This is a genomic window from Cellulosimicrobium funkei, from assembly GCF_900155925.1.
Taxonomy (GTDB): Bacteria; Actinomycetota; Actinomycetes; order Actinomycetales; family Cellulomonadaceae; genus Cellulosimicrobium; species Cellulosimicrobium funkei.
Window position 1 is genome coordinate 629,116 of sequence record NZ_FTMI01000002.1, and the last position, 57,413, is coordinate 686,528.

Sequence of the window (57,413 nt, forward strand, 5' to 3'; positions counted from 1 at the left end):
TCACCGGGCCGCCCGGCGCGTGCCGCCGGGCGTTCGTCAGCCCTTCCTGCGCGACGCGGAAGGCCGCGACCGCGACCGTCGGCGGGACGTCGGCGGACCCCGTCCGCTCGTAGGTCACGTCGCCGCCGGCGTCGCGCGCCTCCACGACGAGCCGCTCGACGTCGTCGAGCGTCGGCTGCGGCGACAGCGCGTCGGCCCCGCCGGGCCCGGGCTCGGCGCGCAGCACCCGTACGACGTCGCGCAGGTCGTCGAGCGCCGAGCTCACCCCGGCGCGCACCAGTCCCGCGGCGCGGGCGAGCCGCTCCGGGTCGGCGTCCGGCCGGTACTCGAGCGCGCCCGCCGTGGCGGCGAGGAGCGAGAGCCGGTGCGCGAGCGTGTCGTGCATCTCGCGCGCGATCCGGGTGCGCTCCGCGACGCGCGCCTCGGCCACACGGCGCTCCTGCTCGCGCTCTGCGCGGCGCGCGCGGTCCCGCAGCGACCACAGCAGCTGGTCGCGCGCCCGCGCGTACTGGCCCCAGCCGAGCAGGGCGGCGTGCACGGCGAGGTCGCACAGGAGCCACCAGCCGAGCGGCAGCGCCTGCGGCCGCCACAGCGCCTGCACGGCGTGACCGACGAACCCGGCGACCGCGACCGGGAGCGCGGTGCGCAGCGGGTACCAGCGCGCGACCTGCAGGGTCGCGACGGTCGAGGCCGGGGTCGCGGCACCCGAGTACGCCGCGAGCGAGGCGAGGATCAGCGCGCCGACCACCGGGGCGTCGCGCGGGGCCCGCGACCACAGCAGGGGCAGCGCCGCGAGGGCGAGGACCGCGACGGCGACGTCGAGCCACGGGGCCGCGCCGGCGTCGTCCTGGGCGACGACCCCGGCGGTCGCGAGCGCCGTGAGCGCCGCGACGGCGAGCCAGGCGAGCGCGACCACCCACCCGGGGACGAGGACGTGCGTGCCGTCGCGGCGCGCGGCGGCCGTCGCGAGGACGGGGCGCCCGGCGAGGGGCGGGCAGTCGGTGGTGGTCATGCTCCGGACGCTAGGCGGCCGGTGCGCGGCCGACCACCGACCAAGGTCGGGGGTCGCCGTCCGGCAGGAGGGTCGAGGCCCGACCCCGGTCGGCCCGGCCGCCGCCCTCCGGCCGACGCGAGGCGGGCGCTCGGGCCGCGAGCGTGGCGACGTCGGCACCCGCCGACCGCGGCCCCGGCCGCACGAGACGCGGCCCCGCCGCGCGACGAAGGAGGAACGTCATGTCCACGACGCGGAGCACCCCGAGCAGCACCTCGCACGGCGCCGCGCACGTCCCGGGCCACCCCCGCGCGTCCGTTCCGGACGGGCGGACGGCACGGCGCGCGCCGCGCTGGGTGGTCCCGCCCGTCGCGGCGGTGGTCGCCGCCGTCGTGCTGCTCGTCGGGACGGCGCTCGGCGTCGACCCCGCGGTGCGCACCGCGACCGGGACGCAGACGGTCGGCGTCGTGGCGGCGGTCGTCGTGACGCTCGTCGTCGGCTACCTCGGGTGGGGCGTGCGCGCGCTGCTCGGCCGCCTGCGTTCCGGCGGCCGGCGTGCCTGGCTCGTGACGTGCGGCGTCATCCTGCTCGTCTCCCTGCTCGGCCCGCTCGGAGCGGTGACGCCCGGCGCGGTCGCCCTGCTCGTCGTCGAGCACCTGACGGTCGGCGCGACCCTGACCCTGGGCCTTCGCCGCTGACCCCCGCCCCCGCCCCCACCGCCCCGCCCCGCCCCACCCCCACCCCGTCGAACACGGGGTCGGCGACTGTTGTCCGCCGGATCCGGTCGCTGACCCCGTGCTGGGCGGTCGCTGGGGGCGTGTTCGGCGCGCGACGATGAGTTCGTTCGACCATGACGGTCTGTCCCCTCGTCCATCTGCCCGACCGGAAGGCCCACCATGACCGCGACGCTCGTGTCCACCCTGTTCCTCTCGCTCGACGGCGTCGCCGAGATCGACCCGGCGTGGCACTTCCCCTACTTCGACGACCACATGGCCGCGGCGGTGGACGAGGACTACCGGGACGTCGACGCGCTCCTCCTCGGGCGCGTCACGTACGACAGCTTCGCCGGCGCGTGGCCCGAGCGGGAGACCGCCGGGGAGGAGGACGCGGAGTTCGCCGCGCGGCTCGGGAACCTGCGCAAGATCGTCGCGACGCGCGGCGACCAGGACCTCGGGTGGCGGCACGTCGAGCGGGTGGACGGCGACCTCGTCGACGCGGTCCGCGCCCTCAAGGAGGAGCCGGGACTCGGCAAGGTGCTCGTCGCCGGGTCGATCTCGGTGGTGCGCCAGCTCCTCGGGGCGGGGCTGCTCGACGAGCTGCGCCTGCTCGTCCACCCCGTCGCGGCGCGCACGGGCGAGCGCCTGTTCGACGAGGGCGAGCCCGTCTACCCGCTGACGCTCCTGCGCTCGGAGACGTTCCCCACGGGCGTCGTGCGGCTCGTCTACGCCCCGGGCGAGATCCCCGGGGACGTCGGCTACGACGACGTCAAGGACAAGGTGCCGTCCGGCGACGCGTGACGCGTGACGGCGACCACCGCGACGTCGTCCTCGCGGCCCGGGTCGTCGAACGCGGCGACGACGCGCTCGCACAGGAGCGCCGGGCTCGCGCCGGCGCTCCGCCCGGCGACCTCGGCCAGCCGGTCCAGCGCGTCCACGAGGGACGCCCCGCGGCGCTCGACGAGACCGTCGGTCACGAGCACGAGGAGGTCGCCGGGGGCGAGCACGTCGTGGTGCGCGGGGCGGGACCGCGGGCTGGGTACGCCCAGCAGGCGCGAGCCCGCCTTGGCCCGGTCGACCGTGCCGTCGGCGCGCACGAGGAGCGCGGGCAGGTGGCCGGCGTCCGTCAGCTCGAGGGCACCGGTCCGGGGGTCGAGCACGCACACGCACACGGTCGCGAACTCGGGGTGGTCCTCGCGCAGCGCCGCGTTGAGCAGGTCCAGGGCGGAGGCCGCGTCGTGGCCCTCGCGCAGGTAGGCGCGCAGCGTGACCCGCACCTCCGCCATCACGGTCGCCGCGCGCAGCGAGTGCCCCTGGACGTCGCCGATGACGACGGCCACGCGCCCGTCCGGGAGGTCGAACGCGTCGTAGAAGTCGCCGCCGACGTCCAGCCGGGCGTCCGACGCGTCGTAGCGCGCCACGACCTCGACGCCGCCGCTCACCTGCAGCCCCGACGGCAGGAGAGCGCGCTGGAGCGCGAGGGCGATCCGGTGCTCCTCGGTGAACGTGCGCAGGTTCGACAGCGCGACCGTCGCGGCCTCCGTGAAGCGCGCGGCGGCCTCCTGCTCCTCGTCGGACAGCGGCTCGTCGCCGACCTCGATGCCCAGGCCGCCGACGAGCGCCCCCGACGCGTCGACGAGCCAGTGCGTGAACCACGCCGACGGCCCGACGCCCGCCTCGTCGAAGAGCGGCTGCCAGGGGAGAGGGACCTCGTCGGGGCCGAACACGGCGGTCGACGCCCCCATCGGCGGGAGGACCGCCGTGGGACCCCGCCCGCGGACGAGCGCGGCACCCTCCGCGGCGCAGACCGAGCGCAGCACGACCCCGGCGTCCGCGACGACCATCGAGATCACGGCGCGACCGAGGACGGCGCACGCGCCCCGGGCGGCATGGTCGGCGACGGCCTCGGGCGAGCGCGCCTCGTGCAGGGGGACGAGCGCGCCGGTGAGCGCCTCCAGGCGGCGGGCGGTGCGCCCGGCGCCACGCTGGGCGTCGACGCGCCGGCACAGCGCGCTGATCGTCGCGAGGAACTCGTCGCGGTCGAGCGGCTCGGGCAGGTACGCGTCCGCGCCGCCCTCCAGCCCGGCGGTGCGCGCGGCGGCGTCGACGTCGGTCGCGGAGACGTGCAGCACCGGCAGGTGCGCGGTCGCGGGGTCGCTCTTGAGGATCCGGCACACCTCGCGGCCCGAGAGGTCCGGCAGGTTCACGTCGAGCACGACGGCGTCGACCGGGTTCGTGGCGTGCGCGAGCGCGTCGCGGCCGGTCCCGGCCTCGACGACGCCGAACCCGGCCCGCCGCAGCCAGCTCGCCATGACGTACCGGTGCGCGGGCGTGTCGTCGACGACGAGCACGGTGCGGTCGGCGTTCATCAGCTGCGCACCTCGCGTCCCAGGGCCGCCACGAGGCGGTCGCGGTCGATCTCCGACTTCGCGAGGAACGGCACGTCGCCGATGCCGGACGGCGGCGGTGCGCTCGACATGAGCACGGCCGCCGTGCCCGGGTGCACGTCGCGGATCCGCGACCGCAGCGCGAGGCCGTCCGTGCCGGGCAGGCACACGTCGAGGAGCGCGACGTCGGCCGGGCCGTCGTGCAGGAGGGCGAGCGCGTGCGTGGCGTCGTGCGCGACGCTGACGCGCGACGCGGCGTCGCGGAGCATCGAGGCGACGACCGACGCGTAGGACCGGTCGTCGTCGACGACGAGCACGTGTCCGAGCGGGGTGTCGCGGACGGGAGCCTCCTCGGGCTCCGGGCGTGCGGCGGGGGCGTCCTCGGGCGCCGCCGTGAGCGACGGCAGGCGCAGCGTGAACACGCTCCCGGCGCCTGGGCGCGACGTCGCGACGAGCGCGCCGCCCAGCGCCTCCGACGTGCGGCGCGCGTACGGCAGGCCGAGGCCCGTGCCGCGGACGGTCGGCTGGAGGCGGTTGGGCACCTGGACGAACTCCTCGAACACGGCCTCCAGCTGGTCGGCCGGGATCCCGAGACCCGTGTCGCGCACGTCGAACCGCACGGCGTCGCCGTCGGCCGCGGCCCGCAGCACGACCTCGCCCTCGTCCGTGAACTTCACCGCGTTCGTCAGCAGGTTGCGCAGCACGCGGGACAGCAGCCGGCGGTCGGTGACGAGCGTGAGGCCCGGCTCGGCCGCGACCCGCAGGGAGACGCCGGACCGCACGAGCGGCAGGGTCGTGCCGCGCAGCTCGTCGAGCAGCGCCCCGAGGTCGACGGGCGTGGGCTCGACGTCGTCGTGGCCCGCCTCGGCGCGCGCGAGGTCGAGCAGCTCGTCGACGAGCGTGAGCAGCGTCGTCGCGCTCTCGCGCAGGAACCCGACCTGCTGCGTCTGGTCGGCGTCGAGGTGGGAGTCCGACAGGAGCGAGGTGAGGCCGATGATCGAGTTCACGGGCGAGCGCAGCTCGTGGCTGACGTTCCGCAGGAAGCGGGTCTTCGCCTCGTTCGCGGCGGCGAGCTCGCGGCCGCGCTCGTCGAGCTCGGCGTACAGCGCGACGACGCCGGTGTTGGTCTCCTCGAGCTCCGCCGACAGCTGGTCGTACATGGCGAGGACGCCGCGGTTCGTCTCCTCCAGCTCCTCGTTGAAGCGCCGGAGCTCGTCCTGCTGGCGCGTCAGCTCGTCGAGCGTGCGCACGAGCTCGGCGTTCTGCACCCGCACCTCGTCGCTCGCGTCGGCGACGTGCGCTGCGGCGGTGGACCGGCGCACGCCCGCGAGCGTCGCCTCGTCCGTGCGCGCGGTCGCCGGCAGGGCCTTGGTGAGCAGCACGCGCGTACCGGTCGGGTCGACCTGCAGGCCGGGGACGAGCCGCCGGGCGGCGGGGACGCCGCCGTCGCTCGAGTCGCCCTCGACGAGGAACGGCGTCCCCGCCACGATCTCGGCGCGCAGCGTGGCCTGCGGCAGCCCGGGCAGGACGCCCACGACGACGTCGGCCGTGCCGGAACCGACCGCGGACCGCCCGATCCCGGACAGCGCCGTCGCGACGCGCACCTGGTCCTGCGTGTCGAGGCCGAGCAGGCGGCAGATCTCCCGTCCCGCCCGGCGCAGCGCGAGCACGTCGGAGTCCGAGCGCAGCTGGGTGATGAGGAGGGTGGTGCTCACGCGGCCTCCCGGGGGATCGGCAGCACCGCCACGCACGAGTCGTCGCGGCGCACGGCGTGGTCACGGAGCAGGACGCCCGCGACGACGAGGGGGGAGCGGACGGCGAGGCCCGGATAGTCGGCGAGCGACCACCGGGCCGTCAGCCCGTCGCTGTGCAGCACGACGACGTCGCCCGGCTCGACGGGGTACGTCGTCTCGCGCAGCGGCCGGCCGCGCGTCCCGGCGATGCCGGGGTGGCTCACGAGCCCCCGCGAGCGCGCCCCGTGGACGGTCCCGGCGATGTTGCCGAGGCCTGCGTGCCGCAGCACGCCGCCCGACGCCTGGACCACCGAGACGGCTGCGCCGCGCGTGCCGCCGAGGGCGCCGTGCACACGCTCGAGGAGCGCGACCGCGCTCCCGGGCGGCGCGTCGAGGAAGGCCCGCACGGCAGCGCCGGAGGCCACCGCGGCGAGCGGGCCGTGGCCGAGCCCGTCGGCGACGAGGAGGCTGGGCGCGCCGTCGTCGTGGCGCACCGCGAGGGCGTCGCCGCACACGTCCTGCCCGGTCATGGGGCGGGTCACGCCCGTGGGCGCCGCGAGGTCGGTGGTCGCGCCGTGCGCGACGAACGTCGCCGCGATGACCGTCCCTTGGCCGGGCGACGTCCACGCGTCCCACGCCGACGCGAGGCGGGGGAGGGTGCCGAGGCCGATGCCGAGCGTGCCGCGGCTCGAGACGCCGTCGCGCATCGCCGCGGTGATGTCCCGCATACCGGGCCCGGCGTCGACGGCGAGCACGTCGAGCGCGGCCTCGGCGCCGGTGCGCCGCACGCGGACGAGCACCGCGCCGCCCCCGGCGTGGCGGCACTGGTTGGTCGCGAGCTCGGAGACGACGAGGCCGACCTCCGCCGCGCGCTCGTCGTCGAGGCCGAGGTTCCGCGCGGCGGTGCTCGCGCCGCGACGCACGCTGCCGACCGCGGACGGGTGGTCCACGGTGTACCAGGTCCCGTCCTCGACGAGCGTGCGGCGGTCGTCCGGGCGATCCGGCTCCGCCGAGGTCATCGGGACCAGGTCGCGATCTCGACGCGCGTGCCCGCTCCCGGCGCGGTGTCGATCGCGAAGTGCTGGACGAGGCGTCGCGACCCCGAGAGCCCGAGCCCGAGCCCGCCGCCGCTGGTCCAGCCGTCGGTGAGCGCGAGGTCGAGGTCGGGGATGCCCGGCCCCTCGTCCGAGAAGACGGCGCGGACGCCCGTCCGCGCCCCCTCCGTGACGAGCTGCACCTCGGCCTCGCCACCGCCCCCGTACACGAGGGTGTTGCGCGCGAGCTCGCTCGCCGCCGTCACGAGCTTCGTCTGGTCGACGAGCGAGAGGCGTGCCTGCTGCGCGAGCGACCGCACGAGCTGGCGCACCTTGACGACGTCGGAGTCCGTGCGGACCGGCACGCGCTCCGCGGTCGTCGGCGGCGGGGTGGTCGTGGTCACCTCTCCTCGCGCTCGGCGGCGGCGAGGAGCACGTCCTCGACGGACCGCTCCTCGGGGGCGAGGAGCGCGAGGCCGCGCTCGACGTCCAGCGCGGTGCGGACGTCGCCGAGCGACAGGCCGAGCTCGACCATGGTGATGGCGACGGCCGGGCGCATGCCCACGACCACCGTCGTCGCGTCGAGCACGTGCGAGATCCCGGCGACCGACGCGAGCATGCGGCCGATGAACGAGTCGACGATCTCCAGCCCGGAGATGTCGATGATCACGCCGCGCGCACCGGTGTCGGTGATCCGCTGGGCGAGGTCCTCCTGGAGCTGCAGCGCCGTGTCGTCCTGGAGGTCGATCTGGATCGAGACGAGGAGCGTCGAGCCGATCTTGAGGATGGGGACGCCGTCGGTCATGCGGGGAGCCCGGCCTGCCGGGTGTCGCGGCTCGCGCGCAGCGCGTCGACGAGGGCGTCGGCGAGGGTCGCGCGCGTGCGGATGTCGCCGAACTCGATGCCGAGCGCGACGATCGTCTGCGCGATCTGCGGGCGGATGCCGCTGATCGTGCACTCGGCGCCCATGAGGCGCGCCGCGACGACCGTCTTGAGCAGGTGCTGCGCGACCTGGGTGTCCACCGCGGGCACGCCCGTGATGTCGATGATCGCGTGCTCGCTGCCCGTGTCGACGAGCGTGTTGAGCAGCTTCTCCATGACGACCTGGGTGCGCGCGGAGTCGAGCGTCCCCACGAGCGGCACCGCGACGATGCCCTCCCAGAGCTTGACCACGGGCGTGGAGAGCTCGAGCAGCTGCTCGGCCTGCTCGGCGATGATCGCCTCGCGCGCGGCAGCGAACGTCTCGAACGTGAAGAGCCCGAGCTGGTCGACGAGGCGCAGCAGCGGGGTGACGTCCGTGTCGGCACCGGTCGCGGAGTCGAGCCGGTACAGGCCCTCCTTGAGGGCGAAGACGCCGATCGCGGTCTCGCGCGGCGTGAAGCCGAGGCGCGCGCGTGCGGACGACACGTCCGCGAGGATGCCCCGGAGCTGGTCGAACGCCGGCTCGGCGAGCGACACGCCGCCGGCGCGCAGGCCCTCGAGGAGCGCGTCGAGGATCTCGCCCTGCTCGCGCTCGAGCTCGCCCCGCGAGGTGCGGCCGTGGAGCTCGTTCGCTGCAGCCTCCAGCCACGCGCTGCGCACGGCGTCCGCGTGCTCGATCAGGGTCCGAGCGAGAGTCTCGGGGGTGGCGGCGTCGGCCATCGGGGTTCCTTCCACGGTGAGAGCGACGCCGAACGGGCTCGCGGCGGTCGCGCGCCCGCCAGTGTACGCAGGGCGCGGGCGCTCGCAGCGCGGCTGTGGACGCGCGGTCGCGCGCACAGCGCCGCGACCTCGCGACACGTCCCCGCCGTGAGGCGGAGGACACACCGCGGGTCGCGGTCCGCGGAGGCGCTCGGCCCGTCCCCGTGCGCACGACCTCCCCCCGCGAGCCGCCCGAGCACGGTCGTCCCCGTGCCCGGGCGGGGCGCGGGCTAGCTGCGCAGGTCGAGGTAACGGTCGATGAGGGCCGCGGTGCTCGGGTCCTGCGCCGCGAGGGCGTCCTCGTCGCCCGCGACGGCCGGCGCGATCTCGAGCGCGAGCTTCTTGCCGAGCTCGACGCCCCACTGGTCGAAGCTGTCGATGCCCCACACGACGCCCTGCACGAACGTGATGTGCTCGTAGAGCGCGATGAGCTGGCCCAGGACCGACGGCGTGAGCGCGGGAGCGAGGATCGACGTCGTCGGGCGGTTGCCCGGGAACGTGCGGGCGCTCACGAGGTGCTCCGCGGTGCCCTCGGCCCGGACCTCGTCCGCCGTCTTGCCGAACGCGAGCGCCTTGGTCTGGGCGAAGAAGTTCGCGAGGAACAGGCCGTGCACGTCGGCGCCCGGCTGGACCGCGCCGCCGTCGCCCACCGCGTCGACGAGCGGGTGCGCGGGGTTCGCGACCGCGATGAAGTCGGCCGGGATGAGGCGGGTGCCCTGGTGGATGAGCTGGTAGAACGCGTGCTGGCCGTTCGTGCCCGGCTCGCCCCAGAAGATCTCGCCGGTCTCCGTCGTCACGGGGGAGCCGTCCCAGCGCACGCGCTTGCCGTTGGACTCCATGGTGAGCTGCTGGAGGTAGGCCGGGAAGCGGTGCAGGTACTGCGCGTACGGGAGCACGGCGTGCGTGTGCGCGTCGAGGAAGTTCACGTACCAGACGTTGAGCAGCCCCATGAGGACCGGGACGTTGCGCTCGAACGGCGTGCGGCGCACGTGCTCGTCGATCGCGTGGAAGCCCGCGAGCAGCTCGGCGAACCGGTCAGGGCCGATCGCGATCGCGAGCGAGGTGCCGATCGCGGAGTCGACCGAGTAGCGCCCGCCGACCCAGTCCCAGAACCCGAACGCGTTCGCCGGGTCGATCCCGAACGCCGCGACCTTGTCGAGCGCGGTCGAGACCGCGACGAAGTGCTGCGCGACGGCGGCCTGCCGGGACTCGTCCGTGTCCTCTATCGCGCCGACCGCCGCGAGCTCCGTCCACAGCCAGTCGCGCGCGAGGCGCGCGTTGGTCAGCGTCTCGAGCGTGCCGAACGTCTTCGACGCGACGATGAACAGCGTGGTGCGCGGGTCGAGGCCCGCCGTCTTCTCCGCGACGTCCGTCGGGTCGATGTTCGAGACGAACCGGACCTCGATGTCCTGGTGCTTGTACGGCAGCAGCGCCTCGTACGCCATGACCGGTCCGAGGTCGGAGCCGCCGATGCCGATGTTCACGACCGTGCGGACGCGCTCGCCCGTGACGCCCGTCCACTCGCCCGAGCGGACCTTGTCCGCGAACGCGTAGACCTTCGCGAGCTCGGCGTGCACGTCCGCGTCGACGTCCTGCCCGTCGACGACGAGGTGCTCGTCGTCGCCCAGCGGGGTCGGCCGGCGCAGGGCGGTGTGCAGGACGGCGCGGTCCTCCGTGACGTTGATGTGCTCGCCCGTGAACATCGCCTCGAGGCGGTCGTCGAGGTGGACCTCCTCGGCGAGGCGCACGAGCAGCTCCAGCGTCTCGTCGGTGACGAGGTTCTTCGACAGGTCGACCGTGAGGTCGGCCGCCTGGTGCGTGAGGCGGCGCGCGCGGTCCGGGTCGGCCGCGAACCAGGTGCGCAGGTCCGGCTCCACGGTGTCGCGGTGCACGGTCAGCGCGGTCCAGGACGGCGTGGAGGTGGGGTCGATCGGGGGCGGCACGGGCTGCGAGGTCATGACCACCAAACTACTGACCGACGTCGGCCCTCGCCCACCCCGACCGTCCCGCGGTCCATGGTCCGGTGGCCTGACGAACGGCCGTCGCAGGTCCCTGGACCCCGGGCGTGCGTGGGCGGGTCGCGCGACGATGGGGGGCGTGCGCCGTCGGGCGCGCACCGGGCGGCGACGCCGTCGCACGGCCCACGAGCGACGATCGGAGGAGGGACCATGGCGGAGGTCGTGCTGTTCCACCACGTGCAGGGACTGACCGAGGGCGTGCGGACGCTCGCGGAGACGCTGCGCGGCGCGGGGAACGTGGTGCACACGCCGGACCTCTTCGAGGGGCGCACGTTCGCGACCCTCGACGAGGGCATGGCCCACGTGCAGGAGCTCGGTTTCGGGACCGTGCTGGAGCGCGCCCGGGGGGCCGTGGACGGCTACGACCTCGGCGTCGTGTACGCCGGGGTCTCCCTCGGCGTCCTCCCGGCCCAGATGCTCGCCCAGACGCAGCCGGGCGCCAAGGGCGCGGTGCTCCTCGAGGCGTGCGTGCCCGTCTCCGAGTTCGGCGACGCCTGGCCCGACGCCGTGCCCGTCCAGGTGCACGGCATGGACGCGGACCCGTCGTTCGCGGGCGAGGGCGACCTCGACGCGGCGCGCGAGCTCGTGGAGTCCACGCCCGACGCGGAGCTGTTCGTCTACCCCGGCGACCGCCACCTCTTCACGGACCCGAGCCTGCCGTCGTACGAGCCGGAGGCCGCCGCGCTCGTCACCGAGCGGGTGATCCGCTTCCTCGACGGCATCCGCTGAGCGGTCGGGCCGCGGCGGCCCCCGGGGTCAGGGCGCGCTGCCGGGGTCCGGTGCGTCGAGGACGAGCTGCCACTCCGCCTCGACGCCCGTGGGCGCGAAGCCCAGCGCGACGTTGATCGCGAGCATGTGCCGGTTCTCCTCGGCGTTCCACGTGTGCACACGGCGCGACGACGGCCGGGCGCGCGCCAGCTCGTCGAGCACGGCGACCTTGACGAGCAGGCCCAGGCTGCGCCCGCGGTGCTCGCGCAGCACGAGCGTGTCCTCCTGGAACACGACCTCGGGCCGGTCGCGGGGGTACGCGACCATCGAGAACGCGGCGAGCGTGCCCGTCGCCGTGTCCTCCGCCGCGGCGACGACGTAGCCGCGGCCTCGGTCGTGGATCTCCCGGGAGAAGGTCCGGACGCGCTCCGCGTCCCACGGGTCCTCCGCGAGGTCGAGTCCCCCGCTCGGGGCGTCGGTGCTCATGCGCGTCTCGAGCACCGCGAGCTGCGCGAGCCACTCCTCGGGGACCTCGTCCGTCCACACGTGCACGCGGTACCCGGCCGCCCGCGCCGTGGCCGCTTCTCGCAGCGGGTCGAGCACGGCGGGCGGCACCGGGAGCGCGAGCACGGAGTGCCGCATCACCTGCTCGAGCGTGAAGCCGCGGTGCAGCGCGAAGGTCGTGGCGTCGTCGTGCGCCGGGACGCGTCCGCTGCCCGTGGGCGCCTCGATCGCACCCGGGCCGGGCGGCGGCTCCGGCGCGAAGGACGAGTCGGACTGGACCACGCGCCGCCCCTCCGCGCGCACGACGTCGAGCGCCGCCTCCCACAGCGCCGTGCCGACGCCGCGGCGCCGGCGCGCCGGGTCCACGCCGACGTAGACGAGCGCCGTGTGCGTGTTGCCCTGCTGCGGGAGCGCCACCATCGACCGGCCGACGACGTCCTCGGGCCGGGGCGTCGTGCCCCGCGGGGCGTCGTCGAGCACCGCGACCCACCGCAGCACGCGGCGGTAGCCGGCGCTGGCGACGGTGGACGCGACCGTGGCGGCGTCGAGCGCGAGGTCGGTGTGGCCGTGGATCGCGCGGTCGATCGCGTCGCCCACCCGGACCGTGCCGTGGACGGCCCACGCGTCGGGCGCGTCGAGGCGGCCGGGGACGGGCTCGATGCGCACGCGCCCGTCGCGGGTCGTGGGGGTGGTCGGTCGTGCGCTCACTCGGCGTCCTCCGGGGTCGTCCGGCGCTGCCACGCGGCCCACACGCCCGCGGGGCGGAAGCCGAGGGCGACGTTGATCGCGAGCATGTGGTCGTTCTCCTGCGCGTTCCACGTGTGGACGCGCCGGGCGCCGGGGCGCTGCGCCGCGAGCGCGTCGAGGTTGGCGACCTTGACGAGCATCCCGAGGCGGCGCCCGCGGTGCTCGCGCAGCACGAGCGTGTCCTCCTGGATCGCGAAGTCCTCGCGGCCGCGCGGGTGGACGAGCACGGTGAACGCCGCGAGCGTGCCCGACGGCACGTGCTCCGCGGCGCACACGAGGAACGCGTCGTCGTTCTCCGCCTGCTGCTGCACCCACGTCCGCACGCGCCGCGCGTCCCACGGGTCCTCGCCGTAGTCGACGCCGCCCGTCGGCGCGTCGGTGCTCATGCGCGTGAAGAGGACCGCCACCTGGTCGGCCCAGGCCTCCGGGACCTCGTCGGTCCAGGAGTGCAGGCGGTAGTCGCCGCCCGCGGCGGCCCGGGCGTCCTCGCGGTGCGCGTCGAGGACCGCGGGCGCGACCGGGAGGTCGAGCACCGAGTGCCGCTCGACCTGCTCGAGCACGTACCCGTGGGCACGCAGGAAGCGCGGTCCGGGCGCGTCCGCGGGAACCCGGCCGGCGCCCGTCGTGGCCTCGAGCGCGCCGGGACCGGGCGGCGGCTCCTCGCCGTGGTTCGTGTCCGAGAAGAGCACGGTGCGCCCCGCGTCCAGGTTCAGGCGCTCGCCGAGCGCGAGCAGCGCGCCCCCGATGCCGCGGCCGCGCTCGGCGGGACGCACGACGGCGTAGGACTCGCCCAGGTGCTCGTTGCTCGTGACGGGGCGGGTCACGAAGAGGTGCGCGACGACGTCCCCCACCGCGGGCGGGACGCCCTGCTCGTGCCACGAGGCCGCCGCGGCGGAGCGCACGACGACGAACCGGCGCTTCGTGGAGTACTCCTGGTGGGCCATGCCCGTGAGGATCTCGCGGGGCGGCAGCGCGAGGTCGTCGTAGCCGTGCACCTCGAGCTCGTGCTCGCGGCCGACGTCCGCGACGGCGAGGTAGGCCCACGCCTCGGGCGCGTCGAGCGACGCGGGGTGCGGGGCCTCGACGAGCGCGTACCCTCGCGGGAGGGAGACGTCCGGGGCGGGAGGGGCGACGGCGCTCATGGGTCCAGCGTGTCCGGCGCACGGGCGGCGCGTCCACGGCAATACGCCCGGGGACGCACGGACGGCCCGGTCCTTGAGGGGACCGGGCCGTCCGGGGAAGCGGGCCGCCGGTGCGGCCGACGCCGTCAGGCGCGCTTGCGGTTGGTGAACCAGGACCAGATGAACACCACGATGATGGAGCCGATGAGCGCGAAGCCCCACGTGCCGAGGTCGAAGAACTCCTCGTTGACGTCGGTGCCGAACACCGCCGAGGCGATGAAGCCGCCGAGCAGGGCGCCCACGATGCCCAGCAGGAGGGTGACGATCCAGCCGCCCTTCTGCTTGCCCGGCACGATCGCGCGGGCGATGGCACCCATGATGAGGCCGATGAGGATCCAGCCGATGATGCCCATGTCACGCTCCGTTTCCCGTAGGGACAGATCCGGCCAAAAGGACTCTTGCCCCGAATGGCCTGACACCACCGTGGCACGGGCGCCCGGACCTCGCACGCCGACGGCGGTCTGCCGGGGTGCGGCGACCCCGCCGGCACCGCGCCCTGCGCGGTCTCGTAGGCTCGGAGGGTGGTGACGACCGAGGCGACGAGCGCGCGCGTCGACAGCTGGCTGTGGGCCGTCCGCGTGTTCAAGAGCCGCTCGCAGGCGACGGCCGCCGTGAAGGCGGGGCACGTGCGCGTCAACGGCGAGCGCGCGAAGCCCGCGACGAGCGTGAAGGTCAAGGACCGCGTCGTCGTGCGGGGCGGTCCGGTCGAGCGGATCCTCGTCGTCGAGAAGGTGCTCGTGAAGCGGGTGTCCGCGACCCTCGCCGCGACGGCCGTCGACGACCAGAGCCCACCCCCGCCGCCGCGTGAGCTCACCGTGCGCGTCGCGGTCCGCGACCGCGGTGCCGGGCGCCCCACGAAGCGCGAGCGCCGCGACCTCGACCGGCTGCGGGGCCGGGGCTGACCTCGGGCTGCCGCCGACCCGCGCGACCGCGCCCCGTGCGGCCCCGCGCGCCCGACGCGCAGGACGGCCGACGGTCGCGTGCGAGCACGCGTCCGCCGGCCGTCGGCAGTGCTGTCGGGATCGCTCCCGGGATCGCTCCCGGGATCAGCAGGTCAGCAGGCTCCGAGGTCCTTCCAGACGCCCCACTGGCCGCTCTGCGACGGGTTCTCGCCCGTCGTCCACCACTTGGCCTGGTAGTTGCGGCCGGAGTAGGAGACGTTCGCCCCGCCGACGTAGGCGGCGCTCGCCGACCACGCCGGAGCCGTGCACGTGCCGGGGTTGCCCGGGTTCCCGGGGTTGCCGGGGTTCCCGGGGTTGCCCGGGTCGGTCCCGCCGCTGCCGATCTTCAGGTCGACGCAGTTGTAGAACGCGTTGACGGTGTTCGACACGTTCCAGCGCGCGAGGATCGTGTGGTTGCCCTCGGGCAGGCCCGTCAGGGTGTGGGAGATGTTGCTGGGCGGCTGCGCACCGTTCTGGTTGAACGTCTTGAACAGCACGCCGTCGACGAAGTACTCCCACGTGCTCGTGTTGTGCGCCGCGGTGAGCTTCCACTGGAACGTGACCGACGTGCCGGTCTGCGTGCGCGGCCAGGGCTTGCTCGAGTCGTCGAGGATGCTGAAGCCGCTGCCGCCCGAACACTGCATCGAGCCCTTGGGCGCCTCGACGGACTGGGGCTCGTACTTGATCGAGCCGCAGTCGAAGGACGTCGTGCCCTTCGCGCAGTGGTCCTGCCGGCTCGGCGGCGACGTGATCCAGCCGTGGGCGCTCGCGCTCGGCGCGACGGCCACGGGCGCGATGATCGCGACCGCGCCGACGACGGCTGCCAGGAGTACTGCTCTCAGTCTTCGCATGAGATGTCTCGCTCTCCATCCGGTGGTGCATGGGTCCTGCGGCGCGCTTCCTCGCGGGCCGCCTCTCGGATCGGGCACCTCGACGCTACGAAACGGGCGGAGAGCCGGACAATTGGGCAAAGCCCGTACGTGCTTCCGCGTACGCGCGCCGGGCGCGCCCTCGTCGCCGGGTCGGCGACGCACGACGGCGGGTGGTCTCGCCCGTGGGACGAGACCACCCGCCGTCGCGGGGTTCAGCAGGTCAGCAGGCGCCGATCAGCTTCCACGGCCCCCATGCCTCGGAGCCCGGGACGTTGTTCTGCGTCCACCACTTCGCCTCGTACACGTTGCCCGCGTAGGAGACCTTCGCGCCGCCCGTGTAGGTCGACGTCGCGGCCCACGCCGGGTCCGCGCAGGTGCCCGGCGTGCCGCCGCCGGGGGTGCCGCCGCCCGGGGTGCCCGGGTCGGGCGTGCCCCCGCCGGGGTTGGTGCCGTCGGCCGTGACGGTCAGGTCGACGCAGTTGTAGAACGCGTTGACCGTGTTCGACACGTTCCAGCGCGCGAGGATCGTGTGGTTGCCGAGCGGCAGGCCCTTGAGGGTGTGCGAGATGTTCTTGGGGGGCTGGACGCCGCCGCCGTCGAACGTCGCGAAGAGCTGGCCGTCGACGAAGTACTCCCACACGCTCGTGGCGTGGTTCGCCGTGAGGTTCCACTGGAACGTCACGTCGCGGCCCGTGGTCGTGCGGGGCCAGGGCTTGCTCGCGTCGTCGAGGATCGCGTAGCCGCTGCCGCCGGAGCACTTCATCGAGCCCTTGGGGGCCTCGACGGACTGGGGCTCGTACTTGATGGAACCGCAGTCGAAGGACGTGGTGCCCTTCGCGCAGTTGTCCTGCCGGCTGGGGGGAGAGGTGATCCAGCCGTGCGCCGAGGCGCTGGGGGCGATCGCGATCGGGGCGATGATCGCGGTCGCGCCCACGACGGCGGCGAGGAGCGCCGCGCGGAGTCGCTTCATCGGGGGACTCGCTTCCTAGGTCGGGGAGGGCCGACGTCGTGCGGAGCCCGCACCGTCGACCGTGACGAGGGGGACCGTAAGCAGGTGGAGGACGAGGCTCCAACGCCTACGCAGGGCCGCTCCGGAGTACGGGATGTCCCGTACGCGACGTCCTGCGGAGGGCGTCTTCGTGCGGCTGGACCGGGGTCCGCGACCCCCTCGCGACGTGCCTCGGGCATCCGTCCGGCGGGTGAAAAGTGTGGGGACTACGTAGGGCGCCGGGACGCCGGGCGAGACGGCGGCCCGAGCTGGACGAGCGTCCGAGAACGAGGGCGTCGGACGACCCACGGACCCGGGCGTGGGGGCGCGAGAGAGCGCGTGCCGGGGTCGCGGCCGTCAGGCGGGCGCGTCCTCCTCGCGCAGCCGCGGCTCGGTGCGCAGCGCGGGCCGGAGGCCGGACTTGTCGGCGTAGAACGCGCGCACGACGTCCATGTCGGCGCGGACGTCACCGGTGAGGTCGATCGTCGGGCCGAGGCCCGTCGTCATCGTGGTGCGGTCCACGTAGCCGAGCGTGACCGGCAGGTGCGCCTCGCGCGCGATCCGGTAGAAGCCCGACTTCCAGTACGACCCGGCGCCGCGCGTGCCCTCGGGCGTGACGACGAGCGAGAAGACCTCGCCCGCCTGGAGGCGGCCGACGACGTCCGCCACGACCCGGCTCGGGTCGCGCCGGTCGACGGGGATGCCGCCCAGCGCGCGCATGACCGGGCCCGCGGGACCGGCGAACAGCGCGTGCTTGCCCAGCCAGCGCACGTGGATGCCGGTGCTCCAGGCGATCGCGAGCATGAGCACGAAGTCCCAGTTCGACGTGTGCGGGGCGCCGACGAGGAGCGTGGGCCGGCTCGTGTCGTACGGCTGCGAGCGCAGCCGCCACCGGCTGGTCGCCCAGAAGGCGCGGGCGAGGGCTCGGCGGATCACCACGTCACGGTACAGGGTGGGAGCGCGGGGCCGCCGTCGACAACCACAGGCAGCGCGGTTAGTCTCCGGCGGGTAGGGAACTTCCCGCCCTACCTGCTCGGCCCGGACATGTCTGCTCGACCACCCACTGCTCGACGGAGACCAGATGGACACCACTCCCGCCGGAACCCCCGCCCTCCTGCGCACCCTCAACGCGCGCGCCGTGCTCGACGTCCTCGGCACCGGCGCGCAGGTCGCCCGGCCCGACGTCGTCGCGGCGACCGGTCTGTCGAAGACGACCGTCGCGCAGACCCTGCGCGCGCTCGAGGCGACGGGCGTCGTCACGGAGGCAGGGCTCGACCGGGACCGTCGCGGCCCGGCCGCGACGCTGTACCGGGTCGACCCGGACTACGCGTTCGGGCTGGGGATCGACGTCGCGCGCGACCGCGTGCGGGTCGCGCTCGTCGACGTCACGGGAGCGATCCGTGCCCGCGCCGAGCGGCGCGACGTCAGGCCGACCCCGACGGCGCGCGCCCGCGCCGCCGCCGAGCTGGCCCGCGCGTGCGTGACCGACGTCGAGGCCCGGCTGCCCGAGGGCGCGAGCGTCGAGGTGACGCGCGCCGTCGCGGCGGTGCCGTCGATCGTCAGCCCGGACCACGCGACGATCCGCCGGGTGCCGGGCTTCGAGAAGGGCGGCACGGACCTCCACGACGCGCTCGTCGACGCGCTCGGCTGCCCGGTGACGCTCGAGAACGACCTCAACCTCGCGGCGCTCGCGGAGCAGCGCGACGGCGTCGCGGCGGGGGTCCGGACGTTCGTCGTGCTGGGGCTCGGCGACGGGTTCGGCGCCGGACTCGTCCTCGACGGTCGCCTGCACCGGGGCGCGGCGGGCGGCGCGGGGGAGGTCTCCTTCCTCCCGCACCCCGGCCGGTCGCTCGGCTCGGAGACGCTCGGGGCGTCGTCGATCGCGGCCATCGCGAAGGAGAACGGCCTCCCGGACGACATCGCCGTCAAGGACCTCGTGGACCGCGCCGAGCACGGCGACGGCGCGTCGTGCGACGTGCTCGACGAGGTCGCGGAGCGCATCGGCGTCGTGGCGGCGGCGGTCGCGCTCGTCGTCGAGCCGGAGCTCTTCGTGCTCACCAACCACGCCGCACGCCCGCCGATCGCCGAGCGCGTGCAGCGCTTCCTCGGCGAGAAGCTGGCCGTGCTGCCCGTGCGGGTCGTCCCGTCCGAGCTCACGAGCGACGCCGTCGTCGTGGGCGCGGCCCGGTCCGCGAGCGACGCGCTGCGCGACGAGGTGTTCCGCGCCGCCGCGGCCCACTCCGCGCCGGTCGAGGGCGAGGACGCCGGCGACGAGCGCGCGGAGGCCGCGTCGTGACCGACCCGGGCGGCCCGCCGTCGGACCTGGTGTCCCGGCTGGGCCTCGCGGACGACTCGCGCGCCGTGATCCTCAACGCCGACGACTACGGGATGTGCCGGGCCGCGAACCGCGCGATCTCGGAGCTGCTCCTCGCCGGGCACCTCGACTCCGCGACCGTCATGGTGCCGTGCGGCTGGGCGCCGGACGCGCTCGCGTTCGCCGCGGCCCACCCCGTCGACGTCGGCGTCCACCTCGTGCTCACGAGCGAGTGGACGCGCTACCGGTGGCGGCCCCTCACGGGGACGGGGACGTCGCTCGTCGACGACGCGGGGTACTTCCCGCGCGACGTGCGCACCGTCGAGCAGCAGGCGCGCGCCGAGGACGTCGCGGCCGAGCTCGCGGCGCAGCTCGACGCGGCGCTCGCCGCCGGGGTCGACGTCTCGCACCTGGACAACCACATGGGCTCGGTCTACGGGCTCGAGACGGGACGCTCGTTCCTGCCGCAGGTGTTCGAGCTCGCGGCCCGGCACGGGCTGCCGTTCCGCCTGCCGCGCACGACCGACGGGATGCTCCTGCCGCCCGGCGACTTCCAGCCGCTCCTCGACGAGGCGACCGCGGCGGCCGACGCGCTCGGCGTCGTGCTCGTCGACCGCCTGTGGACGCACCCGTTCGAGCTCGCGGGCGAGGGCACGGACGACGCGGAGGGCTACGAGGAGGTCCGCGACGGCTTCCTCGACCTGCTGCGCCGCGTGCCGGCCGGCGTCACCGAGATCTACCTGCACCCCATGCTCGACGACGACGAGCTCGGCGACGTCGCCGACTACGCCGCGCCGAAGCGCGGGTTCGAGCACCGCCTCCTGGCCGACCCGGCCGTCGCCGCCGTGGTCGCCGAGGAGGGCCTCGTCCGCGTCGGCTGGCGCGACCTGCGCGCGGTCCAGCGGGGCGAGCGATGAGCGCGCCGTCCGGGACGCCGTCGGGCACGGTGCCGAGCGGACGGGCGCCGACCGGAGGGCTGCTGGCCCGCGTGCGGGACCGCCGCCTGGTGGGCGCGGCCACGCGCGCGCAGACCGTCGCCTACGGCGCGTCCGCGTTCCCCGCCAACCTGCTGCTCCAGACGTTCTCCGCGTTCGTCGTCTACTTCTACGTCGACCACCTCGGCGTGCCCGCCGGCTGGGTCGCGGGCGCGATGGTCGCGCACGGCGTCCTCAACGCGGTGCTCAACCCGCTCGTCGGCGCGGCCTCCGACCGGCGGCGCACCCGCTGGGGCCGTCGCGTGCCGTGGATCGGGCTCGGCGTCGTGCCGCTCGTCGTCGCGTTCGCGCTCGTGTGGACGCCGCCCGCGCTGAGCCCCACCGGGCTCGTCGTGTGGTTCCTCGTCGTCGTCGCCGTGTACGACGTCGCGTACGTCGTCGTCGTGCTCAACGTCTCCGCGCTGTTCCCCGAGATCTTCCGCACGACGGCGGAGCGCGCCCGCGGGAACGCGCCGCGCCAGATCTTCGGCCTCGTCGGCATGATCCTCGGCACCGCCGGCGCCCCGCTGCTGTACGGGACGCTCGGGTGGACGTGGATGGCGCTGCTCCTCGCCGTCGTGAGCCTCGGGTTCTTCGCGTGGTCCCTCGCCGGCATGGTCGAGCGCCCCGTCGACGTCGCGGCGGTGCGCGAGCGCGAGGCCGCCGTCGGGCTCGGCGCCCAGCTGCGCTACACGTTCGCGAACCGGGCGTTCGTCACCTACGTGCTCGGGTCGCTGCTGCTGCAGAGCACCACCGCGATCGTGCTCGCCGCCGTGCCGTTCTACGTGCGCTACGTGCTCGGCGGGGCGGAGGCCGACGCGACGTTCCTCCTCGCGCCGATCTTCGTCGCCGCCATCCCGGCGATCGTCGGGTGGTCGTGGGTCGTGCGCCGCATCGGCCCGCGCTCCACGATGCTGTGGGTCGTCGCCGTGTACGGGCTCGCGACGTGCCTCTACCTCGTGCCGACCACCGTGCTCGGCGCCGCGCTCGCGGGGCTCGCCGTCGGCGTCGGCGTGGCCGGCCTCATGCAGGTGCTCGAGGTCGCGCTCGCGCAGGTCATCGACGACGACGAGCGCCGCACCGGCCTGCGCCGGGAGGGCATGTACTTCGGGGCCAACGGGTTCGTCGTGCGCGGGTCCGTGATCGTGCAGGCCGTCCTGGTCGCGGCCGTGCTCTCCGCGAGCGGGTACGTCGAGGGCACGGGCGACGTCCTGCAGCCGGACGGCGTCGCGACGGGCGTGCGCCTCCTGCTCGGCGGCGTCCCCGTCCTCATCGCCGCCCTGGCCTTCGTGTGCTTCTGGCTCTACCCGCTGCGCGGCCGGGACCCCGAGGGCACCGACGCCGCCCTCGCCGACGCCTCACCGACCGCCGCGGACCCCCTCCCGAGGTAGTCCTCCGGCCGCGAGGTAGACCCCCGGTAGCGCGAGCCAGAGCCGTGGTCGCGCGAGGTAGAGCCGTGGTCGCGCGAGGTAGAGCCGTGGTCGCGCGAGGTAGAGCCGTGGTCGCGCGCGAGGCGCACCACGGCTCTACCTCGGCTGACCCTGGCTCTACCTCGGCTGACCCTGGCTCTACCTCGGCGGGCCCCGCCTCTACCTGGGCGGGGTGGTGGTGCCGAGGGTGTGCTCGGCGACGGCGCACGGGTCGGTGCCGGCGTCGATGTCGCGGAGGTCGCACGCGACGCGGCGCATGAGGGTGCGGAAGGTGCCGCGCTCGTCGGGCGAGAGCATGTCGAGGAGCTCCTCCTCGGCGTCGTGCACGGCGGCGGCCCACCCGGCGAGACGACGGCGGCCCTCGGGCGTCGCGACGACGCGGCGTGCGCGCCGGTCGGCGGGGTTCTGCTGCCGCTCGACGAGGCCGGACGCGACGAGGTCGTCGACGAGGTACGTCATGACGGTGCGGTCGATGCCGTGGTGCTCGGCGAGCGCGAGCTGCGTGGGGTGGTCGCCCTGCGCCACGGTCACGAGGACCTGGTAGCCGCGCGTGCCGTGCGGGACGTCGTCGAGCGCCTGCTCGACGGTCGCGCGGTAGGCGCGCAGCAGGACGCCGAGGTGCCAGCCGAGGTCCTCGAGGCGGCCGGGGAGCTCGGTCGGGCCGGTGGGTGCGGCGGTCGTCGCGCTCGTGCTCATCCGCTCAGGGTACCGCGGGAATGCGGTTGCACCACCTATCTGTTCTCGATATGTTCTGTTCAACAACATATCTTGAGATCGCGAGGAGCCATGCCCGACTACGGCCACGACCTGCGCTTCGGGTCCTTCGTCACGCCCACCGCCGCGGCGCCCCAGCAGGCGGTCGCGCTCGCGCAGCTGTCCGAGGAGGTCGGCCTGGACCTCGTGACCTTCCAGGACCACCCGTACCAGGCGGCCTTCCTCGACACCTGGACCCTGCTGTCGTGGGTCGCGGCGCGTACCGAGCGCATCCGCCTCGCGGGCAACGTGCTCAACCTGCCGCTGCGCCCGCCGGCGGTGCTGGCGCGCGCCGTCGCGAGCCTCGACCGGCTGTCGGGCGGGCGCGTCGAGCTCGGCCTCGGCGCGGGCGGGTTCTGGGACCCGATCGTCGCGATGGGCGGCGAGCGCCTCACGCCGGGGCAGTCCGTCGACGCGCTCTCCGAGGGCATCGACGTCATCCGCGGGCTGTGGGACACGACCACGCGGGAGCGCCTGGACGTGGGCGGGACGTACCACCACGTCGACGGCGCCAAGCGAGGCCCCGCCCCCGCGCACGACGTCGAGATCTGGGTCGGGGCGCTCAAGCCCCGCATGCTGCGCCTCGTCGGCGCGCAGGCCGACGGCTGGCTCCCGTCGCTCGCGTACCTGCAGAGCTTCGAGGCGCTCGCGCAGGGCAACGCGACGATCGACGCCGCCGCCCAGGAGGCGGGCCGCGACCCGCGCGCGGTGCGCCGCCTGCTCAACGTCGGCGGCCGGTTCACCGCCGACGGCGGCGCCGGGTTCCTCCAGGGGTCGCCTCGGCAGTGGGCCGAGCAGGTCGCCGAGGTGACGCTCGAGCACGGCGTGTCCACCTGGATCGTCGGCGGCGACGACCCGACGACGCTCGCCGTCGTGGGCCAGGAGGTCGCGCCCGCCGCGCGCGAGCTCGTCGCGGCGGCGCGCGGCACGACCGACGGCCCGGCACCGGTCGCACCGACCGACGGCGGGGCCCGCGCATGACCGACTACGGCCACCCGCTCCGGTTCGGCACGTTCGTCACGCCGTCGGCGCAGGACCCGGAGGCGACGGTCGGGCTCGCGCGCGTCGCGGAGGACGCCGGCTACGACCTCGTGACGTTCCAGGACCACCCGTACCAGCCGCGCTTCCTCGACACGTGGACGCTGCTGTCGTACGTCGCGTCCGCGACGGAGCGCATCCACGTCGCGCCCGACGTCGTCAACGTCCCGATGCGGCCGCCCGCCGTCCTGGCGCGCGCGGCGGCGAGTCTCGACCTGCTCTCGGACGGGCGCGTCGAGCTCGCCCTCGGGGCGGGGGCCTTCTGGGACGCGATGGCGGCGATGGGCACGCGCCGGCTCACGCCGGGGGAGTCCGTCGACGCGCTCGCCGAGGCGATCGAGGTGATCCGTGCGATCTGGGGCGAGGACGGCGACGGCGAGCTGTTCGTCCCCGGCCGGCACCACCGGCTCGACGGCGCGACGCCCGGCCCGGGGACGACGCGCCGCATCCCGCTGTGGCTGGGCGCGCTCGGCCCCCGGATGCTGCGCCTGGTGGGGGAGAAGGCCGACGGGTGGCTCCCGTCGCTGGGTCGCGTCGGCCTGGACGGGCTGCGCGCGGGCAACGCGCGCATCGACGAGGCGGCGGCCGCCGTCGGGCGCGACCCGCGCGAGGTGACGCGGCTGCTCAACGTGTCGGGCGCGTTCGACGCGGCCCCGGAGGCGTCCGGCCTCGGGGGCGCCCCCGACCTCTCCGGCCCGCCCGCAGCCTGGGTCGAGCGGCTCCTGCCGCTCGTCCTCGACGAGGGCGTCTCCACGCTGATCCTCGCGACCGACGACGAGCGCAGCACCCGCCGGTTCGCGGACGAGGTCGCTCCCGCGCTGCGCGACGCCGTCGACGCCGCGCGCGCGGAGCGGGGCACCGACACGTCGCGCGTCGTGCCGCTCGCCGTGCGGTCCGCGCGTCGCGACGGCATCGCCTACGACGACGTCCCCGCCTCGCTCGCGGAGCGCGTCGTCGAGCCGGGCGACGCCGCGTACGCGGGGGTGCGCTCGAACTACCTGCGCGGCGGCTCGCCGGGCCTCGTGCTGCGCCCGCGCGACACCGCGGAGGTCGTCGAGGCGCTCGCGTTCGCGCGCGCCCAGCCGGTGACGCGCCGGGTGCCGCTGTCCGTCCGCTCGGGCGGGCACGGGATCAGCGGGCGCTCGACGAACGACGGCGGCATCGTCCTCGACCTCGCCGCGCTCGACCAGGTGGAGGTGCTCGACGACGCCGCGCGCCTCGTGCGCGTCGGCCCCGGCGCGCGGTGGGGCGGCGTCGCGGCGGCGCTCGCGCCGCGCGGCTGGGCGATCACGTCGGGCGACTCCGGCGGCGTCGGGGTGGGCGGTCTCGCGACCGCGGGCGGCATCGGCTTCCTCGGCCGGGCGCACGGCCTGACGATCGACCACGTGCGCGCGGTCGAGGTCGTCCTCGCGGACGGCTCGGTCGTGCGCGCGAGCGACGACGAGAACACGGACCTGTTCTGGGCCGTGCGCGGCGCCGGGGCGCAGGTCGGGATCGTCACGTCGTTCGAGCTCGTCGCGGACGAGGTGTCTGCTGTGGGGTTCGCGCAGATGGTGCACGACGCGTCGGACCTCGCCGGGTTCCTCGAGCGCTGGGGCGCCACGGTGGAGGCCTCGCCGCGGGACACGACGAGCTTCCTCATCGTGGGGCGGCCGCGGCCCGGGCAGCCCCTCGTCGCGCAGTCCATGACGATGGTCGACTCCGACGACCCGGACACCGTCCTCGCGCGGCTCCAGCCGTTCGCGGCGATCTCCCCGCTGCTCGCCCGGGCGACGGCGCAGATCGTGCCGTACGACGCCGTCGTCTCGGCGCCCCCGCGCGGCCCGCACGGGGGGCAGGGCGAGCCCGTGTCGCGGTCCGGGCTGCTGGAGCACCTCACGCCGGAGGCGTCGGCGCGTCTCGCGGGCCTCGTCGCGAGCGGGGACACGTACTTCTTCCAGATCCGCTCGACGGGCGGTGCGGCGTCGGACGTGCCGGCGGACGCGACGGCGTACGCGCACCGGTCCGCGAACTTCTCGGTCGTCGCGATGGGGGCGAGCCGGTCTCGTCTCGACGCGCGCTGGGACGCGCTCGCCGACGTGTTCGACGGGATGTACCTCAGCTTCGACACCGACCTGCGCGCCGAGCGCGTGACGGACGCGTTCCCGCCCGCGACCCTGGAGCGGCTGCGCGAGGTCAAGCGCCGCGTGGACCCGACGAACGTCTTCCGCGACAACCTGCCCGTCCTCGGGCCGCACCCGACGGACGAGCCCGCGCCCGCCGTCGTCCCGCCGAGGTAGAGCCCCGGTTCGCCGAGGTAGAGGCGTGGTCAACGACCACGCCTCTACCTCGCGCTACCAGGGCTCTACCTCGCGCTACCGGGGCTCTACCTCGCGCTACCGGGGCTCTACCTCGGGGTGCCGGGGCTCTACCCCCGGGTGGGTGCCCGACGGCGCAGTGTGAGCACCGCGTGGACGGCGAGGCCCGCGAGCACGGCCCAGAAGGCAGCGCCGATGCCCGCGACGACCGTCCCGCTCGCGGCGACGAGGAACGTCACGACGGCCGCCTCGCGGCCCCGCGGCTCGGCGACCGCGCCCGCGACGGCGGCGCCGAGCGTCCCGACGAGCGCGAGCCCGGCGGCCGCCTCGACGAGCCCGTCGGGTGCGGCCGCGACCAGCGCGGCGAGGCCGGCCGAGCCGACGGCGAGCACGAGGTAGGCCCAGCCCGCGGTGTGGGCCGCGACCCAGCGCCGGCGCGGGTCGGGGTGCGCCTCGGGGCCCGCGGCGAGCGCTGCGGAGATCGCCGCGAGGTTGATCGTGTGCCCGCCCGCGGTGGCGCCCGCGAGGGTCGCGAGGCCGGTGACGGTCATGGTCTCGCGCCACGGCACGCGGTAGCCGAACGAGGCCATCACCGCGACGCCCGGGACGTTCTGCGACGCCATCGTCACGACGTAGAGCGGCACGGCGAGCCCGACGACCGCCTGCCACGACAGCGTCGGGACGGTGAGGTCGAGGCGGGGGACGGCGTCGGCCCAGGCGAGGGTGCCGCTCCCCACGGCCTCGTACCCGACGATCGCGAGCGTGACCGCGAGCGCCGCCGGCGCGGCCCAGCGCGGCGCGACCCGCAGCAGCACCAGCCACGTGAGCACGACGGGCGCGACGAGCAGCGGCGTCGTGACGAACGCCCGGACGGGCGCGAGGCACAGCGTGAGCAGCACGCCCGCGAGCATCGCCTGGGCGATCGGGGTGGGGATCGCGGCGACGAGGTCGCCGAGGCGCGGCCAGAGCGCGGTGAGCAGCACGAGCCCGCCGACGACGCAGAACGCACCGACCGCGGCGGGCCAGCCGCCCGCGACCGCGCCCGTGCTGACGAGCAGCGCGGCCCCGGGCGTGGACCAGGCGAGCGTGAGCGGGGTGCGGTGGCGCGTCGTCAGCCAGAGGATGCCGACGGCCTGCGTCACGCACAGGGCGAGGAGCCCGGACGCGGCCTGATCGGGAGTCGCGCCGACGGCGCGCAGGCCGGCGAGCACGACGGCGAACGAGCTCGTGAAGCCGACGAGGGCCGTGACGAGCCCGGCGAGGACGGGGCGCAGGCGCTCCGGGTCGGGTTCCATGCTGCTCCAGCGGACGTGCCGAGCCGTTCTGTTTGCGGAACGCTACCAGAGTGGCCTGAGTCACGGCCGGTAGGCTGCCGCGCGTGAGCGACGGGGGAGCGCAGGCGAGCACGGGAGCGAGCGCAGGAGCGAGCGCGGGGGCGAGCGCAGGGTCGGGCGACGACCCGGGCGGTGGTGCCCCTGCGTCGTCGGGCCGCCGCGGGGACGAGACGCTCGCCGCGGTCGCCGCCCAGATCCGGGCGCTGCGGGCCGAGCGGGGGCTGTCGCTGTCGGCGCTCGCGGCGGCGGCGGGCGTCGGGAAGGGCTCGCTCTCCGAGATCGAGCACGGCGCGCGCAACCCCACGCTCGCGACGCTCTACGTGCTCGCCGGGGCGCTCCGCGTCCCGCTCGCGACGCTCCTCGCCGAGCGGCCGGGGTCGGAGGTGTCGTCGGAGGGCGTCCGGGCCCGCCTCCTCGACGCCCACCACCTGCCCGACGGCACGGCCGTCGAGGTCTACCACCTGCACCTCGAGCGCTCCGCGGACCGCACGTCGCCGCCGCACGGGCCGGGCGTCGTCGAGCACCTGCTCGTGACGTCCGGTCGCGTGCGCGCGGGCCGTCGTGGCGCGGAGGCCGTGGTGACCGTGGGCGACGGGCTGCGCTGGGTGTCGGACGCCGAGCACTCCTACCGCGCGCTCGACGGGGCACCCGTCGACGCGGTGCTCGTCATCCGCACGCCCCCGCGACGCGGCGAGCGGCCCGCTACCGCAGGCCCGGTCCCGGCGCCCACGCGCCGGACGTGAACCCCGACGGCGCGCCCGGCGACCACGGGGCCGGCGGCGGCTGCGGGGCCCGGACGAGGAACGCCTGGCGCGCCGTGAGCATGAGCTGCAGCAGCGCGCGCCGCTGCCCCTCGACGCGCCACGCCTCGACGGCGCCGCGCTCGACCCGGTCGTGGAGCAGCGCGAGCTCGGTCGCGGCCTGCTGGTAGTCGCGCATCGCGTGCGCGGCCCCCGCGCCACCGGTGCGACGCGCCCAGTCGCGCGCCTGACGGCGCGCGGCGAGCGTCGACAGCATCGCGAGGTCGGCGGGCGTGACGAGGCCCGTCGGCACGTAGGGCACGAGCTGGCGCTGGATCGTCGCGACCGTGCGGCGTCGGTCCCGGACGAGCAGGACGACCAGCGTGACCAGCACCCCGAGCCCGGCGAGGTACGCGACCCCGAGCGCGAGCGGGCCGAAGCCGGTCGAGGCGTTCCACAGCATGTGCAGGGCGATGGCCGCGGCGAGACCGCCGAGCGGCGCGAGCACGCGGCGCGGCCCGGGCGGGCTCGTGGCCGCGCTCGCGACGCCGAGGCCCGTGAGCGCCGTGCACAGCGGGTGCAGCAGGGGAGTGACGACGGCTCGCAGCACGAACGTCGGGCCGAGGGTGCCGTCCTGCGCGGCCATGACGAAGTACGTGACGTTCTCGACCGCCGCGAACCCGAGCGCGACCATGGCGGCGTAGATCACGCCGTCGGTCCAGCCGTCGATCTCGTGGCGCCGGAACCAGAGCATCCCGAACAGGACCGCGCCCTTGAGGATCTCCTCGACGAACGGCGCCCCGAACGACGCGACGACGTACCAGCCGACCTCCTCGCCGAACAGCGGCGCGGTGAGCAGCTCCAGGCCGAGCGTGTTGAGGATCCCCGCGACGAGCGTCGCGATCCCCGCGCCCCACAGGAACGCGACGACGAGCGCGCTCGGCGGCTCGGGCTCGAGGCGGTCGAGCGCGAGCACGACCGGCACCCAGATGCCCAGCGGCACGAGCGCGAGCAGCAGCCCGACCGTGAACGTGCCCACCCCGGACAGCGCCGCGAGCACGAGGCCCACGAGCAGGCACAGGCTCGCGACGGCGATCGTCACGATGACGCCGACGCGCGCGCGGCCCGGCGGCCGGCCCTCGAGCACGGCGCGTGGGTCGAGCGGGACGGCGGCACCCGCCGGGCCCAGCGGGTGCGGCGGCTGCTGGGGCGGGGGGACGGCCGGGCCGTGCGGCGGGAAGGTCACGGGCGGTAAGGCTACGCACCCGGCGGCCGACGCGGGAAGGCGTCCGCCCGGCGCGCCGCGCGGCGGTCGGTCGCGCCGCGCGGCGCCCGGGGGCGGTCGCGCCGCGCGGCGGCCGGGGGGTGGGGCTACGCCGCGACGTCGTACCCGGAGCGCAGGCCGCCCCGGCGGCGCACGGTCGCGTCGTCGGGCACGATCTCGTCCGGCGGCACGACGGCGCCGGCCTCCACGAGCACCCGGCGCCCGACGCGCGCGCCGCTGCCCACGCGGGCGCGGTCGCCGACGCGCGCCTCGGGGGCGATGCGGACGTTGTCGCCGACGCGGACGTCGCGGCCGAGGACGACGTCCCGGTCGATCCAGGTGCCGTCGCCGAGCCGGCAGCCGTGGCCCACCACGGCGCCCTTCTCGACGTAGGTGCCCCATCCGACGGGCACGGACTCCGGGACGCGGGCGTGGGGCGACACGAAGCCGCCGCCGGTGTGACGGTCGTAGTGCATGATCTCGCCGAAGTCGTTCTCGACCTGGACGCGGCGTGCGAGGCGGGCCACCTGACCTCCTCAAGGTCTGTCGACAGTGGTACTGGTGACATAACGGCGCCGAGGCGCCCAGGATTCCAACACCGCCGCCCCGCCGGGGTAGAGCCGTGGTCCCGCGAGGTAGAGCCGTGGTCCCGCGAGGTAGAGCCGTGGTCCCGCGGGGTAGAGCCGTGGTCGGCCGAGGTAGAGCCGTGGTCCCGCGAGGTAGAGCCGTGGTCCCGCGGGGTAGAGCCGTGGTCCCGCGGGGTAGAGCCCTGGTTGCCGGGCCGATGCCGGGGGTCGCGCCGCCTTTCGTGTTCTCGCAGGCGAGAACCGCGCGGGCGACCTCCCCCGGCGACGCCACGGTCGCCGGGCGCGGACCGACCGCCGTCGTGCCGAGCAGGTGGATTGGGCGCATCCTGGCCGACGGACGAGCCGGAACCGCCTGCTCGCTCTGCCGGGATGGCCTGGTCGGCCCGCCCCCGTTCCCGACGGGCGACCTGGCCGCCATGGGTGCCCGGCCGACGTCGGGCGCGGTCAGCCTGGACGCCCGCGGTGAGCCTGCGGCGTCGGGCGTGACCTCGGCTCTACCTCGCGGGACCTCGGCTCTACCTCGGCGTGACCTCGGCTCTACTTCGGCCGACCAGGGCTCTACCTCGCGGGGCCACGGCTCTGGCCCGCGACGGCGGCACCGTCCGGGCGGCGGGCGGTCAGACGGCGCGGGTGGTGCCGCGGACGACGAGGGTCGTGGGGAGGCGGACGTGGGGCTCGCGCGTGCGACCCTCGACGAGGTCGACGATGAGACGCAGGGCCTCGGTGCCCATGCGGTGGATGGGCTGGTCGACGGTCGTCAGGGGCGGGGTGGTGAGCGCGGACTCGGGCACGTTGTCGAAGCCGATGACGGAGACGTCGTCGGGCACGCGCAGGCCGAGCTCGGCGGCGACCTCCATGGTGCGGATCGCGGAGAGGTCGTTGGCGGCGAAGATCGCGGTGGGTCGCTCGGGGAGCGAGAGGAGCTCGTGCGCGGGGGAGTCCGCGAGGTCGGGGCGGTAGCCGCCGACGCGCACGAGGTCGGGGTCGAAGGCGATGCCCGCGTCGGCGAGCGCCTCGCGGTACCCCTGCTCGCGCAGGCGCGCGGACTCGAGGTCGGGGCGGCCGGCGAGGAAGCCGATGCGGCGGTGGCCGAGCTCGAGGAGGTGCTGCGTCGCGGTGCGGCCGCCGGCGAGGTTGTCGGAGTCGACGGTCGGGGGGTCGGACGGGCCGCGGTGCGGGTCGACGGCGACGACGGGGATCGAGCTGCCGCGCGCGACGACGGTGGGCGTGACGAGGATGGCGCCGTCGATGAGGGTGCCACCGAGGCGGGACAGGGAGCGCTGCTCCCAGCCGACGCGGTCGTCGCGGCGCAGGCCGCCGGAGTAGGCGAGGAGCTCGTACCCGGTCCCGTCGACGGCCTCGGAGATGCCCTTGAGCAGCTCGGTCGAGAACGGCTCGAACTCGGCGACGAGGATCCCGATGACGTTGGTCTTGCTGCTCCGCAGGCTCCTCGCGACGATCGACGACTCGTACCCGAGGTCGTCGATGACCTGCTGGACGTGGCGGGAGGTCTCGGGCGCGACGCCATAGCGACCGTTGATCACCTTGGAGACGGTCGCGACGGAGACGCCGGCGGTGCGCGCGACGTCGCCGATCGTGACTCTTCCCGTGGAGCGCATGGGGATGACAGTAGCCCCTGGCGAGGGCGTCCGGAGGCCCGCGCCACGTCGTGTGTAAAACGTTATCGATATCGATTGACACGACCGGGTCGCGCCTGCCAGAGTCGCTACCGGCGGCCCCACAGCGGTGGCGGCCCGGCGCGCTCGAGGCAGCGTGCGCCCCGGTGCGACTCGACGAAGAGGACGGAACGATGAAGTCTCGGAAGCTCCTGACGGCGACCGCCGTCGCCCTGGCGGGCACGCTCGTGCTCACGGCCTGCGGAGGCGGAGGCGACTCCGGCTCGGACGACGGCTCGGTCTCGATGACCTTCTGGCACAACTCCACGACCGGTGAGGGCAAGGCCTACTGGGAGGAGACGGTCGCGGCGTTCGAGGAGGCGAACCCCGGCGTCACGATCGAGATCCAGGCCATCCAGAACGAGGACATGGACGGCAAGCTCCAGACGGCCCTCAACTCGGGCGACGCGCCCGACATCTTCATGGCGCGCGGCGGCGGCAAGCTGGCCGACGTCGTGGAGGCCGGCCAGGCGATGGACCTCACCGACGCGATCGACGACACCACGCGCGAGGCCGTGGGCGACGCGGCGCTCAGCGCCTTCACGGTCGACGGCAAGGTCTACGGGATGCCGGTCTCGATCCTCCCGGGCGGCGTCTACTACAGCGAGGACCTGTTCTCGCAGGCCGGCGTGACGGCGAACCCGACGACGATCAGCGAGCTCGAGGGCGTCGTCGACCAGCTCAAGACCGCGGGCGTCGCGCCGATCGCGCTCGGCGCGAAGGACGCGTGGCCGGCCGCGCACTGGTACTACTTCTTCGCGCTGCGCGAGTGCTCGCAGGACACCATCAACACGGCGGCGAGCGAGCGCAGCTTCGACGACCCGTGCTGGCTCAAGGCCGGCGAGGACCTCCAGGCGTTCGCCGAGACGGAGCCCTTCAACCAGGGCTACCTCACGACCTCCGCGCAGCAGGGCGCGGGCTCGTCCGCGGGCCTGATCGCCAACCACCAGGCCGCGATGGAGCTCATGGGCGCGTGGAACCCCGGCGTCATCGCGTCGCTCACGCCGGACGAGAAGCCGCTCGCGGACCTGCAGTGGTTCCCGTTCCCGGCCGTCGAGGGCGGTGACGGCGAGCCCGGCGCCATGATGGGCGGCGTCGACGGGTTCTCCTGCTCGGCCCAGGCCCCCGCCGAGTGCGCGGAGTTCCTCAACTTCATCATGTCGAAGGAGTCGCAGGAGGCGTACGCCACCGCGTTCCACACCCTACCCGCGAGCAAGGAGGCGCAGGGCGTCGTGACGGAGCCCGCGCTCGTCTCGATCCTCGAGGCCTACAACGAGGCGCCGTACGTCACCGTGTGGCTGGACACGCTGTTCGGGCAGAACGTCGGCAACGCGCTCAACACCTCCGTGGTCAACCTGCTCGCCGGCAAGGGCACGCCGCAGGACATCGTCGACACGACGAACGCCGCAGCGGCCAAGGAGTAACCGGAGCCATGACCGTGTCCCAGGGCGAGACCTCGCCGAGCACGACGACGCCCGAGGACCGGGCCGGGGGCGGCGCCGGCGCCGTGGCGGGGCCGCCCCCGGCCGCCGCGGCGCGGGCCCGCCGCCCGCGCCGCGGCCGCTGGGGCCAGCGAGCCGAGATCGCGGTGCTCGCCGGGCCGGCGCTCGTCGTCTTCCTCACGTTCGTCATCGTGCCCGTGCTGATGGCGGCGTACTACGGGTTCTTCAAGTGGAAGGGCTTCGGCCCGCCGACGGACTTCGTGGGGTTCGAGAACTACCTCACGATCTTCCGGGACCCCGAGTTCCTCGCGGCGCTGCGGCACAACGGGTTCATCGTGCTCATGTCGCTCGTGCTCCAGGGCCCGGTCGCGGTGGTCGTCGCGCTCATGCTCAACCGGCGCATGCGCGGCCGCTCGGTGGTCCGCGTGCTCGTGTTCGTGCCGTACGTGGTGTCCGAGGTGATCGTCGGCACGGGGTTCAGCCTCATGCTCTCGACGACCGGCGCCGTGAACGACCTGCTGGAGAAGGTCGGCCTCGGGTTCCTCGCGGTCGACTGGCTCGCCGACCCCGACGTCGCGATCTGGACCCTGCTGCTCATCATCACGTGGAAGTACATCGGCTTCGCCGTGATCCTCTTCCTCGCGGGCCTCCAGGGCATCCCCGACGAGCTGGGCGAGGCCGCCGCGATCGACGGCGCGTCCTACTGGAAGGCGCAGCGCTACGTCACGCTCCCGCTGCTGGGCCCGACGGTCCGCATCTGGGCGTTCCTGTCGATCATCGGCTCGCTCCAGCTGTTCGACCTCGTCTACATCATCTGGGGCCAGTACGTGGCCTCGACGGCCGGCACGTCGACCATGGCGACGTACATGGTCGCGAACGGCCGCAACGCGGGGAACTACGGGTACGGCAGCGCGGTCGCGGTCGTGCTATTCCTCATCTCCCTCGCCGTGGCGCTCGTGTACCAGCGGTACGTCCTGCGCCGTGACACCGAGGGCGCGATCACGGAAGGGAAGAAGTGATGGCCACCGTCACCGCCGTACCCGCGCCCGAGCGTCCCGCCGGCGTCAAGACCCCGAAGGAGCCCCGCGGCTCCGGCATCGGCCGGGGCGGCCCGCTGACCTACGTGGTCGCGTGGCTGCTCGTGGGCGTGTGCCTCGCGCCGATCGCGTACATCGTCGTCGGCGGGTTCCGCACCAACGCGCAGATCACGGCCGACCCGTCGGGCCTGCCCGACCCGTGGCAGGTCGTCAACTACGTCGAGGTCCTGTCGAGCTCGCTGTTCTGGCAGCAGCTCGGGAACTCGCTCGTCGCGGCGCTCCTCACGACGCTCGGCGTCGTGGTGCTCGGCCTCATGGCGAGCTACGTCATCGCCCGCTACTCGTTCGTGGGGCGCGGGGCGCTCTACGCGCTGTTCGCGGCGGGCCTGATGTTCCCCATGACGGTCGCGATCACGCCGCTGTACATCATGATCCGCTCGCTCGGGCTGATGAACTCCGTGGGCGGCCTCGTGCTCCCGCAGATCGCGTTCGCCCTCCCGACGACCGTCATCATCCTCGTGCCGTTCCTGCGCGCCATCCCGCGCGAGATCGAGGAGGCCGCGTCGATCGACGGCGCGAGCCGCCTCGGCTTCTTCTTCCGGATGGTCGTGCCGCTGTCCCTGCCGGGCGTCATCACCGTGGGGATCCTCGCGTTCGTCGCGAGCTGGAACAGCTACATGCTCCCGCTCTTCATCCTCAACGACGAGACGTCGTACACGCTCCCGCTGGGCGTGCAGGCGTTCGCGTCGCAGTACTCCGTGGACACCGCCCGCGTGCTCGCCTTCACCTCCCTGTCGATGATCCCCGCGCTCGTCTTCTTCTCGCTGTTCGAGCGGCGCATCGTCGGGGGCCTCACCGGCGCCGTGAAGGGCTGACTGCGCCCGTCCGCACCCTGCCCCGTCCCGCGCCGCGCGCGGGACGGGGCCACCACCGAAGGAGAACGGTCCCGTGACCGACGTCGTCCCTGCCGTCCCGACGGCACCCCTCGGCAGCCCGACCCCGGGCGCCGACCCCGCGCCGACCCCGCGCCCGGCACCCCCGCAGATGCCCACGGTCTCCGAGCGCGTGCGCGCGCTCCACGCGCGCATGACCCTCGACGAGAAGCTCGCGCAGCTCGTCGGCTACTGGCTCGACCAGAACGGCACCGTCGCCCCGATGCAGTCGGAGATGACGGCCGGCCAGGCCGACGGCGGCCGGCTCGCGGAGATCACGCAGCACGGGATCGGGCACTACACGCGCGTGTACGGCACGCGCCCCGTCGACCCGGCGGAGCGGGCGGCGTGGCTGTGGGCGGAGCAGCGGCGGCTGCGGACCGGGACCAGGCTGGGGATCCCGGCGATCGTGCACGAGGAGTGCCTCACGGGTCTCGCCGCGTGGCAGGCCGCGACGTACCCGACGCCGCTCGCGTGGGGCGCGTCGTTCGACCCGGACCTCGTCGAGGAGATGGCGCGCGAGGTAGGGGAGTCGATGCGCACGCTCGGCGTCCACCAGGGCCTCGCGCCCGTGCTCGACGTCGTGCGCGACCCGCGCTGGGGCCGCGTCGACGAGTGCGTCGGCGAGGACCCGTACCTCGTGGGCACGGTCGGCACGGCGTACGTGCGCGGCCTCCAGGACGCGGGCGTGCACGCGACGCTCAAGCACTTCGTCGGGTACTCGGGCTCCCGCGCGGGGCGCAACCACGCGCCCGTGAGCGCGGGGCCGCGCGAGCTCGCCGACGTCTACCTCCCGCCGTTCGAGATGGCGGTGCGCGACGGCGGTGCCCGGTCCGTCATGGCGTCGTACGTCGACGTCGACGGCGTGCCGCTGCACGCCAGCACCGAGCACCTCACCGAGGTGCTGCGCGAGCGCTGGGGGTTCGACGGCGTCGTCGTCGCCGACTACTTCGGCGTCGCGTTCCTCGAGGTGATGCACCGCGTGGCGGCCGACCGCGGGGAGGCGGCGGCGCAGGCGCTCCGGGCCGGCCTGGACGTCGAGCTGCCGACGGGCGACGCCTACCTCGCGCCGCTCGCCGAGCGCGTGCGGTCTGGGGCGCTCGACGAGGCGTGGGTCGACCGCGCCGTGCTGCGCCTGCTCACCCAGAAGGAGGAGCTCGGCCTGCTCGACCCCGGCGCCTACGCCGACGAGCCGCCGACCGCCGTCGACCTCGACACCCCGCGCCAGCGCGCGACCGCGCGCCGCCTCGCGCAGGAGTCGCTCGTGCTGCTCGCGAACGACGGCGTGCTCCCGCTCGTGCGGCCCGGGGCCGACGGCGCGCCGGCCGCCCCGCGGCGCGTCGCCGTCGTCGGGCCGGACGCCGACTCGGCCGAGGCGCTCATGGGCTGCTACTCGTTCGTCAACCACGTGCTCGCGCACCACCCGGGCACCCCGGCGGGCATCGAGCTGCCGACGGTGCTCGAGTCGCTGCGCGACGCGCTCGCCGGGGCGGGCACCGACGTCACGTACGTGCGCGGGTGCGCGGTCGAGGGCGACGACGTCACGGAGATCCCGGCCGCGGTCGACGCCGCGCGGGACGCGGACGTCGCGGTCGTCGTCGTGGGCGACGAGGCCGGGCTGTTCGGGCGCGGCACCGTCGGCGAGGGCAACGACGTCGAGTCGCTCGAGCTGCCCGGCGTGCAGCGACGGCTCGTCGAGGAGGTCGTCGCGACGGGCACGCCGGTCGTGCTCGTGCTGCTCACCGGCCGCCCCTACGCGATCGGCTGGGCCCTCGACGCGGGGTCGTCGCGCGGCGGCGTCCCGGCCGCCGTCGTGCAGGGCTTCTTCCCCGGCGAGGAGGGCGGGCGCGCCGTCGCGGACGTGCTCGTCGGCGCGGTGAACCCGTCGGGCCGCCTGCCCGTGTCGCTGCCCCGCGCGGGCGGCGCGCAGCCCTACTCCTACCTCCATCCGGTGCTCGGCGGGCCGTCCGACGTCACGTCCACCGACCCGACGCCGGTGCGGCCGTTCGGGTTCGGGCTGTCGTACACGCAGTTCGCGTACGCGGACCTCGAGGTCGACGCGGCCGTGGCGGCGGGCGGGACGTTCCGCGCCGCGGTCACCGTGACCAACACGGGCGCGGTGGCCGGGGCGGACGTCGTGCAGCTGTACGCGCGCGACGTCGTGGGCTCCGTGCCGCGGCCCGTCGCGCAGCTCCTCGGGTACGCGCGCGTCGACCTCGCTCCGGGCGAGTCGCGCCGCGTGACGTTCCGCGTCCCGACGACGCGGCTCGCGTTCTCCGACCGCCGCCTCGTGCGCGTGGTCGAGCCGGGCGACGTCGAGGTGTGGGTGGGCGCGCACGCGGCGGCCGTCGACTCCGCCCCCGGAGCGGGCGACCTCGGGTCGACGACCGGCGGCGCGATCGTCAACGAGTCCGCGCCGGCCGCGCGGCACGTGGTGCCGGGCGCGGCGACCGCGCGCGCGACGATCGCCGTCACGGGTCCCCTGCACGAGGTCACGGCCGCGGACGAGCGGCTCGTCGCCGTCGAGGTGTCCGCGCGCGTCGAGGCGGGGGAGCGCGCATGACGCGCGTCCAGAACCCGGTGCTGCCCGGGTGCAACCCCGACCCGTCGGTGTGCCGCGTCGGCGACGACTTCTACCTCGTCACCTCGACGTTCGAGTACCTGCCCGGCCTGCCGGTGCTGCGCAGCCGCGACCTCGCGACGTGGGAGCACGTGGGGGACGTCGTCGACCGGTCGGGGCAGCTCGACTACGACGGCATCCGGTCGTCGGGCGGCCTGTTCGCCCCGACGCTGCGCCACCACGACGGCACGTTCTGGCTCGTGTGCACGCTCGTGGACCCGGACGACGACACCCGCGGCGGCAACTTCGTCATGACGGCGACCGACCCGGCCGGGCCGTGGTCCGACCCGGTGTGGCTGCGCGACGAGGACGGCGAGCGGGTCGCGGGGATCGACCCGTCGATCTTCTTCGACGACGACGGCCGCGTCTGGCTGCACGGCACGCGTCTCGCGCCCGAGCCGGAGTGGTTCCACCAGACCGAGGTGTGGGTGCGCGAGCTCGACCCCGCGACGTGCACGCTCGTGGGCCCCGAGCACGTCGTGTGGACGGGGGCCGTGCGCGGCGCCGTCTGGGCCGAGGGGCCGCACCTGTACAAGGTCGACGGCACCTACTACCTGCTGGCGGCCGAGGGCGGGACGGACTTCCACCACGCGGTGTCCGTCGCGCGCGCGTCGTCGGTCACGGGGCCGTACGAGGGCAGCAAGGCCAACCCCGTGCTCACGCACCGGCACCTCGGGCGCGGGGTGGACGTCGTCGGCGTGGGCCACGCCGACCTCGTCGAGGCGCCCGACGGCTCGTGGTGGGCCGTGCTGCTCGCGATGCGCGTCTACGGCGGCTACCACTACCCGCTCGGCCGCGAGACGTTCCTCGTCCCCGTCGTGTGGGAGGACGGCTGGCCCGTCCTCGCGCCCGGCGAGGGCCGCGTGCCCGACGCCGTCGAGGTCCCCTTCGCGAGCCCGGCGCCCCGGACGGCGGTCCAGGGCGGGGCGAGCGGCGTCGTCCGCCCCGACGACCCGCGCTGGACGGCGGTGCGCGCCCTGCCGCGCGACGTCGCGACCCCGGCGGGCGAGGGCTGGGACCTCCCGGTGCGCCCGACGACGCTCGCCGAGCCGGGCGCGCCCGCGTTCCTCGGCGTGCGCCAGCAGCACCGCGACGTCGACGTGACGGTCACCGTGCAGGTCCCGGCCGCGGCGGGGGAGCGCGCGGGCGTCGTCGTGCGCCAGTCCGAGGACGACCACGTGCGGCTCCTCGTCGACGGCGGCCCGGGCGACGAGCGGCGCGTCGTCGCGGTGCACCGGCGCGGAGGCACGGACGCGGTGGCCGGAGAGACGACGGTGACCGCCGCCCCCGGGGAGCCGGTCGTCGTCGGGCTGCGCGTGCGCGGGCAGGACTACGGGCTCGTCGCCGGGCCCGCCGACGGGCCGGTCGTGGACGTCGCGACGGTCGACGGGCGCACGCTCGACAGCGCCGCCGCGGGCGGGTTCCTCGGGCTCTGGCTCGGCGTGCACGCGACGAGCGAGGGCCGCCCGAGCGCGTCCGTCGTGCGCGTCGAGCGCTTCGTGTACGAGCCGGTGGCCTGACGCGTCGCCCGGGCGTGCGGGAGCGTGCGGCCGGGCTACGGTCGGGGCATGTCGAGCGAACGGACACGCACCGAGGTGGACCTGCTGGGGCCGAAGGAGGTCCCGGCGGACGCCTACTACGGCGTCCACACGGTCCGCGCCATGGAGAACTTCCGCATCTCGGGGACGACGGTGAGCGACGTCCCCGAGATGGTGCGCGGCATGGTGATGGTCAAGAAGGCGTCGGCGCTCGCGAACCGTGAGCTGCGCACCATCCAGCGCGACGTCGCCGACGCGATCGTCGCCGCGTGCGACGTGATCCTGCGCCACGGGCGGTGCCTCGACCAGTTCCCGGTCGACGTGTTCCAGGGCGGGGCCGGGACGAGCGTCAACATGAACACCAACGAGGTCGTCGCGAACCTCGCGCTCGAGCTCGCCGGGTTCGAGAAGGGCCGCTACGACGTCATCAACCCCAACGACCACGTCAACCGCTCGCAGTCCACGAACGACGCCTACCCCACGGGTTTCCGCCTCGCGGTCCACGAGCTCGTCGCGCGGCTCCAGGACGAGGTGCGGCGGCTCGAGCGCGCGTTCGACGAGAAGGCGTCCGAGTTCGCGGACGTCCTGAAGATGGGGCGCACGCAGCTCCAGGACGCGGTCCCCATGAGCCTCGGCCAGGAGTTCGCCGGGTTCGCCGTGAACGTCGGGGAGGAGATCCGCCGGCTCGAGGTCGCGGGCGAGCTGCTGCTCGAGGTCAACCTCGGCGCGACCGCGATCGGCACCGGGCTCAACACCCCGCCCGGCTACCCGAAGGTCGCGACGCGCCGGCTCGCCGAGGTGAGCGGCCTGCACACCGTCCCGGCCGAGAACCTCGTCGAGGCGACCTACGACAACGGCGCCTACCTCGCCGTCCACTCCGCGCTCAAGCGGCTCGCGGCCAAGCTGTCGAAGATCTGCAACGACCTGCGCCTGCTGTCGTCGGGGCCGCGCGCGGGCCTCGGCGAGATCAACCTGCCCGAGCTCCAGGCCGGGTCGTCGATCATGCCCGCCAAGGTGAACCCCGTCATCCCCGAGGTCGTCAACCAGGTCTGCTTCAAGGTCATGGGCAACGACGTGACGATCACCCACGCCGCCGAGGCCGGGCAGCTCCAGCTCAACGTCATGGAGCCCGGGCTCGCGCAGTCGATGTTCGAGTCGCTGCACCTGCTGACCAACGCGTGCGTCGCGCTGCGCACCAAGTGCGTCACGGGCATCACGGCGAACGTCGAGGTCTGCCGCCGCCACGTGCTCGACTCCATCGGCATCGTCACGTACCTCAACGAGATCATCGGCCACCGCAACGGCGACCTCGTGGGCGCGGAGGCCGCCCGGACCGGGGCCTCCGTGCGCGACGTCGTGGTCGCGCGCGGCCTGCTCACGGCCGACGAGGTCGACGCCGTGCTCACGACCGAGAACTTCCTGCGCCCCCGCTACACCGGCCGCTACTACGCGCCCGACGAGCGCGGCCTGCCGCCCGCGGGCGAGGAGGGCGAGTCGTCACGCGTCGTCGAGTCCGACGACGCCACGGGCGCGCCCCCGGAGCCCGAGCCCGAGTCCTGAGGCCGAGGGCGACCTGCCCGCCGTCGGGTCGGCTCGAGGGCCGATCCCGCCGCTCGGGTCGATCGCGCGGCGGAGCGGCGTCATCCCCGGACGAGGCGAGCGATCTCCGTGCCGTCCGGGCCGACGAGCACCAGCCGACCGCCGTCCAGGCCGGCACGGGCTGCCGAGGCGACGTAGCCGGGGACGCTCTCTCCCTCGCACCACATCAGGGTCTGGAGGCCCGTGGTCGCGAGCAGCCGACCGCCGTCGTCCAGAGCCCACGCACCCCCGCCGCCGTTGCACCCGTCGGAGCCGGACCACGTCCCGTCCTCGCGGAAGACGACGTGCGGGTCGGTGGAGGAGCGCGCGGCCGGCTCCCACCGCCCGACGACGTCCCGCACCTCCGCGGGCGCGAGGCCGCCCGGCAGCGGCGCGGGCGGGTCGAACGCCGCCCGCACGTCGTCGGTCACCTCGGGGGCCCGCGCGAAGTGCTCCGCGGCGTCGGGGATCGGGGCCGGGGCGCCGTCGACCTGCAGCCCGGCGACGACGTCGCCGTCCGCGTCGAGCAGGCGCCAGCCCTCGCCGTCGGGCTCGTAGGCGACCACCGTGCGCAGCCACGGGACCTCGGGGATCCCCGCCGCGCCGCACGCCGCCGCGGCGGCGTACGGGTCCGAGGCGACGAAGGCCCGGCCCGCCGCCTCCCAGCCGCCCTTGACGTACGCGCCGCAGTCGCCCCACAGCATGTACTGCCCGGCGTCGAGCCGCAGCCACGTGTCGGGGCCCTCGCCGTCGGCCCCCGAGACCCGCCACATCCCGACCAGCCCGACGGGGTCCGCGCCGGACGCGCCCGGCGCCCCGGGAGTCGTGCCGTCGGGGGCGCCGCAGCCCGCGGCGAGACTGACCGCCAGGAGGGCGGCGATCGTCGCCGCGGACGCACGCACGGTCCGGTGTCCGCTCATACCTCGCTCGTGTCCCGGGGCTCGCGGGTCTTGCAGCCGTGCGCCGGGCGGAGCGGGACGGCGGCTACGACCGGACGCGCACGGCCCGCAGCGCGACGCCGACCGCGAGCACGACGACCCCCGCGACCACGCTCGGGACGGGCAGCGTGACGACGAGCGCGACGCACCCGAGCGCGCCGAGCACCGGGAGGACGCGCGGGTAGAGGCGGTGCGGCGCGGTCTGGCGCAGCGCGGAGAGGTTCGCGACGAGGTAGTAGACGAGCACCCCGAACGACGAGAACCCGATCGCGCCGCGCAGGTCCGTCGTGAGCACGAGCAGCACGACCGCCGCCCCGACCGCGAGCTCCGCGCGGTGCGGCACCCGGTGCACGGGGTGCACCGCGGCGAACCAGCCCGGCAGGTCGCCGGTGCGGGCCATCGCGAGCCCCGTGCGGCTCACCCCGGCCAGGAGGGCGAGGAGCGCGCCGGCGCTCGCGGCGACCGCGCCGACGCTCACGACCGGTCCCGCCCACGCCCACGGCCCGGCCGCGACGGCGTCGGCGAGCGGCGCGGCGGACGCGGCGAGCCGCGCGGGCCCGAGCACGGCGAGGAGCGTGACCGCCACGACGGCGTAGAGCACGACGACCGTCCCGAGCGACACGAGGACCGCGCGCGGGATGGTGCGGCGCGGGTCGCGTACCTCCTCGCCGAGCGTCGCGACGCGCGCGTACCCGGCGAACGCGAAGAACAGCAGCCCGGCGGCCTGGAGGACGCCGTACCAGCCGCCGTGCGCGCCGTCGGCGTCGAGGACGACGGACCATCGCGGCGTCGTCCCCGCGAGGCTCGCGACGACCGCCGTCGCGATCGCGAGCAGCGCGACCGCGACGATCCCGCGCGCGAGGCGGGCCGTGCGCGTCACGCCGCGGTAGCCGACCGCGGTGAGCACGACGACCGCCGCGGCGGCGACGGGACGCTCCCACCCGGGCGGTGCGGCGTACGCGGCGAGGACGAGCGCCATGGCGGCGCAGCTCGCCGTCTTCCCGACGACGAAGCCCCACCCCGCGACGTAGCCCCACCACGGGCCCAGGTGCTCGCGCCCGTACACGTACGTGCCGCCGGACGTCGGGTGCTGCGCGGCGAGCTGGGCCGACGACGTCGCGTTCGCGTACGCGACGACGGCGGCCAGGGCGAGGCCGACGAGCAGTCCCGTCCCCGCCGCAGCCGCTGCCGGCGCGAACGCCGAGAACACGCCCGCGCCGACCATGGACGCGAGCCCGACGACGACGGCGTCCGTCGTGCCGAGGCGGCGGGCGAGCGACGGCTGGCCGGGTGCGGTGGTCACCCGCACAGCGTGCCAGCACCAGGTGTCCACGAGGTGTCCGACGGCGGCCCCGCCACCGGCCCCGGGCGTGGTCCGGAGCGTCCCCGGGAGCCGGTACAGTTCCCGCCGGTGTCCCGTTCCGGTCGTCGTCGACCGGTCCCGACGAGCGGGGGGCGACGGGCTGTGCGCTTCGGCGAGGACGGCGGTGCAGGGGTGGTCTCAGGAGGGTCCGGCGACGGGCGGCGCGCGGGGCGGACGGCGTCGCGCGCGGTGCTCGTGGGGGTGCTCGCGGGCGCGGTCGTGGTGGGGGCGCCGGGGGTCGCGAGCGCGGACCCGGACGACGGGCTGTCGGAGACGTCGCACGTCCGCTACGAGGTGGACGGCACCGGCCCGGTCCGGGTCCGGGTGACGACGACGCTGCGCAACGAGCAGCCCGACAGCGGCCAGTACTTCTACTACTGGGACGCCTACGGCATCCCCGTGCCGGCGGGCGCGACGGACGTCACAGCGACGAGCGGCGGCGCCACCCTCCCCGTCACGCTGGAGCCGACGGAGGACCCGGCCACGAGCGCCGCGCGGGTCTCGTTCTCGCCCCTCAACTACGGGCGCGAGCGGACCGTGGAGTGGGCCTACACGATCCCGGGCGAGCCGATCCGCTCGGAGGGGTACACGCGCGTCGGGCCCGGGTACGCGACGTTCGCCGTCAGCGCGGCCGGCGACCCGGGGCAGGTCACCGTCGAGATCGTCACCCCGACGTCGATGGACTTCGACAGCACGTGGGACGGGTTCACCCCGGTCCTCGAGGGCACGACCCGGACGCACCGCGCGACGGAGAGCACCGACGACCTCGGCACGTGGTCGTTCGTCTCGCTCCGGGACCCGGCGCAGGTCGACACGACGACGGTCGACGCGGCGGGGACGGAGCTCGTGCTCGAGAGCTTCCCGGGCGACGCCGAGTGGAGCGCCTTCGTCGCGGAGCAGGTCGCCGCCGGGCTGCCCACGCTCGAGCGCGTCGTCGGGATGCCGTGGCCGGGGAACCTCGAGCGCATCCGCGAGGACGTGTCGCCCGAGGTGCTGGGGTACGCGTGGTTCGACCGCGGCTCCGGCGAGATCGTCATCCCCGAGGACCTCGACGCCGGGCTGCTCTTCCACGAGCTCTCGCACGCGTGGCTCGCCGGGGACCGGTTCGCGGACCGGTGGGTGTCCGAGGGCCTGGCCGAGGTCGTGGGGGAGCGCGTCGCGGCGCAGACGGGCGGCCCGACCGAGACGTTCCCGGCCCCCGCGCGCGACGCGGCCGAGGCGCTCCCGCTCGTCGCCTGGGCGGACGTCGACGTGCAGGACGGCGCCGACGCCACCGAGGAGTACGCGTACGCCGCCGCGTGGACGGCCGTCTCCGCGCTCGTCGGCGGGCTCGACGACGAGACGCTCGGGTCGCTCGTCGCCGCCGCGTACGCGGGGGAGAGCGCCTACGACGCCCCCGGCGAGCCGGGCCGTCCGGGCCTGACCGACGGCCGACGCTTCCTCGACCTCGTCGAGGTGCGCGGCGAGGTCGCCGACGCCCAGGCGGCCTACCGCGCGTGGGTCGCCGACGCCGACGAGACCGCCCTGCTCGACGCGCGGGGCCCGGCCAGGGAGGCCTACGTCGCCCTCGACGCGGCCGACGGCGCGTGGCTGCCGCCCGCGGGGCTGCGCACCGCGATGACGGACTGGGCGTTCGCGGACGCCGACGCGGCCCGGGAGGCGATCGGGCCCGACGCCGCCGCGGCCGCCGGCCAGGTCCAGCAGGCCGCCGACGACGCAGGCCTGCCCGACCCGGCCGCCGTGCGCACGCAGTACGAGAGCGCCCGCACCGCCGAGGAGTACGCCGCGCTCGCGACCGTGCTGCCGCGCACGGTCGAGGTCGTCGGGACGGTCGGCGACGCCGTCGCCGCGAGCACCGGCGGCGGGCCGTTCGCCGACCTCGGCCGCCTCCTGCTGGACGTCGACGGCTCGACCGCCGAGGCACGCGCCGCGCTCGACGCCGGCCGCCTCGACGAGGCCGACGCCGCGGCCGACGACGCGTCGTCGCGCGCCGCCGTCGCGCCGTGGGTCGGGATCGGTGCCGTGCTGCTCGTCGTCGCGGCGCTCGCCGGTGCGGTCGTGCTCGTGGTGCGCCGCCGTCGTGCGGCGGCCTCCGCCGCGCCCGCCGCGCCGGACGCGGACCCGGCGGTCGAGCAGGACTCGGCGCTCGAGCAGGACTCGGTGGTCGGGCAGGACTCGGTGGTCGACGGGACGGACGACCCGGCGGACGAGGGGAAGCCCGCCGTCCCCGCCGCGGCGCCGTAGCCCGCGGCCCGGGTGGTGAGCCCGGCGGGGCGACGTACGGTCGAGGGAGTGCGCCCGGTCGACCAGGCGGCCGGGCCGGAGACCAGGAGGGCCCGCTCATGACCGCGTCGCAGCCGCAGGACCGCCGGGGCACCGGCGACGAGCAGGACCGGCGGGACGAGCAGGAACCGGTCCGCGGCGAGCCGGACATCGGCACCGCGGGCGCGTTCCCCGCGCTCGCCAACGACTCGCTGCCGAAGGACCCCGAGGTCCCCACCGACGTCGACCCCGGCGACGAGCGGAGCTGGAGCGGCGACGACGTCGACGACCCGGGCACGGAGCCGGGCGGCGGCGCGTCGGGCACCGGCCGCTGACGTCTGCCGAGCGGTCCCGCGGCGCCGGGGCGCGGCGTCGTCGGGGACACTAGGAGCAGCACTGTCTGTCGATGCAAGGAGTCCTAGGTGCCCCAGGGAACAGTCCGATGGTTCGACGCCGACCGAGGGTTCGGCTTCATCGACCTCGGGAACGAGGCCGAGGACCTGTTCGTGCACGCGTCCGAGATCGTCGGTGACGACGGCCCGAAGCAGCTCCGCGAGGGGCAGGTCGTCGAGTTCGAGATGGGCACCGGCGACCGCGGCCCGCAGGCGCGGCGCGTCCGCGTGACGGGCGACCGCGCTGCCGACGCGCCCCTGGGCGTGCTCGGCACCGTCGTCTGGTACGAGCCGGCCAAGGGCTACGGCTTCGTCACGCCCGACGGGCGCAGCGACGAGATCTTCCTGCACAGCTCGGCCATCGTCGGGGGCGGCGTCGTCACGGAGGGGCAGCGCGTGGCGTTCCTCGTCGTCGAGGGCGAGAAGGGTCCGCAGGCGGACCACCTGCTGCCGCTCGGCGCGCAGGCCGCGCAGCCCGCGGCGGACGGCGCTGACGGCACCGTGTCCTGGTACGACGACGTCAAGGGCTTCGGCTTCGTCGCTCCCGACGGCGGCGGCGACGACGTCTTCGTGCACGTCAGCGCCCTGGGCCGCGGGCTCACCGAGCTCGCCGAGGGTGCGCGCGTGACCTACGACGTCGTCGAGGGCGACAAGGGGCCGAACGCCCGGAACGTGCAGCTCGTGGGTGGCTCCGGGCGCCCGGTTCCGGACCGCGGCCGACCGGGCTCGGACCGCGGCCGTCCGGGCTCGGACCGCGGTCGTCCGGCGTCCGGTGGTCGCGTGCGCGGCGGCGAGGGCACGGTCGCGCGGTACGACGCCGACCGCGGCTTCGGCTTCATCACGCCCGACGCCGGCGGCGAGGACCTGTTCGTGCACGTGTCCGTCGTGCGCGGCGGGGAGGAGCTCGAGGAGGGCGACCGGGTCCGGTTCAAGATCCGGCAGAGCGACCGCGGGCCGCAGGCCGACGGCGTCGAGCTCATCTGAGCGAGGGGCGGCGCGGCTCCCGTCGCCCCGCCCCGCCCCGCACCTGCCCCGCACCCGCCCCGCCGCGTCCCAGCGCGGCGGGGCGCGGTCGTCCTCGCCCGGCGCCGCGGGATTGCCCTGGAAGTCGGTGGTGCCGGTCCCTAGGGTCGACGGATGGACGCCCAGGAGATCCGCTCGGCCTACCTCGCCTTCTTCGCCGCCCGGGGGCACGCCGTGATCGAGCGAGCGCCCCTCGTCCTGCGCGAAGACCCGACGACCCTGTTCACGGGCGCGGGCATGCAGCCGCTGATGCCCTACCTGCTCGGCGTGCGCCCGCACGCCGCCGGGCGGCTCCTGGTCGACTCGCAGCCGTGCCTGCGGTCGCAGGACATCGACGAGGTCGGCGACCGACGGCACACGACCTTCTTCGAGATGCTGGGCAACTGGAGCCTCGGGTCGGCCGACGTCGAGCGGCAGGTCCGGTGGTTCGTCGACTTCCTCGCGCTCGTCGGCGTCGACCTCGCGCGCCTCTACGTCACGTGCTTCCGCGGCTCGGCGGAGCACGGGATCCCCCGGGACGACGCGGCGGTCCAGGCCTGGGTCACGGTGTTCGCCGAGCACGGCATCGAGGCGCCGGTCGTGGACGTGGGGTCCCGCGCGGACGGCGACCGCGACGGCATGCGCGGCGGCCGGGTCTTCCTCTACGACGCCGAGGAGAACTGGTGGAGCCGGGGAGGCGGCCTGGAGGGCACGCCCGTGGGCGACCCCTGCGGGCCGGACTCGGAGGTCTTCTACGACCTCGGACCGGAGCTCCACGACCCGTCGACCGGGGAGCCCCATCCGGCGAGCGAGGGAGGACGGTTCGTCGAGATCGGCAACCAGGTGTTCATGCGCTACCGCCGCACGAGCGAGGGCTTCGTCCTCCTCGACGAGCCGAGCATCGACTTCGGGGGCGGGCTGGAGCGCATCGCCGCCGCCGCGACGGCGACCCCCGACGTGTTCGACGTGAGCCTGCTGCGCCCCCTGGTCGACCGGCTCGAGGACCTGAGCGGTCGCACCTACGAGGACGACCCGCGCCCGTTCCGTGTGATCGCGGACCACGTGCGCGCCGCGACGTTCCTCGCCGCCGACGGCGTGCGGCCGAGCAACAAGGCGCACGGGTACGTGCTGCGGCGGCTCGTGCGCCGGGCCGTGGTGCACGCGCTCCGGCTCGGGCTGGAGGACCGGTTCGTCGACGCCCTCGTCGCCGTCGTGGCCGAGTCGTACCGCGACGCCTACCCGAACCTGGTCGAGCAGCACGAGGAGCTGAGCGGCGTGCTGCGGGACGAGGAGTCGCGTTTCCGGCGCACGGTGCACCGAGGGCTCCGAGAGCTCGACAGGCTCCGGGGCACGACCGTCACGGGCGACCACCTGTTCGTGCTCGCCGACACCTGGGGCTTCCCCGTCGAGCTGGCGGTCGACGAGGTCCGCCGCCGCGACATGGCCCTCGCCGCCGACTGGCAGGAGGGCTACGCGGAGCAGCGCGCGCGCCAGCAGGCGCGGTCCCGGGCGGCCGCGAGCGGGGAATAGTGCGGGTCGCGTGAAGGTTGAGCCTGATGGACTCAAGTTGAGCCGGGTGAGGTTGCGCGAGCACCGACCACGGATCTACCTTGAGTGAAGCAGACTCAACCCGGTGTGCCGAGGCGCAGCAGCGCCGTCGGGCACCCAGAACGACGGAGGCACACACATGGCACGAGCAGTCGGGATCGACCTCGGCACCACCAACTCGGTGGTCGCCGTCCTCGAGGGCGGAGAGCCCACGGTCATCGCGAACGCCGAGGGGTCGCGCACGACGCCGTCGGTGGTCGCCTTCTCCAAGACCGGCGAGGTCCTCGTCGGCGAGGTCGCCAAGCGCCAGGCGGTCACGAACGTCGACCGCACCATCAGCTCGGTGAAGCGCCACATGGGCACCGACTGGTCGGTGGAGATCGACGACAAGAAGTACACCGCGCAGGAGATCTCCGCGCGCATCCTGGGCAAGCTCAAGCGCGACGCCGAGGAGTACCTGGGCGAGCCCGTCACGGACGCGGTCGTCACCGTCCCGGCGTACTTCAACGACGCCGAGCGCCAGGCGACCAAGGACGCCGGGCAGATCGCGGGCCTCAACGTGACCCGCATCGTCAACGAGCCCACCGCGGCCGCGCTCGCCTACGGCCTGGAGAAGGGCAAGGAGGACGAGCTCATCCTCGTCTTCGACCTGGGCGGCGGCACGTTCGACGTCTCGCTCCTCGAGGTCGGCAAGGACGAGGACGACTTCTCCACGATCCAGGTCCGCGCGACCTCGGGCGACAACCGCCTCGGTGGCGACGACTGGGACAACCGCATCGTCGAGCACCTCATCAAGCAGGTGAAGAACAGCTCGGGCGTCGACCTGTCGAAGGACAAGATCGCGCTCCAGCGTCTGCGCGAGGCCGCCGAGCAGGCGAAGAAGGAGCTCTCGTCCGCGACGAGCACCACCATCTCGATGCAGTACCTCTCGATGAGCGAGAACGGCCCGATCCACCTGGACGAGAAGCTCACGCGCGCCCAGTTCCAGCAGATGACGCAGGACCTCCTCGACCGGACGAAGGCCCCGTTCCACAAGGTCATCTCCGACGCGGGCGTCTCCGTCTCCGACATCGACCACGTCGTGCTCGTGGGTGGCTCCACCCGCATGCCGGCCGTGACCGACGTCGTCAAGGAGCTCACGGGCGGCAAGGAGCCGAACAAGGGCGTCAACCCGGACGAGGTCGTCGCCGTCGGCGCGGCCCTGCAGGCCGGCGTCATCTCCGGTGACCGCAAGGACGTCCTGCTCATCGACGTGACCCCGCTGTCCCTCGGCATCGAGACCAAGGGCGGTGTGATGACCAAGCTCATCGAGCGGAACACGGCCATCCCGACCAAGCGCAGCGAGATCTTCTCGACGGCCGAGGACAACCAGCCGTCGGTGCTCATCCAGGTGTTCCAGGGCGAGCGCGAGTTCGCGCGCGACAACAAGCCGCTCGGCACGTTCGAGCTGACCGGCATCGCGCCGGCCCCGCGCGGCGTGCCGCAGATCGAGGTCACCTTCGACATCGACGCGAACGGCATCGTCCACGTCGGCGCGAAGGACCGCGGCACCGGCAAGGAGCAGAAGATGACCATCACGGGTGGCTCGGCGCTGCCCAAGGAGGACATCGACCGCATGGTCAAGGAGGCCGAGGAGCACGCGGCCGAGGACAAGAAGCGTCGCGAGGACGCGGAGACCCGCAACCAGGCCGAGGCGTTCGTCTACTCGACCGAGAAGCTCGTCTCCGAGAACAAGGAGAAGCTCCCGGCCGACGTCGTCACCGAGGTCGAGGCCGACATCGCGTCGGTCAAGTCCGCGCTCGAGGGCGAGGACGCCGACGCCGTGAAGACCGCGCACGAGAAGCTCGTCGCGTCCTCGCAGAAGATCGGCCAGGCGCTCTACGCCTCGGCCGAGCAGGAGCAGGCCGCCGGCAACCCCGGCGCCGCGCAGGACGACGCCACCGCCGCGGCGGGCGCGACGTCCGCCCCGGACGAGGACGTCGTCGACGCCGAGATCGTGGACGAGGAGGACGAGCGCAAGTGACGGCCGACGGACCGACCGACCCGCAGGGCCCCGAGGAGCAGGCCGGGCGCGAGCCCGGCCAGGGCTCCGACGACAAGCCCTTCCAGTTCACGGACAAGCGCAAGGTCGACCCGGAGAGCGGTCGGCCCCGCCCCGAGGGCGAGGCCGGCGGCTCCGCGGGCGACGACGCGGAGACGGACCCGCTCGCGGGCCTCGACTTCGAGCCGTCCGACGAGGCCGGGGTCGACGCCGCGGTCCTCGCGGCGAAGGCCGAGGCCGCGGAGCACCTCGACGCGCTCCAGCGCGAGCGGGCCAGCTTCACGAACTACCGCAACCGGTCGCTGCGCGACCAGGAGGCCGCGCGCACGAAGGGGATCGAGGACGTGCTCACCGCGCTCCTGCCGGTCCTCGACGACATCGACCGCGCGCGGCAGCACGGCGAGCTGACGGGGCCGTTCGCGGCCATCGCCGACAAGCTCGACGCGTCGCTCGAGAAGTTCGGGATCGAGCGCTACGGCGCGGTCGGGGACGAGTTCGACCCCACCGTCCACGAGGCGCTCATGCACCAGCCCGACCCCGAGGCCACCGCCACCACGGTGAACCTCGTCATCGAGCCGGGCTACCGGATCGGGGAGCGGGTCGTGCGCGCCGCGCGCGTCTCGGTCGTCGGCCCGCAGTAGCCACCCCTTCCTCGTGCCCGACGGCGCGGGTGCACCTCCCGCGCGGAGGTGCGCTCCGCCGTCGGGCACGCGAGGATCACCACCAGCAGACCACCGGCAGCAGCCACGGAACGAAGGACCAGGACCACGACCACCGACAGGAGGGAGGCGCCGTGACCGGACAGGACTGGATGGAGAAGGACTTCTACGCCGCGCTCGGCGTCCCCAAGGACGCCGACGACGCCGCGATCAAGAAGGCCTACCGCAAGCTCGCCCGCAAGTACCACCCCGACCAGAACCAGGGTGACGCGAGCGCCGAGGCCAAGTTCAAGGAGATCGGCGAGGCGTACGCCGTGCTGTCGGACCCCAAGGAGCGCGAGCAGTACGACGCGATCCGGGCGATGGCGGGCGGGGGCGCGCGCTTCTCCGCGGGCCCCGGCGGTGCCGGGGGAGCGGGCTTCGAGGACGTCTTCGGCGGCATGTTCGGCGGCGGGGGTCCGGGCGGGACCCGGGTCCGCTACTCGACCGGCGGCCAGGGCGCGGGCGGGTTCGAGGACATCCTCGGCTCGATGTTCGGCGGCGGGGCGGGCCAGCAGTTCGGCGGCCCCCGGCCCCGCGCGGGCGCCGACCTCGCGGCGGCCACGACCCTGCCGTTCCGGCAGGCGGTCGAGGGGTCTACCGTGACGTTCACCGTCGACGGCCGCACGGTCACGACGCGCATCCCGCCGGGCGTCCGCGACGGCCAGAAGATCCGGCTGCGCGGCAAGGGCCGCCCCGGCACGGCCGGCGGGCCCGACGGCGACCTCGTCGTCACCGTGCACGTCACCCCGCACCCGGTGTTCTCGCTCGACGGGAACAACCTGCGGATCACGGTCCCGGTGACGTTCCCCGAGGCCGCGCTCGGCGCCACCATCGCCGTGCCGACGCTCGACGGCTCGACCGTCAAGGTCAAGGTGCCGGCCGGCACGCCCTCGGGGCGCACGCTGCGCGTTCGCGGCCGCGGCGTGAAGACCGCGAAGTCGACCGGCGACCTGCTCGTCACGGTCCAGGTCGCCGTGCCGCAGAAGCTCTCGAAGGCCGCGCGCGAGGCCGTCGAGACGTTCGCCGCCGAGACCGCCGGCCAGGACGTGCGCGCCGACCTGGTCCGCCAGGCCGCGGAGTGAGGGGGCGACCATGATGCCCCAGCAGGAAACTCATCATCTCTCGATCGGTGGGGACGCGGGGGGCGTCGGGCGCGCTCCCGCGAGCGACGTCGACCAGGACGCGCCCGTCCTCGTCATCTCGCAGGCCGCCGCGCTCGCGGGCATGCACCCGCAGACGCTGCGCCAGTACGACCGCCTCGGCCTCGTGGTGCCGCGCCGCACCGCGGGCCGGGGGCGGCGGTACTCGCTGCGCGACGTCGCGAAGCTGCTCGAGGTGCAGCGCCTCAGCCACGACGAGGGCATCAACCTCGCGGGCATCCAGCGGATCCTCGCCCTCGAGTCCCAGGTCGAGCGGCTCGAGCGGCGCATCGAGGCGCTCTCGGCGCGCGTCGAGCCGGGCGGCCGCGTGTTCGCCGCCGCGGCGAGCGGCGACGTCGTCGTCGTGCCGCGTGGGCGCAGCGTGCGGCGCGGGGTCGAGGAGGCCCTGCGCGAGACGCTCGTCGAGCACGGCGAGGCGCGCGCGCTCGTCATCTGGCGGCCCCGGGCCGACGGCACCGACAACTGACCTGCGGCGCGGCATTTCCGCAAGAATGCCGTGCGCTAATTGCGGCGCATTCCTGCATTTCTTAGCAAGGCCTTCCTTGCTATACACCGAGGAATTCCGGGAATACCGTGGAACGCGGAGACCGACCCACGGCGGGTCCTCGGAGACAGGAGATCGCGATGAGCAGCCTCACGGAGATGCCCCAGGTCGTCGAGTGTTCCATCGACGGCTGCGGCTACAACCACGACCACGGGTGCCACGCGGGCGCCGTGACGATCGCCGGTCACACGGGCGACGCCGAGTGCGCCACGTTCATCCCGCTGGGCACGAAGGGCGGGCTGGAGAAGGTGCTCGCGCACGTCGGGGCCTGCCAGCGCACGGAGTGCGTCCACAACGCCTCGCTCGAGTGCTCCGCACCGTCGATCCGCGTCGGGGCGGGCGCGTCCGGCGAGGACCGCGCCGACTGCCTCACCTTCACGCCGCGCTGACGCGCGGTCGCCGCCTCGCTCGCGGGCGGTCGGTCACCCGCCGGCCGCAGACGCCCCCGGACGCCCCGGACCACGTGCTCGCCCGCGTGGGACGGGGCGTCGCTGTGTCAGCGCTGGAGCGTGTCGAGGAGCTGGACCGCCGCCGTGTGGGTGCGGGGGAGCGGTTCGAGCCACACGCGCGGCGGCCTGCGCAGGATGGCCGTGACGCCCAGCGCGAGACCGGTGCGCTCGATGTTGTGGCGGAGCACGGTGCGCACCATGGCGTCGTCCGCGTCCCGCTCGCCGAGCACGACGAAGAGCCCGTTGCCGATCGAGGCCATGGGGTGGCCCTCGCCGAACGTGTGGGTGAGCGCGCGGCCCATCGCCGCCGAGCGCGCGAACCGCTGCCACCCCGTGAGGTCGTCGAGCGCGACGTCGACGATGAGCAGCCCGTGGGTCTGGGTCGCGTCCACGCCCGCGCGCTCGGCCGCGCCGTACGTCTCGCGGAGCCGGTGCACCAGGTACTGGGTCGTCGCGAGGCCGGACTCCGGGTCCAGGACCTCCGGTGCCACGGGGCTGGCCTCGTACCCCTCGGACCAGCCGACCGCCACGCCGCGGACCAGGTCGACGACCGGCTCGCGGTCGTGGGCGCGGTACAGGCAGACGACGTCGTCGATGGCCTCGCCGATCCCCACCCCGGCCTCCGCGCGGACGCGGCCGAGCCGCTCGGCGGCGGGCGTCGCGTCCCGCTCCTCGCACAACGCCTCGACGAGCGCGTCGACGGCAGGGTGGTACCAGTCGCCCGGCCGTAGCCAGACGCTGTCGGCGCTCGCGCGCCGCCACCGCTCGCGCACGGCGTCGGTCGCGGGCACGGCGTACCCCTGGAGGTGGTCCATGTAGATGAGACGTGCGGGCGAGCCGTCCATGACGCGGGAACCGCGAGGAGTTTCCAGGACCTCACGTCCCGGGTGAAAGGGGACGAAAGCCTGAAAGCGTCGCCGTTCCCGTTCCGGTGGCGGGAACCCTCTGCCCGTGAGATGGACGGGCGTCTACTATGGCCACCGTAGCCTCGGTTCGGGGCGGTCTCCGGGGCGGGTGACGATGACGCAGGCACAACGGGTGGACAGCGAGGCGTTCAGCGACGCCGAGCTCATCACCGCCGTACGTGCAGGGGACACGAGCGCCTACGGCGTGCTCTACGAGCGGCACGCCAGCGCCGCGCGCACGGTCGCGCGCCAGTACGTCCGGTCGAGCGCCGACGCCGACGACGTCGTGTCCGACGCGTTCGCCCGCACGCTCTCCGTGCTGCAGAACGGCGGCGGCCCGGACGTCACGTTCCGCGCCTACCTCTTCACGGTCGTGCGCCGTCTGTCGTACGACCTCGTCAGCGGGGCCCGACGCACGCAGCCGACCGACGACGAGCGCACGTTCGAGTCCGCGTTCGGCCCGATGGCCTCGACGGAGGACCCGACCCTCGAGGGCTTCGAGCGCTCGACGGTCACGCGCGCCTACCAGGACCTGCCGGAGCGGTGGCGTGCCGTGCTCTGGTACACCGAGGTCGAGAACCTGTCCCCGGCCGAGATCGCCCCGCTGCTGGGCCTCACCGCGAACGGCGTCTCCGCGCTCGCGTACCGCGCCCGCGAGGGGCTGCGCCAGGCGTACCTCCAGCAGCACCTCACGTCCGTGCCCGCCGAGGAGTGCCGCACGGTCAACGCGCTCCTCGGGTCGTACGTGCGCGGGGGGCTCGCCAAGCGCGAGACGGCGCGCGTCGAGTCGCACCTCGAGGGCTGCGACGACTGCCGCGGGCTCGTGCTCGAGCTGGGCGACGTCTCCCACGGCATGCGCGCCGTCATCGCCCCGCTCGTGCTCGGCGTGGGCGCGCTCGGTCTCGTCGGGACGGCGCTGCCCACCACGGGTGGCGCGGCGGTCGCCGGCGGGCTCGCGGCCGCGCTCCAGGGTGCGTCGGGCAGCGGGACGGCGAGCGGCTCGAGCGCCGGTGGGTCGGGCGGCGCGGGCGGGTCGAGCGCCGGCGGGTCGAGCGCCGGAGGATCGGGCGCCGGTGGGTCCGGCCCGGCGGGCGGTTCAAGTGCTGCCGGCGGGTCCGGCGCGGCGGGTGGGTCCGGTGCGGCGACCGGGGCCGGGGCCGGCGCGGGCGTCGGCGGCGGCGCCGGCGCGGGCGCCGCCGGGACCGGCGTGATCGGCGGGGCCGGCGCGGCGGCGGGAGCCGTCGGCGCCGCGGGCAGCGTCGCCGGAGGCGCGGCCGGTGCGGGCGCGGGTGCCGGGGCTGCTGCGGTGGGCGGAGCGGCGGCCGTCGGCGGTGCGGCGGCGGGCGGCGGCGCCCTGGCCGCGGCCGGGGCCGGAGGCCTGCTCGCGCTGGTCGCGTCCGCGCCGATCGCCGCGGCGGCGGTGACCGTGGGCGTGCTCGCGGTCGCCGGGCTGGGCGTCGCGGGCGCGCTCGGAGCCTTCACCCCCGACCCCACGCCGTCACCGACCTCGCAGTCGTCCCCGACGCCGTCCGGCTCGTCCCCCTCTCCGTCGCCCTCGCCGAGCTCGGGCACGACCGCCCCGACGCCCGACCCCACGACGGACCCGACGTCCCCCACCAACATCCCGCCGGCGCCGACGGACCCCGCCACCCCCGACGCGACGACGGCTCCGTCTGCGGATGGGGGCGCACCCGGCGGGACGAGCCCGGTCGGCTCGACGCCCACCGACCCGGCTCCCGGCGGCTCGACCCCCGTCGACCCGGGGACCGGCGAGCCGACGCCCGTCGACCCGCCGCCAGAGCCGGCTCCGGCCGCGCTCGACGTCGCGCTCGGGACCGGCATCGAGATGGAGGCGCGCAAGCCCGCCGACGTGCGCCTGACGGTGTCGAACTCGGGCGGGAGGGCGGCGCAGAACGTCACGGTCGAGGTCGACCTGCCGGCCGGCGTCGAGGCCGTCACGTCGTCGGTCGTCGCGCGCGGCGCGTCGGTCGTGCCCGTGCTGCGCACGGCTGCGCTCCCGTGCGGGCCTGCAGCTGCGGGCGGGACGCTCGCGTGCGCGGTGGGCGTGCTCGCGCCCGGCGAGGCGCGCGACCTCGTCGTCACGGTCACGGCCCGGGGCGGCGGCGTCTACGAGTTCCCGGCGCGCGTGAAGGCGGAGGGCCTGCGCACGGTGGAGCGCAACCTCACGCCGCCGCCGCTGAAGTACGTCGGCGCGGAGGTCCGGCTCGACGACGAGCGCGTGACGCTCGCGGCGAACCCCGGGTCCGCGACGCTCACGCTCACGGCCGCCAACACCGGCGACCGTGATGCCCAGGGCGTCCGCTTCACCGTGCCCGAGCTGCCGAAGGGGCTGTCCCTCCGGCCTGTCGACGACGACTGGACCTGCACCACCCCGACGCGGGGCGCCGCGCTCGAGTGTGCGAGCGACACGGTGCTGCCCGCTCCGGCGCGCGGCGCGTCTGCGGGCCGCCCGGTGGAGCTGACCGTCGAGCTGCGCGCCGAAGACGGGTTCACGCCCGAGTTCCAGCAGCGCGACGACGGCGCGCTCCGCGTGCTCCCCGCGGACGTGCCCGTCGAGGTGCGGGCCGGAGCCGACGACCAGGCAGTCACGGCGAGCCGCACCCTGAGCGCGGCGGTGCCGCTCGCGTGGCTCGGGGCCGACGACGTCCAGGTCCGCGCGGAGAACGCGGGCGGCGCGGTGCGGTTCGTCGCCGACCTGACGAACGGGACGGGGACCCCTGTCACGGTCGGCCTCGTCGCGCCCGACACGCCCGCGTGGCGCGCGGCCGACCTCCCCGGGCGCGCGAGCGTGGGGGAGAACGCCTCGCTGGTCGTCGACGTCAACGCGCCTGCGGTGCCCGCGAGCATGCTCCTGCTCTCGCAGGAGAGGCTGCTCGTCGGCCCGGGTGGCGGGACGGTCGTCTCGCGGCCGCCGAGCGATCTCGCGCTCGCGCTCGGCCGCCAGGCGATCGCGCCGACGGTCGCGGAGCCGACGGTCGCACGGTGCGTGTTCGACCCGGAGACGGACACGTCGACCGTGCCGGTGACGCTGCACCTGGACAACGCGGCATCAACGGTGCCGGTGACGTTCTCGGTCGTCGGCCGTGACGACCTCACCGCGACGCTCGCGGGTGGCGAGACGCGTGACGTCGTCGTGCCCGGGGGTGTCGGTGCGCAGGGCGCGACGTTCGCGGTCGTCGCGGACGGGGAGACCGTCGCGCGGCACGTGGTCGACGGCGTCGACTGCTTCGACTGGCGCGTCGAGGGCACGGCGGCGGCGGAGTGGGCGCCCACCGAGGGCGGCGGCTCCGTCGTGGTGAGCGGGACCTTCCGCAACGACCACGCGGCGGTGACGCTGCGCGTGGCCCTGGACGGCGGAGACCTCGGCACGACGCGCGCCGTCGACGTCGCGCCCGGCGCGGAGGCCGTGCTGACCCTCGACACCGGATCCCGGCAGGTCGCCGCGGGCGAGGTCGCGTTCCGCGTCTCCCGGCTCGACGGCTCGGGCAGGTCGCACGTCGTGACCGCCGCGTACGACGCCATGCGGCACGCGCCCGCGGTGGACGCGCCGACCGTCGGGGCGTGCGTGCTCGACCCGGCGACCGAGCGGTCCTCCGCCCCGGTCGCGCTGCGCTACGACAACACGCGCTCGACCGTCCCCGTGGTGTTCGCCGTCGCCGGTCGCGACGACCTGACGCGCACGGTCGACGGCGGCCGGGACGCCGTCGTCGACGTGCCCGGCGGTGTCGGGGAAGCGTCGCTGACGCTCGACGTGCTCGCCGACGGCGCGGCCCTCGCGAGCCACGAGGTCCCGGGCGTCGACTGCTTCGACTGGTCCGTCGCGGACGGCTCCGCGGCGGCGACCGCCACGTGGGTCGTGCCGGACGGTGCGGGCGCCGGCTCGACGGTCGTGCGCGGGACGTTCCACAACCCGTACCGGGCGACGACGCTGCGGGTCACGATGACGACGCCGTACGGCGGCGCCGCGCCCGTGGAGGTCGCTCCGGGCGCGACCGAGACGCTCGCCGTCGACACCCGCGTGCGGGACGTCCCG

The 57,413-nt window shown here is 75.2% G+C and carries 48 protein-coding genes (2 of these 48 only partly in view); 26 read left to right on the forward strand and 22 right to left on the reverse strand.

Features of this window, described 5'->3' with window-relative positions:
• A protein-coding gene (locus tag BXA05_RS07035; RefSeq protein WP_143311078.1) for a sensor histidine kinase crosses the window boundary here: on the reverse strand, positions 1-1,012 show its 5' portion. The gene continues 251 nt to the left of window position 1, outside the view; only the first 1,012 of its 1,263 coding nucleotides appear in the window; it begins with the start codon at positions 1,010-1,012; its stop codon lies beyond the left edge, outside the window.
• Positions 1,013-1,233: 221 nt separating this feature from the next.
• Between BXA05_RS07035 and BXA05_RS07040 the strand changes: the two genes are divergently transcribed.
• Together BXA05_RS07040 and BXA05_RS07045 are read left to right on the forward strand one after the other, a co-directional pair.
• Entirely contained in the window at positions 1,234-1,689 is a 456-nt protein-coding gene (locus BXA05_RS07040) for a DUF6069 family protein (protein WP_244550403.1), read from the forward strand.
• 198 nt (positions 1,690-1,887) lie between these two features.
• On the forward strand, positions 1,888-2,508 hold the full coding sequence (locus tag BXA05_RS07045; RefSeq protein WP_076404437.1) for a dihydrofolate reductase family protein: 621 nt from the start codon (positions 1,888-1,890) through the stop codon (positions 2,506-2,508).
• Here BXA05_RS07045 and BXA05_RS07050 read toward each other — a convergent pair.
• The 7 genes from BXA05_RS07050 to pgi form a co-directional block, all read right to left on the reverse strand.
• The gene (locus BXA05_RS07050; protein WP_076404438.1) at positions 2,466-4,076 is read right to left on the reverse strand and encodes a fused response regulator/phosphatase; all 1,611 of its coding nucleotides are present in this window, start codon (positions 4,074-4,076) and stop codon (positions 2,466-2,468) included. The genes BXA05_RS07045 and BXA05_RS07050 overlap by 43 nt on opposite strands.
• A complete protein-coding gene (locus tag BXA05_RS07055; RefSeq protein ID WP_076404439.1) occupies positions 4,076-5,809 on the reverse strand; it encodes an ATP-binding protein in 1,734 nt (577 codons plus the stop codon). The genes BXA05_RS07050 and BXA05_RS07055 overlap by 1 nt, the downstream gene beginning before the upstream one ends.
• The gene (locus BXA05_RS07060; RefSeq protein ID WP_076404440.1) at positions 5,806-6,846 is read right to left on the reverse strand and encodes an ATP-binding SpoIIE family protein phosphatase; all 1,041 of its coding nucleotides are present in this window, start codon (positions 6,844-6,846) and stop codon (positions 5,806-5,808) included. Before BXA05_RS07060 ends, BXA05_RS07055 begins: the two co-directional genes overlap by 4 nt.
• Positions 6,843-7,265 (reverse strand): anti-sigma regulatory factor, encoded by a 423-nt coding sequence (locus BXA05_RS07065; RefSeq protein ID WP_076404441.1) that lies wholly within the window; start codon positions 7,263-7,265, stop codon positions 6,843-6,845. The genes BXA05_RS07060 and BXA05_RS07065 overlap by 4 nt, the downstream gene beginning before the upstream one ends.
• Entirely contained in the window at positions 7,262-7,666 is a 405-nt protein-coding gene (locus BXA05_RS07070; RefSeq protein ID WP_076404442.1) for an STAS domain-containing protein, read from the reverse strand. The genes BXA05_RS07065 and BXA05_RS07070 overlap by 4 nt, the downstream gene beginning before the upstream one ends.
• Positions 7,663-8,502, reverse strand: a complete 840-nt coding sequence (locus BXA05_RS07075) for an STAS domain-containing protein (RefSeq protein WP_043653447.1) — start codon at positions 8,500-8,502, stop codon at positions 7,663-7,665. Before BXA05_RS07075 ends, BXA05_RS07070 begins: the two co-directional genes overlap by 4 nt.
• Positions 8,503-8,771: 269 nt before the next feature.
• Entirely contained in the window at positions 8,772-10,499 is a 1,728-nt protein-coding gene (gene pgi, locus BXA05_RS07080) for a glucose-6-phosphate isomerase (protein ID WP_043653468.1), read from the reverse strand.
• Positions 10,500-10,709: 210 nt separating this feature from the next.
• Here pgi and BXA05_RS07085 point away from each other — a divergent pair, with 210 nt between their 5' ends.
• Complete coding sequence (locus tag BXA05_RS07085; protein WP_021483513.1) at positions 10,710-11,288, forward strand: dienelactone hydrolase family protein; 579 nt, start codon at positions 10,710-10,712, stop codon at positions 11,286-11,288.
• Positions 11,289-11,315: 27 nt separating this feature from the next.
• On the opposite strand, the gene BXA05_RS07090 is transcribed toward BXA05_RS07085, so the two are convergent.
• The 3 genes from BXA05_RS07090 to BXA05_RS07100 form a co-directional block, all read right to left on the reverse strand.
• Complete coding sequence (locus BXA05_RS07090) at positions 11,316-12,479, reverse strand: GNAT family N-acetyltransferase (protein WP_076404443.1); 1,164 nt, start codon at positions 12,477-12,479, stop codon at positions 11,316-11,318.
• Positions 12,476-13,660, reverse strand: coding sequence for a GNAT family N-acetyltransferase (locus BXA05_RS07095; RefSeq protein WP_076404444.1), 1,185 nt, complete (start codon positions 13,658-13,660; stop codon positions 12,476-12,478). The genes BXA05_RS07090 and BXA05_RS07095 overlap by 4 nt, the downstream gene beginning before the upstream one ends.
• Positions 13,661-13,785: 125 nt before the next feature.
• Positions 13,786-14,052, reverse strand: a complete 267-nt coding sequence (locus tag BXA05_RS07100; RefSeq protein WP_009865881.1) for a GlsB/YeaQ/YmgE family stress response membrane protein — start codon at positions 14,050-14,052, stop codon at positions 13,786-13,788.
• 171 nt (positions 14,053-14,223) lie between these two features.
• Here BXA05_RS07100 and BXA05_RS07105 point away from each other — a divergent pair, with 171 nt between their 5' ends.
• Complete coding sequence (locus BXA05_RS07105; protein ID WP_034651673.1) at positions 14,224-14,601, forward strand: Hsp15 family ribosome-associated heat shock protein; 378 nt, start codon at positions 14,224-14,226, stop codon at positions 14,599-14,601.
• A gap of 152 nt (positions 14,602-14,753) precedes the next feature.
• Here the strand turns inward: BXA05_RS07105 and BXA05_RS07110 are convergent, their stop codons facing one another.
• From BXA05_RS07110 to BXA05_RS07120, 3 genes are all read right to left on the reverse strand, one after another.
• On the reverse strand, positions 14,754-15,491 hold the full coding sequence (locus BXA05_RS07110) for a lytic polysaccharide monooxygenase (protein ID WP_021483737.1): 738 nt from the start codon (positions 15,489-15,491) through the stop codon (positions 14,754-14,756).
• A gap of 241 nt (positions 15,492-15,732) precedes the next feature.
• The gene (locus BXA05_RS07115) at positions 15,733-16,482 is read right to left on the reverse strand and encodes a lytic polysaccharide monooxygenase (RefSeq protein ID WP_034651675.1); all 750 of its coding nucleotides are present in this window, start codon (positions 16,480-16,482) and stop codon (positions 15,733-15,735) included.
• A 375-nt stretch (positions 16,483-16,857) separates the two neighbouring features.
• A complete protein-coding gene (locus tag BXA05_RS07120) occupies positions 16,858-17,439 on the reverse strand; it encodes a 1-acyl-sn-glycerol-3-phosphate acyltransferase (RefSeq protein WP_244550404.1) in 582 nt (193 codons plus the stop codon).
• A 142-nt stretch (positions 17,440-17,581) separates the two neighbouring features.
• Here BXA05_RS07120 and BXA05_RS07125 point away from each other — a divergent pair, with 142 nt between their 5' ends.
• Genes BXA05_RS07125 through BXA05_RS07135 form a run of 3 tightly spaced genes read left to right on the forward strand, consistent with a single transcriptional unit; the run spans position 17,582 to position 21,179 of the window.
• Positions 17,582-18,796, forward strand: a complete 1,215-nt coding sequence (locus BXA05_RS07125; protein ID WP_076404445.1) for an ROK family transcriptional regulator — start codon at positions 17,582-17,584, stop codon at positions 18,794-18,796.
• Positions 18,793-19,731: a ChbG/HpnK family deacetylase gene (locus BXA05_RS07130; RefSeq protein ID WP_244550405.1), complete on the forward strand. Its 939-nt coding sequence runs from the start codon at positions 18,793-18,795 to the stop codon at positions 19,729-19,731. Before BXA05_RS07125 ends, BXA05_RS07130 begins: the two co-directional genes overlap by 4 nt.
• On the forward strand, positions 19,728-21,179 hold the full coding sequence (locus BXA05_RS07135; protein ID WP_076404446.1) for an MFS transporter: 1,452 nt from the start codon (positions 19,728-19,730) through the stop codon (positions 21,177-21,179). Before BXA05_RS07130 ends, BXA05_RS07135 begins: the two co-directional genes overlap by 4 nt.
• Before the next feature lie 198 nt (positions 21,180-21,377).
• On the opposite strand, the gene BXA05_RS07140 is transcribed toward BXA05_RS07135, so the two are convergent.
• The gene (locus tag BXA05_RS07140; RefSeq protein ID WP_083711613.1) at positions 21,378-21,914 is read right to left on the reverse strand and encodes a MarR family winged helix-turn-helix transcriptional regulator; all 537 of its coding nucleotides are present in this window, start codon (positions 21,912-21,914) and stop codon (positions 21,378-21,380) included.
• 90 nt (positions 21,915-22,004) lie between these two features.
• Here BXA05_RS07140 and BXA05_RS07145 point away from each other — a divergent pair, with 90 nt between their 5' ends.
• Both BXA05_RS07145 and BXA05_RS07150 read left to right on the forward strand, forming a co-directional pair.
• Positions 22,005-22,952, forward strand: coding sequence for an LLM class flavin-dependent oxidoreductase (locus BXA05_RS07145; protein WP_076404447.1), 948 nt, complete (start codon positions 22,005-22,007; stop codon positions 22,950-22,952).
• Positions 22,949-25,288 (forward strand): LLM class flavin-dependent oxidoreductase, encoded by a 2,340-nt coding sequence (locus BXA05_RS07150; RefSeq protein WP_076404448.1) that lies wholly within the window; start codon positions 22,949-22,951, stop codon positions 25,286-25,288. The genes BXA05_RS07145 and BXA05_RS07150 overlap by 4 nt, the downstream gene beginning before the upstream one ends.
• A gap of 128 nt (positions 25,289-25,416) precedes the next feature.
• Here the strand turns inward: BXA05_RS07150 and BXA05_RS07155 are convergent, their stop codons facing one another.
• Positions 25,417-26,601: a benzoate/H(+) symporter BenE family transporter gene (locus tag BXA05_RS07155; protein WP_076404449.1), complete on the reverse strand. Its 1,185-nt coding sequence runs from the start codon at positions 26,599-26,601 to the stop codon at positions 25,417-25,419.
• Between the two features lie 83 nt (positions 26,602-26,684).
• Between BXA05_RS07155 and BXA05_RS07160 the strand changes: the two genes are divergently transcribed.
• On the forward strand, positions 26,685-27,383 hold the full coding sequence (locus BXA05_RS07160) for a helix-turn-helix domain-containing protein (RefSeq protein WP_083711615.1): 699 nt from the start codon (positions 26,685-26,687) through the stop codon (positions 27,381-27,383).
• Here BXA05_RS07160 and BXA05_RS07165 read toward each other — a convergent pair.
• The 3 genes from BXA05_RS07165 to BXA05_RS07175 form a co-directional block, all read right to left on the reverse strand.
• Positions 27,343-28,626, reverse strand: a complete 1,284-nt coding sequence (locus tag BXA05_RS07165) for a PrsW family intramembrane metalloprotease (RefSeq protein ID WP_244550406.1) — start codon at positions 28,624-28,626, stop codon at positions 27,343-27,345. The two genes, BXA05_RS07160 and BXA05_RS07165, sit on opposite strands and share 41 nt — an antisense overlap.
• A 125-nt stretch (positions 28,627-28,751) precedes the next feature.
• A complete protein-coding gene (locus BXA05_RS07170; RefSeq protein WP_034652356.1) occupies positions 28,752-29,171 on the reverse strand; it encodes an LbetaH domain-containing protein in 420 nt (139 codons plus the stop codon).
• A gap of 677 nt (positions 29,172-29,848) precedes the next feature.
• Positions 29,849-30,850 (reverse strand): LacI family DNA-binding transcriptional regulator, encoded by a 1,002-nt coding sequence (locus BXA05_RS07175; RefSeq protein ID WP_076404450.1) that lies wholly within the window; start codon positions 30,848-30,850, stop codon positions 29,849-29,851.
• Between the two features lie 191 nt (positions 30,851-31,041).
• Here BXA05_RS07175 and BXA05_RS07180 point away from each other — a divergent pair, with 191 nt between their 5' ends.
• From BXA05_RS07180 to aspA, 6 genes are all read left to right on the forward strand, one after another.
• Complete coding sequence (locus BXA05_RS07180) at positions 31,042-32,331, forward strand: ABC transporter substrate-binding protein (RefSeq protein WP_061269356.1); 1,290 nt, start codon at positions 31,042-31,044, stop codon at positions 32,329-32,331.
• 8 nt (positions 32,332-32,339) lie between these two features.
• On the forward strand, positions 32,340-33,368 hold the full coding sequence (locus tag BXA05_RS07185; protein WP_076404451.1) for a carbohydrate ABC transporter permease: 1,029 nt from the start codon (positions 32,340-32,342) through the stop codon (positions 33,366-33,368).
• Positions 33,368-34,261 (forward strand): carbohydrate ABC transporter permease, encoded by an 894-nt coding sequence (locus tag BXA05_RS07190; protein WP_043657187.1) that lies wholly within the window; start codon positions 33,368-33,370, stop codon positions 34,259-34,261. Before BXA05_RS07185 ends, BXA05_RS07190 begins: the two co-directional genes overlap by 1 nt.
• Before the next feature lie 169 nt (positions 34,262-34,430).
• Positions 34,431-36,881 (forward strand): beta-xylosidase/alpha-l-arabinosidase, encoded by a 2,451-nt coding sequence (locus BXA05_RS07195; protein WP_076404655.1) that lies wholly within the window; start codon positions 34,431-34,433, stop codon positions 36,879-36,881.
• Positions 36,878-38,458 (forward strand): glycoside hydrolase family 43 protein, encoded by a 1,581-nt coding sequence (locus tag BXA05_RS07200; RefSeq protein WP_076404452.1) that lies wholly within the window; start codon positions 36,878-36,880, stop codon positions 38,456-38,458. Before BXA05_RS07195 ends, BXA05_RS07200 begins: the two co-directional genes overlap by 4 nt.
• A gap of 48 nt (positions 38,459-38,506) precedes the next feature.
• Positions 38,507-40,036, forward strand: a complete 1,530-nt coding sequence (aspA, locus tag BXA05_RS07205) for an aspartate ammonia-lyase (protein ID WP_083711617.1) — start codon at positions 38,507-38,509, stop codon at positions 40,034-40,036.
• An 80-nt stretch (positions 40,037-40,116) separates the two neighbouring features.
• Here the strand turns inward: aspA and BXA05_RS07210 are convergent, their stop codons facing one another.
• On the reverse strand, positions 40,117-40,974 hold the full coding sequence (locus BXA05_RS07210) for an META domain-containing protein (RefSeq protein WP_076404453.1): 858 nt from the start codon (positions 40,972-40,974) through the stop codon (positions 40,117-40,119).
• Positions 40,975-41,038: 64 nt separating this feature from the next.
• Positions 41,039-42,217: an APC family permease gene (locus tag BXA05_RS07215; RefSeq protein ID WP_143311100.1), complete on the reverse strand. Its 1,179-nt coding sequence runs from the start codon at positions 42,215-42,217 to the stop codon at positions 41,039-41,041.
• Between the two features lie 270 nt (positions 42,218-42,487).
• Here BXA05_RS07215 and BXA05_RS07220 point away from each other — a divergent pair, with 270 nt between their 5' ends.
• The 9 genes from BXA05_RS07220 (at position 42,488) to BXA05_RS07260 (ending at position 52,394) form a co-directional block, all read left to right on the forward strand.
• Entirely contained in the window at positions 42,488-44,599 is a 2,112-nt protein-coding gene (locus BXA05_RS07220) for a hypothetical protein (protein WP_143311079.1), read from the forward strand.
• Between the two features lie 98 nt (positions 44,600-44,697).
• Positions 44,698-44,952: a hypothetical protein gene (locus tag BXA05_RS07225; RefSeq protein WP_076404456.1), complete on the forward strand. Its 255-nt coding sequence runs from the start codon at positions 44,698-44,700 to the stop codon at positions 44,950-44,952.
• Positions 44,953-45,039: 87 nt separating this feature from the next.
• A complete protein-coding gene (locus BXA05_RS20680) occupies positions 45,040-45,993 on the forward strand; it encodes a cold-shock protein (protein ID WP_076404457.1) in 954 nt (317 codons plus the stop codon).
• A 153-nt stretch (positions 45,994-46,146) separates the two neighbouring features.
• A complete protein-coding gene (locus tag BXA05_RS07235; RefSeq protein ID WP_076404458.1) occupies positions 46,147-47,541 on the forward strand; it encodes an alanine--tRNA ligase-related protein in 1,395 nt (464 codons plus the stop codon).
• 157 nt (positions 47,542-47,698) lie between these two features.
• Entirely contained in the window at positions 47,699-49,582 is a 1,884-nt protein-coding gene (gene dnaK, locus BXA05_RS07240) for a molecular chaperone DnaK (RefSeq protein ID WP_021479837.1), read from the forward strand.
• Positions 49,579-50,241 (forward strand): nucleotide exchange factor GrpE, encoded by a 663-nt coding sequence (grpE, locus tag BXA05_RS07245; protein ID WP_051028412.1) that lies wholly within the window; start codon positions 49,579-49,581, stop codon positions 50,239-50,241. Before dnaK ends, grpE begins: the two co-directional genes overlap by 4 nt.
• A gap of 152 nt (positions 50,242-50,393) precedes the next feature.
• A complete protein-coding gene (locus BXA05_RS07250) occupies positions 50,394-51,383 on the forward strand; it encodes a DnaJ C-terminal domain-containing protein (RefSeq protein WP_061268842.1) in 990 nt (329 codons plus the stop codon).
• 142 nt (positions 51,384-51,525) lie between these two features.
• Positions 51,526-51,927: a heat shock protein transcriptional repressor HspR gene (locus BXA05_RS07255; RefSeq protein ID WP_051028413.1), complete on the forward strand. Its 402-nt coding sequence runs from the start codon at positions 51,526-51,528 to the stop codon at positions 51,925-51,927.
• Between the two features lie 158 nt (positions 51,928-52,085).
• Positions 52,086-52,394, forward strand: coding sequence for a DUF1540 domain-containing protein (locus BXA05_RS07260; RefSeq protein ID WP_021482763.1), 309 nt, complete (start codon positions 52,086-52,088; stop codon positions 52,392-52,394).
• A gap of 107 nt (positions 52,395-52,501) precedes the next feature.
• Here BXA05_RS07260 and BXA05_RS07265 read toward each other — a convergent pair whose 3' ends face one another.
• Entirely contained in the window at positions 52,502-53,299 is a 798-nt protein-coding gene (locus tag BXA05_RS07265; RefSeq protein WP_244550407.1) for a hypothetical protein, read from the reverse strand.
• Between the two features lie 193 nt (positions 53,300-53,492).
• Between BXA05_RS07265 and BXA05_RS07270 the strand changes: the two genes are divergently transcribed.
• Positions 53,493-57,413: the 5' portion of a sigma-70 family RNA polymerase sigma factor gene (locus BXA05_RS07270; protein ID WP_076404459.1), read on the forward strand. The gene runs 1,131 nt beyond the window's last position; the window shows 3,921 of its 5,052 coding nt (coding positions 1-3,921); it begins with the start codon at positions 53,493-53,495; the stop codon falls past the right edge of the window.

Bases quoted from the DNA above. Each gene is read 5' to 3' on its own strand.
- BXA05_RS07115 (WP_034651675.1), bottom strand. From the start codon at position 16,482: ATGAAGCGACTCCGCGCGGCGCTCCTCGCCGCCGTCGTGGGCGCGACC.
- BXA05_RS07145 (WP_076404447.1), top strand. From the start codon at position 22,005: ATGCCCGACTACGGCCACGACCTGCGCTTCGGGTCCTTCGTCACGCCC.
- BXA05_RS07050 (WP_076404438.1), bottom strand. From the start codon at position 4,076: ATGAACGCCGACCGCACCGTGCTCGTCGTCGACGACACGCCCGCGCAC.
- BXA05_RS07135 (WP_076404446.1), top strand. From the start codon at position 19,728: ATGAGCGCGCCGTCCGGGACGCCGTCGGGCACGGTGCCGAGCGGACGG.
- BXA05_RS07125 (WP_076404445.1), top strand. From the start codon at position 17,582: ATGGACACCACTCCCGCCGGAACCCCCGCCCTCCTGCGCACCCTCAAC.
- BXA05_RS07040 (WP_244550403.1), top strand. From the start codon at position 1,234: ATGTCCACGACGCGGAGCACCCCGAGCAGCACCTCGCACGGCGCCGCG.
- BXA05_RS07265 (WP_244550407.1), bottom strand. From the start codon at position 53,299: ATGGACGGCTCGCCCGCACGTCTCATCTACATGGACCACCTCCAGGGG.
- BXA05_RS07110 (WP_021483737.1), bottom strand. From the start codon at position 15,491: ATGCGAAGACTGAGAGCAGTACTCCTGGCAGCCGTCGTCGGCGCGGTC.
- BXA05_RS07045 (WP_076404437.1), top strand. From the start codon at position 1,888: ATGACCGCGACGCTCGTGTCCACCCTGTTCCTCTCGCTCGACGGCGTC.
- BXA05_RS07070 (WP_076404442.1), bottom strand. From the start codon at position 7,666: ATGACCGACGGCGTCCCCATCCTCAAGATCGGCTCGACGCTCCTCGTC.
- BXA05_RS07260 (WP_021482763.1), top strand. From the start codon at position 52,086: ATGAGCAGCCTCACGGAGATGCCCCAGGTCGTCGAGTGTTCCATCGAC.
- BXA05_RS07185 (WP_076404451.1), top strand. From the start codon at position 32,340: ATGACCGTGTCCCAGGGCGAGACCTCGCCGAGCACGACGACGCCCGAG.
- BXA05_RS07175 (WP_076404450.1), bottom strand. From the start codon at position 30,850: ATGCGCTCCACGGGAAGAGTCACGATCGGCGACGTCGCGCGCACCGCC.
- dnaK (WP_021479837.1), top strand. From the start codon at position 47,699: ATGGCACGAGCAGTCGGGATCGACCTCGGCACCACCAACTCGGTGGTC.
- BXA05_RS07190 (WP_043657187.1), top strand. From the start codon at position 33,368: ATGGCCACCGTCACCGCCGTACCCGCGCCCGAGCGTCCCGCCGGCGTC.
- BXA05_RS07255 (WP_051028413.1), top strand. From the start codon at position 51,526: ATGCACCCGCAGACGCTGCGCCAGTACGACCGCCTCGGCCTCGTGGTG.
- BXA05_RS07095 (WP_076404444.1), bottom strand. From the start codon at position 13,660: ATGAGCGCCGTCGCCCCTCCCGCCCCGGACGTCTCCCTCCCGCGAGGG.
- BXA05_RS07200 (WP_076404452.1), top strand. From the start codon at position 36,878: ATGACGCGCGTCCAGAACCCGGTGCTGCCCGGGTGCAACCCCGACCCG.
- aspA (WP_083711617.1), top strand. From the start codon at position 38,507: ATGTCGAGCGAACGGACACGCACCGAGGTGGACCTGCTGGGGCCGAAG.
- BXA05_RS07195 (WP_076404655.1), top strand. From the start codon at position 34,431: ATGCCCACGGTCTCCGAGCGCGTGCGCGCGCTCCACGCGCGCATGACC.
- BXA05_RS07235 (WP_076404458.1), top strand. From the start codon at position 46,147: ATGGACGCCCAGGAGATCCGCTCGGCCTACCTCGCCTTCTTCGCCGCC.
- BXA05_RS07180 (WP_061269356.1), top strand. From the start codon at position 31,042: ATGAAGTCTCGGAAGCTCCTGACGGCGACCGCCGTCGCCCTGGCGGGC.
- BXA05_RS07060 (WP_076404440.1), bottom strand. From the start codon at position 6,846: ATGACCTCGGCGGAGCCGGATCGCCCGGACGACCGCCGCACGCTCGTC.
- BXA05_RS07085 (WP_021483513.1), top strand. From the start codon at position 10,710: ATGGCGGAGGTCGTGCTGTTCCACCACGTGCAGGGACTGACCGAGGGC.
- BXA05_RS07225 (WP_076404456.1), top strand. From the start codon at position 44,698: ATGACCGCGTCGCAGCCGCAGGACCGCCGGGGCACCGGCGACGAGCAG.
- BXA05_RS07140 (WP_083711613.1), bottom strand. From the start codon at position 21,914: ATGAGCACGAGCGCGACGACCGCCGCACCCACCGGCCCGACCGAGCTC.
- pgi (WP_043653468.1), bottom strand. From the start codon at position 10,499: ATGACCTCGCAGCCCGTGCCGCCCCCGATCGACCCCACCTCCACGCCG.
- BXA05_RS07210 (WP_076404453.1), bottom strand. From the start codon at position 40,974: ATGAGCGGACACCGGACCGTGCGTGCGTCCGCGGCGACGATCGCCGCC.
- BXA05_RS07150 (WP_076404448.1), top strand. From the start codon at position 22,949: ATGACCGACTACGGCCACCCGCTCCGGTTCGGCACGTTCGTCACGCCG.
- BXA05_RS07215 (WP_143311100.1), bottom strand. From the start codon at position 42,217: ATGGTCGGCGCGGGCGTGTTCTCGGCGTTCGCGCCGGCAGCGGCTGCG.
- BXA05_RS07155 (WP_076404449.1), bottom strand. From the start codon at position 26,601: ATGGAACCCGACCCGGAGCGCCTGCGCCCCGTCCTCGCCGGGCTCGTC.
- BXA05_RS07075 (WP_043653447.1), bottom strand. From the start codon at position 8,502: ATGGCCGACGCCGCCACCCCCGAGACTCTCGCTCGGACCCTGATCGAG.
- BXA05_RS07100 (WP_009865881.1), bottom strand. From the start codon at position 14,052: ATGGGCATCATCGGCTGGATCCTCATCGGCCTCATCATGGGTGCCATC.